Here is a 57,671-nt window from a genome sequence, read left to right as displayed (position 1 = left end):
ACCCCAGCTCCAGGCACCTCATCCGGTCAGACCGCGGTAGCGGCTCCCACTCCCATCGTCGCACCCAGCCCGGCACTCCGCATGATGCAGGAGTTCAAGGACACCGACGTAAAGTTCGACATGAACGAACTGGTGGACATTTTGCGGGACCGGCGGCATGAGGGTTGGGTGTTGGCAGCATACCCTGATCCTCGGACTGCGCAGCCGTTGATTGGAGCGGGATTCAGCCTAGACCTTCCCGAACGCGAGCATCCACAGCTCGATGCGAACAATCCGCACCCTTTCCTGGAGCCCTCGTCGGCTGACCTGTGGCAAGCTGCCGGGTTTGATCCGGCGCGGCTCGATCAGATTCTCACGGTTTTCTACGAACGGCGGCGCACCTGGACCAGACGCACCTGGCGCAAGAAGCTCTTCAGCCTTCCGGCACAGATTTCAGACGACGATGCGATCCAGTTGGTGCGGGTGGGAGCTATCCAGGCGGTCTACAACGCCAAGGCATATTGCCGGAACTTCGATCAGTTGAATGGGCCTCAGCAGATGGCCATGGCTCAGCTCGTCTATCAGATGGGCGTAAACCTGGAACACTTCAACGCATTTTTGACGACCATCAACCCAGGGCCGGCACCCAGAGGTCAGCAAGTGGCCACCGCGAATCCTCAGACCGGAGCAAGCGATTCTGCAGCAGACACCCAGATGTTGGCGCAGGCGATGCAGGATGCGACGGCGACAGCAACGCCGATTCCGGCAGGAGCAATCGATCAATCGCCTGAGTACTGGCTGGGAGTTCAGCAGTCGCTCATGGGCAGCCAGTGGGCGCACAAATACCGCACCCGGGCTATCTCGGTGATTGCGATGCTTGATCCGGCGTACAGCGACGATCCGACTGCGGCAGAGCAGCGGGTTGGTGCGGTTCTTCGACCCGCTGTGGTGCACCGCAGGGGAAGGCACAGTGTAGCTGCGCGAGAGGTATCAGCGCGATCGACCGTCCGCCATGGAAAGAGCGGGAAAGGCCGACACGGGGCTGCTCGGACGAAGGGCCGGAAGAGGGCCTAGCTTCGATTCATTTTCCGCGTAAAGCCTCCGAAAGCCTCCCGATCCGGATGCCGCCAATGTGCTTTGCTGAACGATGGAAAGATCGCACCTTAATGATCGTCGATGTCGGTGCTTTCGAGTGGAGGCGACTGAAGGCCCCGGAGGGTTTCGAGGAGTCGATCGCTTTCACGAATCAGAGCCCGGCAGTGTTCGAGCCGTGCGGCAGTGTCGGCGATTGTCTTGTCCATCTCGCGCAGCATCCTGATGGCGTCGCGCGGTGTCGAAGGGCCCATGGCAATAATTGTTAGATGCTGGATGGGCTTTGTCCAGTAGCTTGTCACCCCAGAGTTCAATCTGGACAGCCAGTCATTACTCCGATGCGACGCTGAGCGATGCTTCAGGCGTTGCGCGGCGGCTCGAGGAGCAACGGCACTGAGCCGCGGCCCATCTCAAATTGCAATCGAACTAGGAGAGAAAAGACAGTCACGCACGGTAGGCCTTCATTGTCGGGGGATACGCGGCGCTTTGCACCGCTGGATGGCCTCCGCGGTCTGGCCGTTACGGCCGTGTTCTGCTTTCACTACCGGATCGAGCCCCATTCACCGGGAGAGTGGGGCTGGGTAGGCGTGGATCTATTCTTCGCGTTGTCGGGCTTTCTGATCACGGGCATCCTTTTCGATAGGATCGGCGACGAGCACTACTTCCGCAACTTCTACATCAGACGAGCGCTTAGGATCTTCCCGCTGTACTGGGGATTGTGGTGCGTCCTGATCGTGTTCATGTTGGTTCAGGGACGGTTCGAGGCGGGCTTTCTGGCTTGGCCGGCATATCTCGGCAACTATCTCGGATCCTATGCATTGTGGGCCGGATGGAACCACGAGCACTTCAACCGGTTGCCGACCGCGGTGCACGTCGCACGAGAGACGCTACGGCTGCAGGTAGGGCCTTACTGGTCGTTATGCGTTGAAGAGCAGTACTACCTGACCTGGCCCCTGGTGGTGTGGCTCGTGCGGCGACGCGTACGGCTGCTCAGGGTATGTCTTGGCTCTATCGCGGCAGGGGCAGCGCTGAGAACTGCGCTTCTTTTCTGGCTGCCCGCCCCGTGGGTTCACTATAACGAGGTCTACTTCTGGACAATGACTCGGGGCGACTCTCTCCTGGCTGGATCAGCGCTTGCCCTGTGGGTGCGCGGACCAGGCGCTCTGGAGAGATTGCGTATGGGCTGGCTGGCAGCCGGCACGTTCACAGCAGTGGCCACGCTCGCGATGGCTCAATGGCGTTGGGGGCTCTTCACGGGCGTAACTTTTTCGGGCTGGATGCAGACGTGGGGACTGACCGCTGTAGCTGCTGTTTCGTGCGGAGCGCTTGCGTTGAGTCTGCGAGCAAAGTGGCTGGAGCCGGTTCTCACATGGAAACCGCTGCTGCATCTGGGACGGGTCAGCTACGGGTTCTATGTCTTTCACCTGTTGTTCTGGGATTGCGATCGCATCGTGATTGACGCGGTAAAGCCAAAGGTTCCGGCGATCGTAATTCATGCAGCAATATTTGGGTGGGTGTGGCTGTTAAGTTGGGCGAGTTTCAGGTGGTTTGAGAGCCGTTTTTTGCGGCTGAAGAGGCGCTGGGAAGGATCGCTGCCAGCAGCTCCGGCGGTGAAATCCGACGCCCGGCCCGCCCGTGCTGATTAAGAGATCGAATCGGCCAAGCAGAAAAACGCTCTCGATGCGTCGAAGAAGAAGCAGATCCTTTAGATGCCGCGCGGGCTACTCCTTGGGGTTACTTTCGGCTTCTGTCGTAGTAGATACCGCTTCCCTGTCGTCCGATCAATGTTTTTCATTACTGAAACGCAAACAGCCCAAGATGTTTCTCGCGGCTGGATGAAACGCAAGTGCGCCTCTGGCTCACTAGTGAGACAGACAACAATCGAAACTCTCCCCCGGAGTTAACGAGCAATGGCCAACACGGAGTCATGGAAGTCCAGCTTTTTCAGTCGCAAATCCTTCCTTGGTACAGCGCGATTCAAGCTCCCGATCGTATTCGGCGCCGCTTTGGCTGGATCATTGGGCCTTTCAGCGGGAATCATCTACCCCAATCCGTTCTTCTCGATTGATTCTTCCGGCATCCTCAGCACTTCCGGAAAAATCGACACCACCAACCCGTTCTTTCGTCCGCTAGGAACAAACGGGCGTACGTGCAATTCGTGTCATCTTGCAGCATCGGCCTGGTCGATTACGCCTGCTGATGTGCACGCGAAGTTCGATGCGACCAAGGGTATGGATCCGATCTTTCGCACGAATGACGGGTCGAATTGCCCGAGCGCGGATGTCTCCACGCCAAGAGCTCGCTCAAGCGCATACAGCATGCTGCTGAATAAGGCAGTTCTGCGGATCGCGCTCCCGATGCCGGAGAACGCCGAGTTCCAGATCATCGATATCGACGACCCGTATAACTGCCCTGAGACGACGACTTCGCATCCAGCCTTTTACCGCCGACCGCTCCCCTCGACAAACCTGAGTTTCCTAAGCGCAGTGATGTGGGATGGACGCGAAACCGTGTTTGGCGCGATTGCAGGCAAGTCTCTGAACCTTGAGCAGAGTCTTGAGAACCAGGCGCTCGATGCAATCACGGGTCATGCGCAGGGCAATGTTCCGAGTACTGAGCAACTGGCACAGATTGCGGAGTTCGAGAAGGCGATCTCAACTGCACAGGTGTTCGACGTACGTGCCGGCAGGCTTGATGCCGGAGGAGCCAAAGGCGGTCCCGTCGCGCTTTCCCAGCAGAACACATACATCGGGATCAATGATGCACTGGGCGGCGATCCGACGGGCGCAGCATTCAATCCCAACGTGTTTACGCTATACGAATCGTGGATGCATTCCCATTCACTCTACAGGCAATCGGTTGCACGCGGCGAGGCACTTTTCAATAACCTTCCGATCCCCATCACAGGAGTAGCAGGGCTGAATGATGCGCTGAAGCAACCGGTGATTATGGGCACGTGCACCACTTGCCACGACAGCCCAAATGCGGGCAATCACTCGTTTTCGGTTCCGCTGGGAATCGGAACCACTGCGTACCCTGCGGAACCCGCGTTGGATTTAGCGGGGCTCCCGGTCTACACGGTGCAGTGCCTCGCCACGGGAGAGACGACACAGGTCACCGATATCGGCCGGGCGATGATCTCGGGCAAATGCGCAGATATCGGGAAGGTGAAAGGACCAGTGCTAAGGGGTTTGGCTGCGAGGGCGCCCTATTCCATAACGGCGGAGCCAAGACGCTGGCTGATGCGGTTGAGTTTTATAACGAGCGCTTCAATCTTGCGCTCACTTCGCAGCAAAAGGCGGACCTGGCGGCGTTCCTTCGGACGCTCTGAGTTGCCCATGTCTCCAAAGAAGGGAGACATGGGTCACTCAAAATTCGTCGGGATACTCAGCGCATCGCTACGATCTCAACGTTGCCAGTGCGACGAAGGATGTTGACGCTCACGGTGTCCGCGTATCGTTCGCAGGAAAGATCTACACTGCCATTGCCGATTCTGAGATTGCGAATGCGAACGTGCTGAAGCTTTTCGGGTAGCGCCGAGTGATGCATGTAGAGACGTGACTCGTTAGCCTTGATCTCAAGCCCGAGGCACGCCTGCAGAACCATGAACACCGATCCGGCAGCCCAAGCCTGCGGCGAACAGGCCACCGGATAAAGCGTGGGCCCTTTGCCCGGACGGCGGCCGAATCCGCAGATGAGTTCCGGAAGCCGGTGAAACATGACCTCCGAAGCGAGATCAAGCAGGCCGGACGTTATGCGCAACGCCAGGTCCTTGTCGGAGCGGCGCAAGGCGCCGAGTGCGATGAGTGCATTGTCGTGGGGCCACATTGAACCGTTGTGGTACGACATGGGGTTGTAACGGCGTTCGCCGGTGACGATCGTACGCACTCCCCATCCGGAAAAGAACGCGGGAGAGAGCAGGTTGCCGACGATGGAACGGTACTGCGCATCACTGGCGATTCCGGAAAACAGCGTCTGGCCGGCGTTGGAGCTGCGCACCCGGCACTGCTTCTTTTCGCCGTCGAGCGCAAGCGCGAACATCCCAAGTTCGTCGGACCAGAACTGGGACTGGAACTTGGAGCGCAGGTCGGCGGCCTGGGTACGGAGCTTATCAGCCAGATCTTTGTGGCCGAGATCGGCAGCGACAGACGCGATGCCGTTCTTAGCTGCATAGACGTAACCCTGAACTTCGCAGAGCGCGATCGGACCCTGAGCGAGGCGACCATCGCTGTAAAAGACCGAATCATTGGAGTCTTTCCATCCCTGCTGAACGAGTCCGTGATCGGTAGCGCGAGCGTACTCGACGAAGCCGTCGTGATCGGAGTCGCCGTACACATCGATCCACTCAAGGGCGGCGAGAATGTTCGGCCAGATTTCCTTGAGGAAGTCGATATCTGCCGTGCGCTCATAGTACGCGGCGGCTAGGAGAACAAACAGCGGAGTGCCGTCGACTGTGCCGTAGTAACGCCCGAAAGGAACCTCGCGGAGATTCGCCATCTCGCCCTTGCGCATCTCGTGGAGGATCTTACCGGGGTCGGCATCGCGCTCGGGGTCGTGACTGGTGGCCTGCGTCGCAGCAAGGTAGGTTAGGACTCCTTTTGCAACGTCCGGAACCAGCCAGAGCAGTTCAAGCGCAGTGATGATCCCGTCGCGGCCGAACACGGTACTGAACCAGGGGACGCCGGCGTAGGGATACAGACCGTGTGGAGTTTGCGCGATCATCATCGCGAGATCGGCACGTGAGCGGCGTATCCACTCATTCAACTGCTCGTTCGATGTGTGAATGTCGAGATCAGCGAGCGGCCCGGTGCTCCGCTCCTGATTCACGCGCTGCAAAGCGTCATTGAAGGTCGGCAGATGAAGCTGCTGGCCATCGCCGCCGTGGATGCAGGCCATGTTAATGGTAAAGCTGGCCTCGCCGTGCGATTCGATATGAAGCGGTACGGTGATGCCGCCGTCGTGAGTCTCGCATGGGATGGAGGACTCAATGAAGGTGGCGCGGTGAATGCGATCCAGACCCACGTAAGAGAGCTCAACGGAGTTTCGAGTGACCTTGGCCGGGCGCTTTTCTCCCCGCCGCTGACGCTTCTGGCCGCGAACTTCGAAGATGTCGGCGAAATCGGCGTCGAATTCGAAAGAAAGCTCAATGTCGACAGCTGTCTCGCCGTAGTTGTTCACCGTGATCTGGTCGTAGCAGACCGTTTCCGTAAGGAACTTGGTGCGATAGATGTGGACCGTACCGCGAGCGAGCAGCGAGCCGCTTTCGAGATCGAGGTCGGGATTCGTGAGGTCGGCGGCGAAGAGGATGTTGTCTTCGCGCACCGTAGAGCTAAGCAGCAGCGGGCGCACGCCGCAGAAACGCATCTCGAGGCGCGAAAGGTGACGCGTCTCGTCATGAAAGATTCCCTGCTGTCCAAACCCTACCGGCTGTACATCACCACTGCGATCGAAGACGGCGAAGGTGTCTCCATTGAGCAGAACGCGCGTGCGATCGTCGGCGAGTGCCGATGACGCCCGGATGTAGAACTGGTGGCCGACCTCGATGACGTCCTTGTGATGTTCTTTCTGTACCGACGGAAGCATCGATCAAGAACTCCTCAGTTAGATTGCGAGCGAAAGCCCGCGCTTGCCAAGTGCAGCACGCTTCTTTTCTGCAATTCCGAGTTCGTAAACTTCGAGATAGCGTTCGCACATTGTGCGTGAAGTGAACCGCTCGAGAAAGCGCTGGTGAACACCCCTGCGGTCGAGCGACGGAACTTTCTTCCAAGCCTCCACGGCTTCTTCGACGCTCTCGACCACGAATCCGGTGACTCCGTCGTCGATTATTTCTGCGACGGACCCGCCGCGGAATGCGATGACCGGGGTCCCACAGGACATGGCTTCGATCATGACCAGCCCGAAGGGTTCGGGCCAGTCGATAGGGAAAAGCAGAGCAGCGGCCTTGCCGAGGAACTCGGTTTTATCCTTCTCGCCGATTTCGCCGACGAATTCGACGTCTGAATTCACAAGAAGATCGCTGATTTCGGATTCGAAATAGCTGCGGTCCGCTTCGTCGATCTTGGCAGCGACCTTCAGCGGCATTCCGACCTGCCTGGCGATCTCGATTGCGCGGTCTACGCGTTTCTCGGGAGAGATGCGTCCGAGGAAGGCAAGGTAGTCCCCTTTCGTGAAGGTTGGCTCGTGAAGATCCGCGGGCAGACCGTGGTGCACGGTAGCAAGCCAACTGGCCCAGGGCATGGGAGCGCGCTGCGCGTCGGAGATGGAGATGAGGCGCATGTCGTCAAATTCGCGGAAGAGGGGATAGAGATCCGGAATATCGAGACGGCCGTGCAGAGTGGTTACGGCCGGGATATCAAGACGTCGGATCTGCGAGAACGGCAAGTAGTCGAGATGGAAGTGAACCAGGTCGTATTTGTCCGCTTCCTGCGCGACTGTTTCGATCAAATTGAGGTGATGGGCGAGGGGCGAAAGGAGCTTTCCGCCTTCTAATCGAAGCGACTTCTCGCAAATGGATCGCAGGCGCGCGCCGGTTTGGGAATCGCCGCTTGCGTATAACGTAACGTCATGGCCCAGCCGAACAAGTTCTTCCGTGAGGTATGAGACGACTCGCTCGGTTCCTCCATATAGTTTTGGGGGCACACTCTCATATAAGGGCGCAACCTGCGCGATTTTCATAGATCCACTCCCGGGGGGTCGGAGCCTCTGGGTCCTTATCCGGTTGGATGCAAGAAACCGTGAAGAATGTGGCTCCCGGCGTAATTCTCCGGGCGGCAAAACGTACATACGTTTGTAGATGCGTCCCGGTTAGCTCGATGCGACAGTTCCGCCTGGGGACGGGATTTGGCGACGAGAACACGGGCCGAGGGGAACGACGATTGTTGCAATTGATTTGCAATTTGGACGACATCCTGCGACTATCGACATATGCACTTTCGGACTTGTTGTCGCCTGTGTATGCCGCGATCGCGCGCACAGGTGACCTTCGGACCGAAATAGTTCCTCCACATTTCAAGGTTTCCTGAAAGCCCGCGAGACAGCCCTAGCTGACGCGGGCTTTCTCTTTCTGGCAAATTCTAAGAGGTCTAATGACTGAACCTGCACAACCGAACCAACCGAAAGAAACCAAAGCGCAACGTTATGAGCGCCTGAAGAAGGCGAAGAACCCGTGGGAGGCGTTCGATGAAGTCCGCGCCTTTGCACGCGAGGGTCGCTCGAGCGTGGTACCAGACTGGGCCAGTGCGTATTTCAAGTGGTGGGGCGTATACACCCAGGGCGACGGGGTTGGCGCGACCGGCGGCAAAGGCGGCGAGGGGCTCGCGACCGACTTTTTCATGATGCGTATCGGCATCCCCAACGGGATCGTCTCGTCACATCAGCTCAGGACGATCGGCGGTATAACGCGGAAGTACGCGCGCAACCTTGCGGATATCACGGTTCGACAGAACATTCAGCTGCACTGGCTGACCATCGAATCCTTGCCGGAGGTTGTGGATCAGCTCGACGCAATCGGCCTCTCGCCCAAGGGAGCCTGTGGAGACGTGGTTCGCAACGTCACCGGTTGCCCGCTGGCAGGCGTGGCGCACGACGAAATTTTCGACGCCTCGCCGATCGCGCTGGAGATCGCGCATCATCTTACGGCCAATCCCGAGTTCGTCAATCTTCCGCGCAAATTCAAGATTTCAGTAAGCGGATGCCGGAGCTGGTGCAATTATCCCGAGATCAACGACATCGCTCTGACCGGGGCGGAGCGCGATGGGCAACATGGGTTTTCCCTGCGTGTCGGCGGGGGACTGTCGAATGAGCCGCACCTCGCCGTCCGGCTCAATGCCTTCGTCCTGCCCGAGCAGGCGCTCGCCGTGGTCAGGGTGATCACGGAGATCTTCCGCGACCAGCAGGTACTGCGCGAGAGCCGGGATCGCGCGCGGCTGAAATATCTGTTTACCCGTGAAGGGTGGACTCCGGAAAGATTCCTCGGCGAGATCGAGTCAAGGCTCGGCTACAAGCTGCTGCCTGACGTGGAAGAAAACGTGCCGGACGAGACACTTCGAGATCACGTCGGGATTCATCGCCAAAGCCAGCCGGGGCTGAGCTACGTAGGCGCATCCGTGCTGCGCGGGCGCCTGAGCGGCGAGCAGCTTGAAGCTGCGGCAGACCTCGCGGACAAGTACGGGAGCAGTGCGTTGCGTGCGACGGTCGCGCAGAACCTGATTTTCATCGACGTGCCGAATGAGAAGGCGCCGGAGCTGGTTCGTGAACTGGGCGCGATTGGATTGCACGTTGAGGGCTCGCCCTTCTGGCGCGGAGCCGTGGCTTGCACGGGTACTGAATTCTGCAAGCTGGCCATCACGGAGACGAAGGGATTCACGCGGTGGCTGGTGGATGAACTGGAGGAGCAGGTTCCGCAGTTCGATCAGCAGCTACGGCTGCACGTGACCGGATGCCCCAATGGATGTGGGCAGCACTGGATCGCCGACATCGGTATCGAGGGCAAGAAGATCAAGCACGAAGGCAAGCTGGTGGATGCTTACTACTTCTGCCTGGGCGGGGCTGTGGGTAAGAATTCGGGGATTTCGCGTCCGGTCGGTTACAGGACGCCGGCGACGCTCGTGCCTGAAGCGATCGCACGCCTGCTGAGGAAATACCTGATCACGCGCGAGACAAACGAAAATCTGCGCGTCTGGTTCTCCCGGCACACGAACGACGAGTTGCGCGGGTTTCTTGCAGGAGAAGCTCTCGCGGCAGTAGAACGCGATCTGCCGACCGGCCCCGTTCCGCACGCGGTGGGGGACTGAGCTCGATGAACCTGCAGCCGGTGTTTCTGAAGCTAGCGGGGCGCCCCGGATTGCTTGTAGGCGCGGGCAATGTAGCGCTTGAGAAGCTGAACACGCTGCTCTCTAGCGGCGTGCGGCTACGGGTGATTGCACCGGAGGTGAAGGCGGAGATTCGGGCCTTGGCGGCTGAGGGCAAGATCGTCCTGGTAGAGCGGAAGTTCACGCCTGATGATCTGGAAGGCAACTTCGTCGTGATTGCGGCAACGGATGATCCCGAAGTAAACGCGACTGTGTATCGCGAGTCGGTTGAGCGCGGCATCCTGGTGAACAGCGTGGATGATCCGCCTCATTGCGACTTCTATTTCGGATCGGTGGTGAGACGGGGAGATCTGCAGGTCGCAATTTCTACAGCTGGAGAAAGCCCATCCGTTGCGCAGCAGCTTCGCCGGGAGATCGACGAAAGACTGCCGGAGGACCTTGGGCCTTGGCTGTTAGAGATCGGAAGGCTACGCCGGGAGATTCTGGCGACACATCCTGCGGGTGAAGAGAGAAAAGCGTTGCTCCATCGGATTGCCAAGCGGCGGATTTTGCAGCCGGAGCGGCGAGTTGCTGGAACGCAAGCTGGGACGGCCAATGTCTTTCTCGTAGGAGCGGGACCGGGTGATCCGGATTTGCTCACCGTGAAAGCGCAGCGGCTGATAGAAAGGGCTGATGTAATCCTGCACGACGATCTGGTGACGCCGGATATTCTCGCGCTAGCGCGGCCCCATGCGGAGATCGTAAATGTGGGCAAGCGCTGCGGGATGAAGAACATTACCCAGGAGGAGATCAATTCCCTGCTGGTGAGCTACTCAGCCGACCATCGAATTGTGGTTAGGCTTAAGAGCGGCGATCCTCTGATCTTCGGAAGAGCGGCTGAAGAAATGACAGCTCTGGGCGAAGCAGGAATTCAATTTGAGGTGGTTCCTGGCATTACGGCGGCATTTGCGGCGGCAGCAGCTATTCCCTGTTCTCTGACGGACCGTCACGCTGCTTCCAACGTGATTTTCTCGACTGGCCATCACGCCAAGTCGCACAACGAGGCGGCGATCCCTGAGCGGGAGGATGCGACACGGATCGTGTACATGCCGGGACGCGACCTCACCCTTCTGGCTCTTGAGTGGCTGCATGAAGGCTTGCCCGCGGAATTCCCGTGCGCAATCGTGTCACATGCCGCGCGGCCTGAGCAGCAGGTCCAGCGGACAACTCTGGGCGAGTTGGGCAAGGCTCGGGCCACATCTTCGCCGAGTCTGCTGATTGCGGGTTGGGCGCTGCAAGAGTCTCCGGATTCAGCGCTTGTCCATGTTGCGAATCGCGAGTTGCAGGGGTAGCGGAAGTCAGTGCCTGGACCAAAGCGGGATCGGTATCATGCGGATCGGCCCGCTCCGAACTTTATAATGAGATGTTTGCAATGGATGGGCCGCCTGGCTGCGGCCCGTCGATCTCATGATGCGGAGCGAGCGTGCCTCAGGCGGAAATCGGAATTATTGGCGGAAGCGGGCTTTATTCGATGCCCGGATTCACGAATGTACACGAAGAGAAGGTCGAGACCCCATTCGGCGATCCGTCCGACCCATTTGTGCTCGGCGAGTTGGAAGGGCGCAAAGTCGCTTTTTTGGCGAGGCACGGACGCGGGCATCGGATTCTTCCGTCTGAGCTGAACTTTCGCGCCAACATCTATGCCTTCAAGAAGCTCGGCGTGGAGCGGATCATCTCGGTTTCAGCCGTGGGCTCACTGAAGGAAGAACATAAGCCAACAGACTTCGTGATTCCAGATCAGTTCATCGACCGTACCTTCCATCGGATTTCAACATTTTTCGGTGACGGCATTGTGGGCCACGTTGCGTTCGGCGATCCGGTGTGCTCGGTGGTTGCGAACGCGGCCGCGAAGGGATGCAATGATGCAGGGGTAGTCGGGAAACTCGGTGGAACCTACGTTTGCATGGAAGGGCCGCAGTTCTCGACGAAGGCGGAGTCGAATCTCTACCGCAGTTGGGGCGCCGACGTAATCGGCATGACTAATCTGCAGGAAGCGAAGCTGGCGCGAGAAGCGGAGATCTGCTACGCAACGGTCGCGATGGTTACGGATTACGACTGCTGGCGCGAGGGACACGATGCGGTGACGATCGAAGAGATCGTCGCGGTCCTGCACCAGAATGCTTCAAACGCATGTACGGTAGTCAAGGCGGCAGTGGCGGCATTACCGAAAGAGCGGAGCTGCGCTTGCGCATCAGCAGCCAAGTACGCAGTGCTAACGCAAGCAGATGCGATTCCGGCGGCGACGAAAGAGAAGCTGAAGCTGCTCTTCGGGAAGTACCACGGCTGGTAGAAACTGTTCAGGATAAACCTGACGAGAGAGGTCTCATGGCAATCACAGTAGTGGGCAGCGTCGCGTTCGACACTGTCGAGACACCTGCGGGACGCAGGGAACGCTGCCTGGCGGGAGCGGCAACTTACTTTTCGCTTTCCGCAAGCTTCTTCACCGATGTGCGTGTGATCGCTGTTGTCGGAGACGATTTCGGTCCCGAACAGCAGAAGGTGTTTGACGCGCGGAACGTAGACACGGCTGGCATTCAGCACCGCCCCGGCAAGAGCTTCTTTTGGCAGGGCTCTTATATGGAGAACCTGAACGAGGCCAAGACGATCAATACGGAACTGAATGTCTTCGCGGGGTTCGAGCCCAGCATTCCGGCTTCGTACAGCGATTCAGAGTATCTGTTTCTCGCCAACATCGATCCAGTGCTGCAGCGCCGCGTACGCGAGGCCATGCCGACTGCGAAGCTCGTCGGCGGAGACACGATGAACTACTGGATCAAGGATCACAAGCCAGCCCTGCTTGAGGTACTAAAGGGGCTCGACGTGTTGCTGATCAACGACACCGAGACAAGGATGCTTACCGGTGCGCGGAGCATTGCACTTGCCGCAGCGAAGATCTTCGAACTCGGGCCGAAGATCCTGGTGGTGAAGCACGGCGAGTACGGCGCCACGGCCTTTTTTGCGCCCAAGCGGCCGGATGGGTCGGAGCGGATGGCGCATCGCGCCTTTCACGTTCCCGCGCTGCCACTGGAGGAGGTCGTGGACCCGACAGGCGCGGGTGACAGCTTCGCCGGTGGATTCTTCGGGTATCTCGCCTCTCAAAAGGAGCTCACGCCCAAGTCGTTTCGCTACGCAATGTTCTATGGCAGCGTGATGGGCTCGTTCGTGGTGGAGCGGTTCGGGACGGAGCGCCTGCAGGAACTGACGCGCGAAGAGATCGATCACCGCTTCAAGCTCTTCCGCGAGCTGACGCACCTTGACTGAGCAACCCGGGTCTCCGCCTATCAGCGGCTCGGAACGGCTGCTGGCGGGGACCCTCGCTTTGATAGCGTCTGTGAGCGCCGGCGTGTGGAGCTGGCGCAATCACGCGATGTTGAACTACGGCGACGCGGTAGCGCACCTGCACATCGCGCGACGCGTGATCGACGCCCATGAGCCGGGGATTTCGCAGTTTGGATCTGTCTGGTTGCCGCTTCCGCATCTGCTGATGATTCCATTTGTGGCGGTGTATGCGTGGTGGGCGAATGGGCTGGCGGGGCTGATTCCATCGGCTCTGGCGTATATCGCCTCATGCATCGGAATCTACAGACTGGCTCGGCATTGGCTGCGATGGCCGGCGGCACTGGTGGGGCTCGCGCTTTTTGCGCTGAATCCGAACCTTCTCTATCTGCAAACGACGGCGATGACAGAGCCGCTGTTTCTCTGCGAGATGATCTGGCTTGCAGTGTGGCTAGTGGAGTGGCATGCGGCCTTGGGGAACGATGAGAATGGTGCGGCTCGGCTGCTCCGCCTGATCTGCCTGGCGCTGGTTGCCGCGGTCTTCACGCGGTACGACGGGTGGGTTCTGGCGTTCCTGGTCTGGACTTCCGTTGGGCTCCGGCAGATGCGAAAGAGTTCTTTGCGGTCGCGGACGTTCTGGTGGATGAGCGGAGTAGTCCTGGCTGCCCCGCTGTTGTGGTTTGCGTACAACGGTTTCATCTTTGGCGACTGGCTTGATTTTGCACGAGGACCCTACTCTGCGGCCGCGATCGAGGCGAGGACGACAACCGGTTCGGGACCTCCGCACCCAGGTTGGCACGATCCCTGGGCTTCATTGCTGTTCTTTGTAAAATGCGGCGAGATGGATGCGGCGCCGGAGGAGTGGGGCAACTTCCTGCTGATTGCTTCTCTGCTGGGGACCGCATGGGGTTTGTTGAAGTGCAGCCGGAAGGGTTTTCCCTGGGCGCTGTTTCTATGGCTACCGGTTCCCTTCTATGCGTATTCGGTGTCGTTCGGCTCGGTGCCGATCTTCCTTCCGGTGTGGTGGCCCCACTCCTACTACAACACGCGCTATGGGATGGAGATGCTCCCCGCGCTGGCGCTGGGAGTGGCGTTCGCAGCCAGCTTTTTCATTTCAGCAATACGGGACTTTAAGCCAAGGTTGGTGCCCCTCGCGGCCCCGTGCCTGCTCGCTGTTGCCCTACTATGCGACCGGGCCGTGCTGCGGGATCGTCCTCTGACGTACGTAGAGGGCACCAAAAACATCGAATCGCGACAGCAATTCGAAGAAGAGATTCCTCCGGTGCTGCGAAGACTTGTGGCGGAGCATCCCGGTGCGCCGGTCCTGATGGGTACGTCGGTATACCCAAACCTGGTGGCATTCACAGGAATTCCCCTGAGGCAGACGATCAACGAGAGCGACCGGGGCTACTTCTCTGATGCGCTTGCGGCTCCGGCAAAACATGCAGCGATCGTCCTTACGTTTGAGGGGGACGAGATTGACAAGGCGGTGAAGCGTCACCCTCAGGGCCTGCGGTTAGTGCAAAGATTCGAGTGTGATCATCAGAATCCCGGCGCAGTTTACGTCTCCGATACCCCGCCCGTCGCAGTACAGTCAACGCGGTGATAGCATCAGCCAAGGTAAAGCCATGAGCACGATACTGGCCTCGATTTCGGCGCCCTTCGACTTCAGCTGGTTCCAGCAGATCACGGTGTTCAACGGCGCTGTCCCGCGATTGCTTGCCGCTTCATTCCTCGGCGGAGTAATCGGCCTGGAGCGCGAGTACAAGCGGAGGTCTGCGGGCGTAAGGACGAATCTGTTGATCTGTTTGGGCGCGGCATTCTTCACGCTGCTCTCGGCGGTGCTGGCTGGAGATGCGAATGCCAACAAAGGCCAGGTGGCTTCGAACATTGTGCAGGGAATCGGGTTTCTCGGTGCCGGACTTATCATCCACAATCGCAGCCGGATCAGCGGCCTGACGAGTGCTGCGACCGTGTGGGTCGTCGCTTCGATCGGCATGGCATGCGGTGCAGGATTGTTCGCTGCGGCCGGCATCGCAACCGTAATCGTCGTAATCGCCCTGGAACTGGTCGGATTTCTCGAGCGCAACGCAAGCATCAAGATCTATTCGCTTATCTATGAAGCGCGAGGAAACGACCAGGCGGCGATTCTTCATTCGATACTGGACGCGATGGACAAGGCCGGAGAGCGATTGTCTGACTACACAGCCAACGCCATCGGCGATTTGCAGCGAGTGACCTTCAACGTCGTAGCAACGAAAAGACAGCATGAGCGTTTGCACGGAAGACTCTTGTCAGAGCCCGGCATCAATGCGCTGCTCAACTTCCGCGATCCGGAGGAAGATTGATTCCTTTCTCAAAGGCACATGCGTGCGGCAATGACTTTCTGGTTGTAACGGAGAGCGCGGCCGCCGGTCGCGACTGGGCGTACCTGACGCGAAAGCTTTGTGAGCGCAATACCGGAGTGGGCGCGGATGGGGTGGAGTTTTTCTCCTGGACTGGATCCAAGTCTGGCCGAATTCGGCTGCATAACGCCGATGGGTCGATTGCGGAGATCAGCGGCAACGGCACGCGTTGCGTGGCTGCGTGGATGGCCGCAATGATTCCCGCCGAAGCGGGAGACGAATTGCGGATTGAGACAGACGCCGGGCTTCGCGTGTGCCGGATCAACCGTATCGATTCCAGCGCAGGATATTCGGTGGAGGTAACCACCGGAATGGGAATTCCAAGCGCCAGACCGAAATCCGTGACGCTTGCTGATGGAAGGGTGGTAGAAGGCATCGCGGTTTCCACAGGGAACCCGCATTTTGTGATTCTGGTGAACGACACCTCCTTTTCAATCGCGGGAGAGTCGTGGGAGACGATCGGCTCAGAGATCTGTACGCACAAGGATTTTCCAAATCAGACGAATGTGGAGTTTGTGCGGGTGCTGAGCCGGAATGAGATCGAAATTCGTATCTTCGAACGCGGGGTGGGACCCACGACATCTTCAGGAACTGGGACCTCGGCATCGGCGACCGCGGCGATCGCATTTCACAACTGTGTGTCACCACTTCGTGTCGTAGCACCGGGGGGCGCGCAGAGTGTGGTCTGGAACGGAACAGGTACAGAACTGGAGTTGACGGGACCGGCGACCCTGATTGCACGCGGAGAGGCGTGGGTCGGATGAGTGAGGCAGCCAAGCCATTGATCAGGATGCCTGCGGTTTCCGAAGGCGCTAAGGTGAGCGTTATCTCTCCCGCATCGTTCGCTATTCCTGAGCGCGTAGACCGCGGACTGGACAGACTAAGGGAGCTTGGATTTTCCCCGAGGACCGGCATGAACACTCAGGCTCGCGGACCCTTGTTTTTCGCAGGATCTGCCGAATCGAGACTCGCCGATCTGCACGCGGCGTTTGTTGATCCGGAAACGAGCTTTGTTGTCGCCGTTCGCGGCGGATATGGATCAAATTATCTGCTCGAGGGCATTGACCGGAAGCTGATCGCGAGCAATCCGAAGCCTTTCTTTGCATACAGCGACATGACCGGACTGCAGTGCCACTTTCTGGATGAATTTGGATTACCCGCGTTTCACGGCCCAATGGTTGCTGCTGATTTCTACCTTGAAAATGGGGTGCACCTGGAAAGTTTTCAGGCCGCGATTGCTGGCCGTCCATACTCACTAGGCGAGGCGGAAGGGTTGCGAACGTTGAGGCCGGGGACTGCCCGCGGAACGCTTTATGGCGGGTGCCTCAGCATCCTCGTGGCCATGCTCGGGACCCAGTGGGAGCCGCAGACCGAGGGCAAACTGCTGTTCATCGAGGACGTGAGCGCGAAACCCTATCAGATCGATCGGATGCTCTGGCACTTGCGCCAGGCGGGCAAGCTGGAAGGGGTCCTGGGCATTGTGTTCGGCGAGATGCTGGACTGCTCGTCGCCGGGTGCTGCTGACGATTTGCTGGAGAGCGCAATCTTGTCGGCGCTCGCCGGACTGGATGTTCCAATTGCTTTCGGTTTGCGTAGCGGGCATGTGTCGCGGCAGAACGTTACATTGACCTTTGGAGTTGAAGCGGAGTTGCGGGCCGGAGATGAGGCGCAGCTTGCGCTATTGGAGCCTGCCGTACAGTCATGAGCACATCCAGAAAACACATCCATCTCAGCGGGATTTGCGGCACGGCCATGGCATCGATCGCCGGGCTGCTGCAGTTGCAGGGGCATCGGATTACCGGGTCAGATAAAGCGGCTTATCCGCCGATGAGCGACTTACTGCGGTCGCTTGGGATTCCTGTGATGGAACCGTATTCGGAAGCGAATCTCGATCCGACGCCGGACCTGGTCGTCATCGGCAATGCTTTGTCGCGCGGCAATCCTGAAGTTGAGAGGGTACTGGATGAGCGCATTCCGTTTGCCTCAATGGCGGCCCTGGTACACGATGAGTTTCTGAAGGGGCGTGAGTCCCTGGTCGTTGCGGGGACGCATGGGAAGACCACGACAACAAGCATGCTGGCGTGGATTTACCAGGTGGCTTCGCACGATCATCCTGAGTTCGAGCCATCCTTCCTGATTGGCGGAGTGGCGGAGAATTTCGGAACCAGTTTTCAGCTACGGCCAACGCGGACCTTCATCATCGAGGGCGACGAGTACGATACGGCATTCTTCGACAAAGGACCGAAGTTTCTGCACTACTTCCCCGATGGGCTCATCCTGACGCATGTCGAATTCGATCACGCGGATATCTACGCGGATCTGGAAGCGGTGAAGACGGCTTTCAAGCGGCTGGTGAATCTGGTTCCGCGACGTGGCTTACTGGTTGCGTTTGACGGCAGCGAGAACGTGACTGAGTGCATCAGCAAGGCGTTTTGCAGGGTCGAGCGTTATGGGTTCAAGGCGGAGTCGGATTGGCAGGTGCGTAATCTGCGATACGCAGACGGGCACATGCGCTGGGAGATCTGGCGCGGCGGTGAGCTGTGGTCCGATGTAGCAATGCAGCTTGCGGGTGAACACAATGCATTGAACGCAACGGCGGCTGCAGCGCTTGCATTCGGTCAGGGCGTGCCAAAGGACGCGATCCGCTCCGCGCTTGCGAGTTTCAAAAGCGTGAAACGCCGGCTTGAAGTGCGGGATGTGATTCGCGGCATCACGATCATCGATGACTTCGCTCACCATCCGACGGCAATCCGCGAGACACTGCGCGCGCTGCGATCTGTTTATCGGAAGTCGCGGATATGGGCCGTGCTGGAACCGCGATCGAATACACTGCGACGGAAAGTGCTGGAGAACGACCTGGTCGAGAGCCTGCGTCTGGCTGATCGCGTGATTCTTGCAGGCGTCTATCAGCAGCAACGTGTACCCGATGCAGAGCGCCTGCATCCCGAAGATGTTGTGGATGCACTCAATGCGGGCGGCACTCCGGCGGAACTGCATCCGGATGCAGCGGAGATCGTGGCAAGCATTGCGCCGAAGCTTGTAGAGAGCGATGTTGTCGCGATTCTCTCGAATGGCGGCTTTGACGGCATCTATGAGAAACTGCCTGCGCGACTCAGAGAGCGGCAAGGCTGAGCGCGGAAGCACGACATGACGTATTCGCTGCTCCTGATCGCATGGATTGTCATCCTCGGAATTCCTGCCGCAATCATTTGCCTGCCATGGGCGATCCTTACGGGAAATGTACAGCCGCTCTATCGAGCATCAACGTTCATCGTTCGCACCGGTTATGCGCTGGCCCGTATCAATGTTCAGGTAAGTGGGCGAGAACTGATTCCCGCAAAGATGGCGTGCATTTTCATGGCGAATCATGTATCGAACCTCGATCCGCCTGCACTGCTGCCCAATATTCCGGGGCGGGTCTCCGCATTCATTAAGGAATCGCTGATCAGGATTCCGGTCTTCGGTTTGGGGCTGAAGCTGGCGGAGTTTATTCCAGTGGAGCGCTCGGGCGATCGCGAAAGTGCGGCAGACAGCGTTGCGGCTGCACGCCAAATTCTGGTCAAAGGCATTCACATCATGACCTTCGTCGAGGGAACGCGCTCGCCCGACGGCCGGATGCTGCCCTTCAAGAAGGGGCCGTTCTACCTTGCGAAGGAGACGGGCGCGCCGTGCATACCGGTTTCGATCTGGGGGACGGAGACAATGATGGCCAAGGGTAGCGTCCGCATTCGTCCCGGAACAGCGCACGTGATCTTTCACCCGCCGATCAACCCAGGTGATTATGAGACCCGCGAAGAACTGATGGGTGCGGTACGAGCGGCAATTGCGTCGGGATTGCCGGAGTGGATGAGGAGCTGACGCTACTGAACGATCGCGTTGTAGCCGTCGTTTAGCAGCTTTTGTCGCATCGAGTTTGCGTCATTGCGGCTGGTGAACGGGCCCGTCTGGACGTGAATAAGGTTATCGCCAAGCTCCCGTCGGGCAGTAACCGCATAACCGCGTTTCTTGAGTGCTCCGATCAAAACGTCCGCATCGTCGGTGCGCGAGACTGCGGCAATCTGAACCATCCAGCCCTGGACCTGCGAAGTGGCTGGCTGGACGTGAAGTGGAGCTGGGGCCTGACTGTCAGTTGAGCCTTGCAGGGCCGGCCGCACCTGTGCACCCGCCGATTGCGCCGCAGACGAGTCAGCGAGCGAACCGCTGGCAGCTTCAGCCGTCGATGACGGAGGACGGTCCGCGTCATTTACTGTGGTCACGGGAGAAGGTTGGGCTGGAGCTTGTCGGGTCGCTCCCGGTTTTGCACCGGTTCTCCCCGGCGGAATTCCGGCGGGCGAATCGGGCACCAGAACTGCGGCAGTCTCCCTCGTGGATGAACGATGGCCGGCCAGATAGCCCAGGGCGAAGCAGACGACGCATAGGAGAAGAAGGCCCACGCCGAGGCCGAGCACAGTTCCAAGGCCAAGCGTAAGCTCTGTGTGATTGCTTTCGACCGGTTCCAAGTCTTCCCGGCTGAAATCTCGAATCATGCGTTTGCCTCGAATCCGCGCGGCGTTCGGCGAAATGGTGCTCTAGGAGCTATACGGCTTCGCCGATGGGCGGTTCCGCGGGCTTTGATCCCGCACTAAGTTTATTCAGGATAGATAAAAGCTCGACAGGTAGCGGGAACACGATGGTGGTGTTCTTTTCGACTCCGATCTCGGTGAGTGTCTGCAGGTAGCGGAGCTGCAGGGTGATGGGTTGAGTAGCGAGCAGTTGGGCGGCATCGACGAGCTTCTGTGCGGCGTTGAATTCGCCTTCCGCATGGATGATCTTGGACCGCTTTTCGCGCTCGGCTTCTGCCTGCTTGGCCATGGCGCGAAGCATCTGCTCGGGAAGGTCAACTTGCTTCACTTCAACAGAAGTCACCTTAACTCCGAACGGCTCGGTGCGCTGATCGATGATGCTCTGAATTCGGAGGTTGAGCTTGTCACGGTGGCTCAGCAACTCATCAAGTTCGACCTCGCCGAGCACCGAACGAAGCGTGGTTTGCGAGAACTGTGAAGTCTGATAGACGTAGTTCGCCACTTTGATTGCGGCGGCATTCGGGTCGACGACATAGAGCGTGACCACGGCGTTGACTTTGAGCGTGACGTTGTCACGGGTGATGACGTCCTGCGCGGGGACCTCGAGCACTTCCTGGCGCAGAGAGATGCGCACCATCTGATCGAAAGGCCGAAAAACGAGAATGATACCGGGGCCCTTGGGAGTAGGCAGAGCCCTGCCGAGCCGAAAGATCACGGCGCGCTCGTAATCACGAAGGATCTTGATGGAGTTAATTAGGTAGAGAACAATGATGGCGATCGCAATGAGGACCGGAATCGAGATATCGGGCATGGCTTTCTCCCATTCAGGACGGATTGTACTCCCGCATCAATTCAGGCGGCGGTGCGCGGTGTAGCTGCCGACTCAACCGGGGTAACCCGCAGCAGGTACTGCTCATGGCCTATAACGCGAAGCCTCGCGCCTTGCGCAACGGGTTCGCTCGCCACAGCTCGCCAGATCTCTCCTTCAACAAGTACGTGACCCTCAGGCGAGAGCGGCTCCATGGCGGAGGCTTCGCTGCCCACGAGGGCATCGGCTCCAAGCCGGGACTTCATGCGACGCGCTTTCAGAGCCAGCCTGACAAGAAAGACTGTGATTGTGCCGAAGCCCAGGCTGACACCAACAGCGACCCAGGGATGGATGCGAAGTTCGGGGATCGGGGCTGCGACCAGCGTCAGGGTGCCGAAAGTGAGGCAGATGACGCCCGTGATGGCGAGAACTCCGTGACCGCCAAATTTCGCTTCGAGCAGCATCAGTCCGAACGCCGCAAGCAGCAGCATCACGGCAGTGAATCGGATGGGCAACAGGTCAAGCGCGAAGACGCCAAGGAGCACCATCAGGGTTCCAAGAGCGCCGGGGACGATGGTTCCAGGAGTGTTGAACTCGAGATAGATGAGGAGCGCTCCGCCGACGAGAAGCAGCAGGGCGATGTTGGGGTTGACCAGCCAAGTGAGGAGGTTTTCGCGCAACGTCGGTTGTACGAACTCTATGCGCGCGTTTCTGGTATGCAGGACCTGTTTCGTGCCGTCCATGCGCGCTACCTGGCGGCCGTCGATCGCATTGAGCAGTTCGGTGTCGCTGGGGGCGATCAGATCAATGAGACGCTGGTTCAGCGCTTCTTCGGCGGTGTAGGACTTCGATGAAGCAACAGCGGCGATTGCAGCATCGGTGTTGCGATTGCGGCGTGATACGTAGGAACGCATGAAGGCTTCCGCATCATTCTCGATCTTCTGGCTCAGCGTCTCGTCAGGTTTGCCGCCCTCAAACACGACATGAGCGGCTCCCGCGTTCGTGCCTGGAGCCATGGCCGCGATATCGGCAGCTTCGAGCAGGAAGAAGCCCGCTGACCCAGCACGAGCGCCGGCGGGCGCAACGTAGATGATGACTGGGACGCGGGAGCTCAGAATGGCGCCTGCCATCGTACGCATTGAGGTGACGAGGCCGCCCGGTGTATCGATCTGGATCAGGAGCGCTGCCGCGTTGCTGGAGTTGGCGCGGGCAATAGCGCGATCCAGCATACCTGCGCTGACGGGCTGAATCGTCTCGTCGAGGATGAGCTTATCGACTACGGGCTGCTGGGGAGAGGCTGTTACCGGAGTGACGAGTAGAGCGCTGATAACAATCAACAGGACAGAAGCTTTCCGGAACCATTGCTGATACGTTGATCCGGGCACTTGCTCTCGCATGTCTTGCTCCCCCGATCTTGTTGCTACTGTCTCTTCCCTGTTCTAGCCGCGATCTCGCGGTTCAGCTCCTGGGCCGCGCGGCTGGAGGGATCAAGTTTCAAAGCCTGACCGATTTCGCGGCTAGCCTCATCCACGTGGTTCTCAGCGATGTCGAGACGGCCGAGAACGATGTAGGCGTCGGCTGAAGGCGCGATCTCAAGGGCCTGATTTGCCTCTTTACGCGCCGAGGCCGCATCGCCGGTCCGTTCGCGTACGGTAGCCAGGCCTGCATGCGCCTCGGCGAGCCTTGTGTCATCCGAGACAGCGGACTGATAAAGGCGCTCAGCTTCGAGAAGAAGCCCGCGATTGAAGTATTCTTTTGCGCGCGCGGCGAGTTTGACGGCACGTGCGTGAGCCGGAAGTGCCGCAAGGCGCGCAGCCTCCATCGAGTCCATCACCTGTGCTGCCTGCTTGAATGCTCCGGCATCGAATGTCCGAATGATCCGCTCCAGGGTCTCGGAATCGTTTGCCGCGTCGGGCGAGCCCGGCGCTTTCCACGCTGCCTGCAGCTTCTGCGCTTCTGTGTCGCTGGGTCGAAGCTTCAGTGTCTGAGCCAGTTCGTTGGCGGCGTTCGCAGTAGAGCCGTGCCTCTTTAGGCTGATCGCTAGGTTGAAGTGGTAGTCGGCTGCGTTGGGGTCGGCGGCGGCTGCTTGCACAAAGAGACTCGTCGCGTCTTTGCCCTGGCGGCTCACGGCAACGCCTTCGTTATTCAGCACTTCAGCGAGCGGCAGTTCCTTCGCGACGTTGGCAAATGCTTCCTGTGCCTGCGGGTAGGCGCCGAAGTAGAGCAGCGACAGGCCGCGATAGAAGCTGGCTTCGAGCGCTTCTGGATCGTTGGGACTTACTCGTGCAAAGGATGCCGCCGCTTCCTCGTACTTTTGCGCATTGAAATCTTCGCGTCCAAGAGCCATCCAGCCCGGGCTGAAGTTGGGGCTGAGTTCGACGGATTTCTTCAGGTGGCGCTGGCGCTCCTGCTGGTCGGGTTCTGATATTCCGCGAATGTATTGCTCAAATGCATCGAGGCGCAGGTTGGCGCCTGCAGCAAGGAAGGTTTCCTGGGCCACGCTGAACGCGGGATCCATGACCCGCGTAAGCCGCCACGCAAGCGAGTCGAAGATGGCGATCAGATCCTTCATCTCCCCTCGCGCCATGACGGCGTCGCTCATGCGGAGACGAGGAACATTGAGCACGCGTGCTTCGGCGACGATACTTGTGCCTTCGAGTCGATAGTTACCCACTACGATGGAGTCGACATCGAGCGTCTGGGCAAGTTTCAGCGCACTGGCACGGGAGGGTTGAAACTGCTGCGGAAGCCCGAGGTGATCGAGAGCGTACATGCGATCGGGGCGGCTCATAGGCGCAAATCCGGCCGAAGAGAAGCGGGCATCGAGGATGGCAGGGGCAGCCTCTCGTATCCACTCCAGGTTCAGTTGGCCGGTCCCATTGTCGAAGGGTAGGACAAGAAGTATCCGATTTTTTCCCGCGCTTGCGGCATCGGAGGGAGTTGGCTGGGCGTTGGAGCGAAGGGCGCCTGCGAAGATCAGGGTGAAAATACAGATCACGATAGCGCGGGTCTGCCTCGTGCCTCTGCGGAATGGAAGAAGATGGGCCACTACAGCCAAATTATAGGTGCTTTTCTTTTGGTTGGCAGTGATGTGATCGATGCTATCGGGCTCTGCGTACAGGGTGAAGCACCTGCAGGCTGGCTTCGAACTGTCGATTGAATCGGAGCAGTGCGATCCATTGGTTGTGGTCTTCTCGTTTCCAGACCATAGTGCCGTGAAGGCGAAGCGCGATGGCTTCGGGAGCAAGGTCGTGGTGGAGGCCGAAATATTGTTCATCCAGAGCCTGGCTTCTGGTTCCGAGAGTGAGAAGCGTAGATGAAGGGTCGTACTTGGTTGAGAACACCAGGGCCGAGGAGTAACCGCCCGGATCTGCCGAGGCCTTCTCAATTTGCTCCTCCGTGAAGTCGTCGAGCCGGTATACCTCATAGGGGGCCTTGACGTAACCGAGTTCCGGCTTGCTGAGTTCATCGGTGATCGGCCACGCGGAAAGAACCGTTGAGCCCGGAAAGTGCTTATTCAGCTGCGCAATGCCGGCCATGTGAAGACGGATCACCCGGGCGTACTCCAGGTTGTCTTCAGGCGCGAAACGGTACGGAGGATTAATGAAGAGCCCGGAGATGAAAGCTGCCGCGGAAAGAAGGGCGAGCGATGGCCAGTATGGGACGCGATGAGCGAAGGTGGAAACCGCGATCAGGATGATCAGCGGATATATCGCAAGTAGATAGCGGGTCAAGAGCGCCCCGCCGAGCACGCTAAAAAGCAGTGCGTTGGCGAGAACTACCACGAGGATGCGCCAAAGAGCCGCGTTTCTGATCCGAGGCTTCTCGCGGCCCTCTCTGTCTAGCCGGGGATTGAGCATGAGCGACGCCACGGTAAGCAGAGTCGGCACAAACATGTTCATGTGCGCCGTGAGATGTAGGAGGCGATGCCCGAACGCGGCAACGATGCGGACGGGAGCGAAATTCGCCTGGGCGTTGTAGCGAAGAAACTCGGGATTTCCGAAAGCGAACCCAGTCTTTGCGTAGTGCCAGACGTACCAGCCGGCAAGCGGCAAAGCACAGGATAGCAGCCAGGCGGTTTCCTTCAGCAAGCGCGTACGTCCAGCGGTGTCGGCGCGGAAAGCTTGAATCACTGCGATAGCCGCAAGTGTCACCGGGATGGCGATGGCGGTTTCTTTGGCGAGCACCGCGGCGGTGAAGTACAGCGCCGCAAGGCCGGGCCGCCGATCATCCGGCAGCGAGTACACCAGACCCCAGAGGCTAAAAGCGGCGGCGAAGATGTCGGCCTGGGCCAGAGTGCTCTGTGCAAACCAGACGGGATAGACGGCGGTTAGAAGCACGGTCCAAAAAGCGACCGCGCCGGACCCAGAGAGACGGTGAGCGAGGCGCCACACCGCAAGCAGACCGAACGATGCGATGAGCAGAACAGCCTCTCGCGTCACCTCCGGCACAAACCCCGAGAGCTTCCACCAAAGCGCCAGGTAAAGGCTCGGTAGAGGTGGATGGGCGTTGGACAGAGTTGTGCTCGGAATCAACGAACCGGTGCGGAAGAAGTCCCACGCTGCTGGGACATAGTAGCCCGCCTCGTCCCAGTAGTAAGGCAGTCGCAGGAGAGAGAAGTGGCTCGCGTAGAGAGACGCAAAGATGACCGGGAAGACCATCCAGAGCGGAAAGGGCGCGTCCAAGCGCGGCTCGAAGATCTTTCGGAGTAACGATCGCGTGGTCATCCCACTCTTCTTTGAGGGCTCATTTTTGGCAGGAACGGCAGTATGGAGCGTCCGGATCCCGCGCTGCTAATTGACGGGTCCTTGCGGGAAGTTCACGTTTTGCGGTTCCAAGTTCAGCGTGCCAAACGCCTGCTCATATTGGGAGAGATTCTGCCCGAGAACATTCCACAGTGCCTTGGCCTGCTGCGGGCTGAGGAATATGGCCTGATGATTGCGGATGGTAACCTGATCAGGACTATCGCTGGAAGCAAGGCCGAAGACGAGCGAAAAATCCCAAACGCTGACGCGCACCTGCACGCTGTTTGCATACGACTCCCGGTAATCCGGTGTCTGCACGACATTCATCTGAGGCTGTTGCGGGGTAGGAGGCATAGTTCCTACAGCTTACAAGGTTTGGGTGGAAATCTCTCCACCGCTCACCCCCAGAGACTGCACTCTCGCGTCGTTAGAGAATCCCATCCAACTGCAAAACCATTATCTCGATCTAAGGCGAGGTCGGGTGTTTGAACTTGCCCGAGTTCAGACAACATTAACTTCGCCGCAATGAAAGCCTCACACACGAGTTGCACAATGGAGCGGCAGTCCGCGATAGCGATGAGACTGAGAAATGGTTGTAGTGTTTATGTCCGACTGTAAGTACTGTCGCCAAGGCGACGGACCCACTGAGATTTGCGGCTTGTTGCTTCACCGATTCGGGGATCGCTGGATCTCATGCAGCTCGGGAGGGACACAGGCCGTTGCAGCAGCCGAACATGTCGGGCCTGCTTCGCAGGAACAACCATTTAGCTCCGCGGCTCAGACTGCTGTGCTCGAAAGCTCCAACTGCTGACAAGCAGAACGCCATTTTGAGTCCTGCTGTTTTTTGAGGGGTTGATCTAAGCAGGAGTGAGTGCTGGTCATCTTTTTGCGAGCGAGGTTCGATTGGTGCGGAAGAGGGGACTTGAACCCCTAAGCCTTTCGGCGCTAGCTCCTAAGGCTAGTGTGTTTGCCATTTCACCACTTCCGCACTAATCCCATGATAATCGGATTCCCATCGCAGGGCACGGGAACGTTGCCGGAAAGCCCGGCCTGATGGATGCCGCTGGTGCCGGCTATCGTAAAAGCCGGCGGAAGAGCATCACCGTTTCATGGAGGACTTCCCTGCCCTGTGGCCGGACTGCCGTGATGAAGATCGCCGAGCCGAAGGAGATGAGGATTGCCGAGAGAATGAGCGAAACGCCATGCATCGCGAGAATCCCGCGCAGGACCAGGGTAACGGTTGCGAGTGTGAAGCCCCCGGACAGTAGCAGCGGAATCTCAAGACCGCACAGGTCTCCAGCCGTGACGGGACCCACGCGGTGCAGCACTGAGTACTGGATAGGGGCTTTCAGGAACGCTTCGACCAGAGCGTATGCAGCGGCTAGACCAACGGCGCCGCCGAAGTGCAGTCCACAGAAGAACGAGCCAACAGTGATGAGGGATGTGACGATCCCCAAACGGAACATCACGTCGGTTCGGCCCTGCGCAATAAGTATCCAGCCGGTGGCGTTGCTGAGAGGCTGTACCATGCCCACGATACCCAGGTAGAAGAAAATCGGCGAGACCGGCGCCCAGCGCTGCCCGAAAGCAAGAACGACGAAATCGTCCGATACCGAAACAAGCGCGGCCATCGCAGGGACGACGAACAGGGTGAGTTGACCGGCGGCGCGCAGGAACATCGCTCGAAATCGCGGCTTGTCGTCCTGTACGCGGCTAAGCAGCGGGGTCATTACGCTGTGAAGCGGCGCGTTGAGGTGCTGAATAGGAAAGCTGAGAAGCTTGAAGGCGCGATCGTAGTAGCCGAGAGCGGCAGTTCCGAGCCTGCGACCAATCAGGACGTTGTCAAGGTTGCGCGAGAAGTAGTTCACGAAAGTGAAGCCTGTGAGATTCGCGCCGAAAAGGCCGATATCTTTGTCGAGGAACTTGCGGGTGGGGCGGCCCGGTTTCCACCGCGCAAAGGTCCAGTAGCCTGCGGCCGTAAAGGAGTTGGCCACAATAGCTGCGATAATGAGCGACCAGTAGCGCGCTCCCAGAAGCGCCGAGACGATTGCTGAAGTCAGGGCTAAAGCTGCCGCGGACGCATCCGTGAAGGCGAGACCACGGTAGTTCATACGCCTGTTCAGCAGACCGCTGGGAACCGCAGCAAGGCTGCCAAACAGAAGCGAGGCGCTGGCACACAGCGTGAGCAAGACGAGTCTGCTGTCGTGAAAAAACCAGGCCACCGCGGGGCTGAGTGCGGCTGCAACCGAGGCGCAGAGAATACCGAGAGCGGCAGTAATCCAGAAAATGAATGAAATCTGATCCTGGGAGATTTCGCGGCGCTGTACGATGGCCTGGCCGTAACCAAGGTCTTGAAAAAGACCGACGAAGGTGATCACCGGAGTGACACACCCCACCAAGCCGAAATCCTGCGGTGAAAGCAGGCGCGAAAGAGCAATGACCGAACAAAACTGCACGCCTATCCTGATGAGCTGTGCAGTGCCTATGATCATGCCACCCCGGAGAGCACGACCAGACAAGCTGGGCGGCACCTGGAGTTCCTCGGCCCTGCTTGCTACCCGATCAAGCTCTGCCGGCAAGAGTCGGCTGGTTTGGCTCTCGGATTCGGTAGAAGCGAGCACAATTTTCGCCAAGGATCAGGTCCTGTTCAGCCGACGTCAACGCGCCGATGTAGTCGCGCACCAGTGCAATCGTTCGTCTGTATGACGCTGAGGCGGTGCAGACCGGCCAGTCCGACCCTACCATGAGTCTGGCGGGGGTGAACGTGTCCAGCACCACATCAAGATAGGGGCGAAAATCCTGGGGCTTCCAGTCGTTCCAGCGCGCCTCTGTAACCATTCCGGATAGCTTGCAGAAGACGTTCTCAGACTTACCCAGTTCGCGGAGGTCGCGGTTCCATGGATTCAAACGGCCTTCCGCGATGGGAGGCTTGGCAATGTGATCCAAAACGAACCGCTGTTCCGGGAGATCACGGACAAGTTTGATGGCAGCTGGAAGTTGCCGAGGGTAGATGAGGATGTCGTAAGCGAGATCGTACTCGCCAAGCCTGGCGATGCCGCGGCGGAACTCAGCACCGAGCATGAAATCGTTGTCGGGCTCGTCCTGCACCACATGGCGCACGCCCACAAGGCTGGGGTTCTGCGCAAATTGATGAAGCTGGGCTGAGAGGTCGGGAGACCGGAGATCGACCCACCCGACCACGCCTTTGACAACGTCGTTGTGCGCGGCGAGTTCCAGCAGCCAGCGGGTTTCTTCAAGACTCTGGCGCGCCTGGACTGCAATCGACCCAGCAAATCCTTGTTCTGCAAGCAGCGGTTGCAAGTCGTGTGGCAGAAAGTCTCGGCGCAAGCTAGCCATGTTGTCGCCAATCCAGCCATATTCCGCCGGGCTGTACTTCCAGAAGTGCTGATGGGCATCCAGTCGGGTAGTCATCGGTCCTCGCGATTGCCGGTTCGTCACAGAAAAGAGTAAACCCCTCAGGTGCAGCGGATAGAATGCGGTCGCATGATCCGAATGATGGCGATCGCCGCGGCGGTGGCGTTGCTTGCGCAGGCACCGAACAACGTGCGCGATGAACTTGCGGCGCTGCGCAATGAGGCGCATACAAGACGTGCCGCTGGAGATCACGCCGGCTATTTGCAGGAGGCAGTGAAGGCAAGAGAGCTGCTGAACAATAATCCAAACGCGATCCTCTCCGTCGCGCGCGGTTACATGGAGGCCGGCAAAAGCGAGAAAGCGCTTGATGCCCTGGTGCAGTTTGCCGATCTGGGCCAGGTTGATACCGGCATGCTCGATGGCAGCAACAAGGATTTCGCCTCGCTTGTCGAGTCACCCCGATATAAAGACGTGCTTAAGAGATTTGAGGAGAACAAGAAGACCGTTTCTGGAACGCAGATTCAATTCGACCTTCCGGATCCTGGACTGGTGGCGGAAGACATCGATTACGACCCGTCATCCCGAGCATTCCTAGTAACGAGCGTGCTGGAGAAGAAAATCATTCGGGTCACCGAAAAAGGTGCTGCGACAGATTTCGCTTCGTCTCCGAGCGGCTGGCCGATGCTCGCGATCAAGGTGGATGGCGTTCGGAATCTGGTATGGGCTACGGAGGCCGCGCTGGATGGGTTTACCGTGGCTCCGAAATCTGATTGGGGCAGATCGGCTGTTGTATGTTTCGACCTCAAATCAGGCAAGCTGCTGCATAGATTTGAGGGCCCGGCAGGTTCGGCGCTCGGCGACATGGCTCTCGATCAAGAAGGCGATCCGCTTGTCAGCGACGGTGAGAGAGGCGGAGTGTACCGTCTCAAGCATGGGCAGTTGCGATTGTTGAATGGAACGGATTTCATATCCCCGCAAACACCCGCGGTGCTTCCGGATGGCAAACACGCGCTCGTTCCGGATTACCTGCGTGGCATCGCCGTTCTTGACCTCGAGGTCGGCAGCGTACGATGGCTCCTCTCGAATGGAACGGCTTTGAGTGGTGTCGATGGAATGTACTACGACCGCGGAATGCTCTTGCTCATACAGAATGGAACATCGCCCGAACGCGTCATTCGCGCCTTCCTGGACACTTCGCTGCAGCATGTAGTCCGCAGCTATGTGATCGAACAGAATACGCCGACTCTTGGCGACCCGACGCACTGCCTCTCTGTGGGGAACGACTACTTCTACATCGCAAACTCAGGCTGGAGCGAGTTGGACGACCACGGCAACGTAAAGGCGGGATCGAAGCTCACACCTGCTCATGTCATGCGCTTCAGATCCTGGTAACGCAGGCTGTTCTTTTCAAACGCGGCCTGTTTAGCGCAATTTATAGTGCGTATATGTCTTCCCTTCGCATCCGGACCGTTCTAGCGGCCTGCGGTTGTCTTCTTTCGGCCTTTTCTGTTGGGGCTCAGAAACCTAAGATCACTCTCGACGAATACCTGAATACGACAGAGATCACCGGCACGACGCTGGCGCCGGATGCGTCATCGGCTGTCATAGCGACGGAAGCGCCCGACTGGAAGGCAAACAATTTTCGCCACGATTTGTGGTTGTGGACTGCAAAAGACGGGCTGAAGCCCCTGACACGATCGGGAACCGATGAGCGGCCGCAGTGGAGCCCCGACGGCAAGTGGATCGCGTTCACTTCGGATCGTGCTCCGTCCGGCTCAAGTGAATCGGGCGACTCTGACGGCGACAAGCCGAACCGCGTATGGCTGATCTCGTCTTCGGGCGGAGAGGCACTGCCGCTCTATAAAGAAAAGCTTGACGTACACGCGTTTGCCTGGTCCTCGGATGGATCGGCAATCTACATCTCAGCCAAGGCGCCCCAAACCCACGAAGAGGAAGACAAGCAGACCGACGAGTGGAAGGACGTAGTGCGCTGGCGGGAGCAGTATCGTGGCGATCTCCTTCTGAAGATCGCGATCGCACCCGCGCTGGCTCGGGCTGTAGCTTTGCCATTGGCGAACACGATACCTGGCAAGGCGGCAGGCGATGCTGAGCCTTCAGCCAAGCTCCCGGAAGGGGCAACGACCGTAGCCAAATCTGACCTCGCAATCGCGGAGATTGCACCGGCCCCGAATGGCAAAGCGCTTGCATTTCTAACGGAGCCGATTCATAAGCGGATCGAAAATCCGGCCGACTATGAGGTCTTCCTGGTCGACACTGACGGCGGAGCCCCGAAGCAGCTGACGCACAATGCGGCAATGGAGTCGAACCTGCGCTGGTCGACACCATGCTGAGCCGGTAACCCAGATGCTGACGCAGAAGATGAAGCCGATAAGCGCGGCGGCAAAGATGCCGATCCAGTTTTCGCCGTTGTTGCCGGTGTGGGCGGCGCCGAAGAGCACTGAAGTGAGCCAGGACGCATACCAGAAGCCACTCTGCGGCGTTTTTCTCAGGTGGAGGTAGAGGCAGGGGAAGAGACCGAGCCCAGCAATCATGTATACGCCCCAGGAGGCCTCGCCTTTCGTACGCCACAGCAGCAGGCCGCAGATGGAGCCGATGATGCCGAGTGCACCCCAGAAGTTGAGGCCGCGGGTGAAGGTGTACTGGAGATAGCAGCGCATGGTGCCTTCTTCAAAGCAGCCCACCATCAGGAAAACCGAGCCCCAGACCAGGGCGTACTTGACGATTTCACCACCGCTCAGGGTTGAAGGGCCGAAGCTGAGCCAATGGCCTGCTGCCAGACCGCCCACGAGCGCAGAGAGAGCCAGGAAGCCGATTACGAATCCGCTGAAGAAGTGGATGGCGCGATACGAGCCACGGAGGTTGTAGTCCAGGATGCTACGGCGTTCAATGAGCGCCACGATGGCTGCGGCGGCGATGAGAGCGATGAGCTGGAAGAGTTCGCTGAAGATTGCATTCTTCGGCGTGAATGCTCCCTTCGTGATGAGGTGCATTTTGGCGAAAAGGAGGGCGAGAGCGGACATGAAGCCGATCAGGAGAGGGACGAAGATGAGGACGGACCAGCCGGAGCGGAGTCCATAGGGGCCGATGAAAATCCATTTCAGTCCGCGATAAGGCTCTGGTTGCTCTGCGGCGGGTATGGTGACGGGCGCGAGCGGTGCGTCGGCTGCGGGATCGGGCTCTGGCGCGTGCAGTTCGGTCGTTTGCGGGAGCTGCGGCTCAGGCTCGAGTTCCATAAGTTTCTCCTTACGGCGGCGAGGTGCCGTCGATGCATTCTACCCAAAGTGCAGCGAGCAGAGTGCGCCGCAGGGCCGGGATGGCGAGCGGGCATGGCGCTTTTCGACCTGCGCTCCTTGACACAACGGGCCTCCCGTATGATTCTTACTCTTCCGGGTTTACCGGAAGGGGCACGAGAGGAGCTGGTGCGGTTGCGGGTCAAAGTTTTCTATCACGATAAGTGCTTCGACGGGGCCTGTTCCGCATCGCTGTTCACGCGGTTCCATCGCGAGTGCATTGCGAAGGATGCCGCGTATGACTACCACGGCCTGGTGCACCGGGCCGGCGCGCTGTTCGATGAGAGCGAGTTCACGGGGGATGAGAACGCCATCGTCGACTTCAAGTACTCGGCGTCGCCGAAGATCACTTGGTGGTTCGATCACCATCAATCGGCGTTTCTGACGCCGCAGGATCATGAGCACTTCCTCGCCTGCCAACGCGACGCGCAGTGCAGCATGCGAAAGTTCTTCGATCCGAACTATACGTCGTGCACCAGCTTTCTGGCGCATATCGGCTCGACGAAGTTTGGGTTCAATACGGAGCCGGTTGCCGATTTGATTCACTGGGCGAATATCGTGGATGGCGCGCTGTACGAGAGTCCGGAGGCCGCGGTGGAGATGGCGGCGCCGGCGATGAAGTTGACGCTGATCATCGAAGCGACGCAGGATCCGGAGTTTATTCCGAAGCTGATTCCCCTGCTGACGGAGATGCCGCTTGCGGACGTGCTCGCGCAGCCGTTTGTGGCGAGTCTGCTGCCGCCGCTGCTGGAGCGGCATCGCGAGGGGATCGAGCTGATTCGGCAGCGGAGCGAAGATGTAGATGGCACGATCTTCTTCGACATTACGGATAGGCCGGTGGAGGGATACAACAAGTTCATCCCTTACTATCTGCATCCGCATGCGACGTATTCGATCGGTTTGTCGAAGTCGAGCTTCCGAACGAAGGTGTCGGTGGGATCGAATCCGTGGACCAAGGCTGATCCGGCGAAGATGGTGAACCTGGCGCAGGTGTGCGAGCGTTACGGAGGCGGCGGACACGCGCGGGTGGGTGCCATCAGCTTTCCGCCGGACCAGAGCGATTGCGCAAGAGAGGCTGCGGCGGAGATCGTGGCTGAGCTTAGAGCGAAAGATCCGATGAAATGAGATCGTTCTCACAGAAACCGAGCACACACACGAACGCCAGCCCCTGACCGAGGCTGGCGTTTTGCTCTCTGACCACGTCCAGTTCTAGTACGGGTTCTTGGCCCCGTCCTTCACGCCTTCGGCTCCGCCTTTGACCGCGTTCTTGGTGCGGTGGGCAGCGCGCTTGGTGTGGCGCTTAGTGGAGTGGTAGGCCTTCTGCGTGCCGTGCTTGACGGCGCGACCGCTGTCCTTGACAGCGTCTTTTGATTCCTGGCCGGCGCGCTTGGCATCCTGCTTGGCGGTGTGGTCTTCACCGGGATGGGGTTGCTGGCTGAACGCCATCATGGGTGTAACCGCCAGGGCGGTCCCGAGGAGCAATGTAGATATCTGTAGGGTCTTCTTCATACATAAAGAGATTCAGATTTCGTTGCTGGAGTTGTAGCAGAGTTGCTTCTTGACGGTTAAAGTCCTAACTCTTCAGCGCGACTCTTCATGGCTTGGAGACAGAAGGCGATGTGGGAGTCGAGGTCAACGCCTAGCTCAGCTGCGCCCTGAATGACATCTTCGCGACTGACGCCGCGGGCGAACGCCTTGTCTTTCATCTTTTTTCGGACGCCGGGGACTTCGACTTCTGCGAGCTTTTTGGTTGGTTTGACCAAGGCGCAGGCGGTAAGGAAACCAGCGAGTTCGTCACAGGCAAAGAGGGCCTTGTCGAGATGAGTGACGCGGGGAACGCCGGAATACTGAGCGTGGCCCAGGATGGCGGTGCGCATCTCCTGCGGCCAGCCTTGCCGCTCAAGTTCCTTGACTCCTACGAAGGGATGCTCCTCGGGAGTGGGGTGGCGCTCGTAGTCGAAGTCGTGAAGCAGGGCGGTGGTTGAGTAGAGATTGAGCAGACGGGTCCGTTCCGGTCCGGTGAGGCCGAGGCGATCGGCTTCTGCTTCGCCGTAGGCAGAGACGCAGATCTCAACGGCCTGGGCGTGCTTGCGCAGGTTTTCGGTTTGCGTCCACTCGCAGAGAAGCTTCCATGCTTGTTCGCGATCGAATTTCAGGTCAGCGTTTTCGGCCAGAGTCATGTCGTGAATTTTACGTGTTGCATTGTGTGGTTCGCGTTTTATTGGGTTTCTTTGGGTCTGTTCCGGCTTTCTTCGGTTTGCACCGAAATTTGTACTTGACAATTATGGTTCCGCAGCCGAAAGTAGCACTTATCGCGGTGCAATCTGCATCGCGAGGAGTACCTCGCTCTGGCACTCCGCAACTTAAACGATGGCTACCACTCTTGTTAGCGTGGACACACGCGAAGTCGTGCGTTGCGATTTCTGCAGTTTGGTGCAGTACAGAACGACCAATTCACTGTGCAGAAAATGTCGCAGACCCCTCGATATCGAGGAGCCGGCACCCCTAGCCCCCCAACTTGTGCAGCCATCACCGGCAGCGGCCTCGGCCGAGGCAGGCTTGCAGGTTGCGGCGCAGGTGCGCGAGATTCGCAAAGCACGTCACCTGAGCCAGCGCCAACTGGCGAGCCGGATGCAGGTGCCCCGCACCTACATCTCGAAGATCGAGAATGGCAAGGCGATTCCGACGCTGGGTTCGCTGGAGCGACTAGCCGAGGCGCTCGAGGTGGATATGCGCCAACTGGTACGCGATTCACGCAGCCGTCGCGAGGAAGAGGTGTCGGCGATCATGGCTGATCCCTTCCTGGCGGAGATTGCGGCGATGCTTCCGCATCTCGACTCGCTGCACCGGACGCTGCTGTATGGGTCGGTGCGCGATATGGCTACGGGACGGCGCAGGACCGCGTAGTCCGCGGCAAAGACCGATCTCTTTTCGACTCCTTTTTGGCGGGCGACGGGTGCAGTAAATGCCAGTCGCCCGGCCATCTTCTCTGACGAAGATGACGATCGATTCATGTGTGCCAAGTGTGACCGCATAAGCCTCGCCTCTTTGTGCTAGGCTCGAATGTGTCGCCGGATTTCACTAGCCTGCCGAGGCTCTTGAAATGGCAAGACAACGCGGTGACGGCGGAAGCTGTGCCAGGCATGTGAGCCGTCCGGCAACCCTGTCACGAAGTGCGGAACGGGCCCCATGCCCGGTTACGTAGAAGAATTCTACTGAGGCATTTTCCTTGCATCCAACTGGCATGCTGCGGATCGATGAGCTGAGCGCAGACGAGCGCGCCATCTGGAACACGCTCAAGCCGGAGCGGCTGCCGGAACACGTGGCCATCATCATGGATGGCAATGGACGCTGGGCCGGACACCGTTCGCTCAAGCGATTTCTCGGGCATCAGCAAGGCGCAAAAAGCGTTCAGCTGGTGACGGAGACTGCGTCGCGCATCGGGCTGCCGTGGCTAACGCTGTATGCATTCTCGCTGGAGAACAATCTTCGCAGGCCGAAGGCTGAAGTCAATTTCTTGATGAGGCTTTTGAAAAGCTACCTCGAAAACAATGTACAGCGGATGAACGATAACAACGTGCGCATTCGCTACATCGGACGCGTGCACGAGCTGCCGCGCGAGGTGCAAGACAAGATGCAGTGGGCGCAGGAAGCGACGACGCGCAATACCGGCACCACGCTGACGCTCGCGCTGAACTACGGTGCGCGCTCAGAGATGGTGGATGCCTGCCGCGCGCTGGCTCGCGAGATGCAGCAGAAGGGCGTTGCCCCCGAGCGCATTACAGAAGAGGATCTGCACCGGCATCTCTACACGGCGCACATGCCTGATCCCGATCTGCTGATTCGGACTTCGGGCGAAATGCGGATTTCAAATTTCCTGCTGTGGCAGATTGCGTATACCGAGATCTTTGTGACGGAGCGGCTGTGGCCCGATTTTCGCGGTATCCATCTGCTCGAGGCGATCGCAGCGTTCCAGCGCCGTGAGCGGCGATACGGCGGACTGAGCGACAGCGTGGGCGAGGTGGAAGAAGACGCTGAGCGGATCAAGATCGCGGCGAGCTGAAGAAGTTTCTCCGCCGTTCCATCGCGCATTTGCACCAAGTATTCTTTCCAACACATGATCCACACGCTCGCGGTGTCGGGCTATCGGTCGTTGCGGGAGCTTGTGCTGCCGCTCGGGCAGTTGAATCTCGTGACGGGAGCGAACGGCACGGGCAAGTCGAGTCTGTACCGGGCGCTACGGCTGCTGGGAGATGCCGCGCTGAATACGGTGGTGTCGGCGCTGGCGCATGAGGGCGGGCTGCATTCGACACTGTGGGCAGGGCCGGAGACGATTGCGAAGAGCGTGAGGCGCGGTGAGCATCCGGTGGAGGGAACTCCGCGCCAGAATGCGGTGAGCCTGAAGCTCGGGTTTTCCGGCGATCCCTACGGCTATTGCATCGATCTCGGCTATCCACCACCGGGGCAGTTGGCGTTCCCGCTCGATCCGGCGATCAAGCGCGAGTGCATCTGGCATGGAGGCGTGTATCGGCGGGCAGCGGTGTTGGTGGATCGCAACAATCGGCTGGTGCAGACCGCGCCGGCGAAGATCGCGAAGCACGAAGAGCCGGAGTACCTGACGAAGGAGCTAAGTTCGACGGACAGCATGCTGGCGACGATTGCTGATCCGCAGCGCGCGCCGGAGATGCTGGCGGTGCGCGAGGCGATCCGGGGCTGGCGATTCTATGAGGGATTCAGAACGGATACGGCTTCGCCAGTGCGAGTTCCGCAGGTGGGGACGTTTACGCCGGTTCTGAACAATGACGGGACCGATCTGCCAGCGGCGCTTGAGACTATTCGCCTGTTCGGCGCCCGCGAAGAACTGGACCGGACCATCGACGATGCGTTTCCGGGGAGCCGCGTCGTGGTCGATCAGCAGGCCGGGCGTTTCGAGGTTCAGCTCAGACAGCATGGGCTGCTTCGGCCGCTGGCCGCTGCGGAGCTTTCGGATGGGACGCTGCGGTATCTGCTGTGGACTGCGGCGCTGCTGACGCCGAGGCCTCCGGAACTGATGGTGCTGAACGAGCCGGAGACAAGTTTGCATCCGGATTTGCTGCCGGCGCTGGCCCGGTTGATTGCGCATGCGGCGGAGCGAACGCAGCTGATTGTGGTGTCGCATTCGCCCCGGCTGATCGAGGCACTGGGGCAGAACCCGCGGTGCAATCGGCTGCACCTGGAGAAGTCGTTTGGGGAAACGGTGCTGGCCGGAGCGACACTTTTCAACACTCCCAAATGGGAGTGGCCGAAGCGGTAGGGCGCCGATAGGGGCACTGGCCTGGGTTCTTCGCGAGGGCGGGTCCGGCGTGTATTCTCAACCCTGGAATGAAACGAGTTCTCACTGCCTTGATTCTGGCGCCGCTGGTGCTGGTACTGGTGTTTATCGGCCCCAAGTGGCTGATAACAGCAGTCGTCGCGGGTGTGGCGATGCTGGCGGCGTGGGAGTTTCTGGCGCTGACTGAGCAGCGTGGGGCAAAGCCGCCGAAGGTGCTGACGCTGGGCACGATTGCCCTGCTTTTCGCCGGGAATTATCAGTGGCCGGATGAGACGGCGACGGTCTTCGGGCTGTTCTGCATTGTTCTGCTGGTGTATTGCACGTTTGCGTCGCCGGTGGAGCGGGCGCTGGCGGATGCGACTTCATCGGTGTTTGCGCTGTTCTATCTGGGGCTGACTCTGCTGCCAATTCCCATGCTGCGCGAGGCGACGAACGGGCCGTCGCTGCTGGCATTTCTGTTTCTAACGGTCTGGGCGGGGGATACGGTGGCCATGTATGCCGGCAGGGCGTTTGGGAGAAGCAAACTGGCGCCGAATCTGAGCCCGAATAAGACGTGGGCAGGGGCGGTCGGGTCGGTTGTGGGCGCGATGGCGGTGGCGGGGATCCTGCTGGCGCTGAGCACGTATCTGGCGCAGTGGAACTCCGTGAAGCTGTCGTATTCGGACGCGCCGTGGTGGTACTGGCTGGGGCTGGCGGTCGTGGTGAATGTGGCGGCGCAGGTGGGCGATCTGGCGGAGTCGGCGCTGAAGCGGTCGGCGGGCGTGAAGGACTCAGGGACACTCTTGCCTGGGCATGGGGGCATTCTGGACAGGATTGATGCGCTGCTGCTGGCGGCTCCGGTGCTATGGTACGCTCAGGTGATACGGACTCGCTTCTAGAAACGTTGCATTCACTGGACTTAGCTGAACGTTGAAACGCCTCGCCATTCTCGGTTCTACGGGCTCCATCGGCCAGAGCACCCTCTCCATTGTTGAGCAGTTTCCGGATCGCTACCAGGTGGCGACGCTGGCAGCCGGCCGCAATGTCGATGAGGCTTTTGCGCAGGCGGTGCGCTGGCGGCCGAAGGTCGTTTCCATGGCGACGGAAGAACTAGCAGCCCGGCTGTGCAAGAGGTTGGACGAGGCAGGTGTCTCCGGAACGCAGGTTGTCCACGGCAGTGAGGGGACGGTGGCCTGCTCGACACACTCTGAGGCTGATTTCGTGGTCTCTGCGATTGTGGGTGTTGCGGGGCTCGAGGCTACACATGCGGCGATCCTGGCGGGGAAGCCGGTCGGACTGGCGAACAAGGAATGCATGGTTGCCGCTGGAGAGATTCTGACGGCGGCGGCGCGGGAGCGGAATGTTCCTATTCTGCCCATCGACAGCGAGCACAACGCAGTGCACCAGTGCATGCGGGTAGGCGACCACAGGGAAGTGAAGTTTATCTGGTTGACGGCTTCGGGAGGGCCGTTCCGGAAGACGCCGCTAGCCGAGTTCGCGGCGATCACGCCGGAGCAGGCTTTGAAGCACCCCACGTGGGTGATGGGACGGAGGATCACGATTGACTCGGCGACCATGCTGAACAAAGGGTTGGAGATTATTGAGGCGTGCCGGCTTTTTGACGTGCCTTCGAGCCAGGTGCGGGTGACAATTCATCCGCAATCGACGGTGCACTCGCTGGTGGAGTACGTGGATGGGTCGATCCTGGCGCAGATCTCGGTCACGGATATGAGGCTGCCGATCTTATATGCGCTGGCCTACCCGGAACGGCCGGCATCGAACTTGACCTTCGACCTGGGCGCGCTGCGGCATCTGGATTTCGAGGAGCCGGATTCTGAGCGGTTCCCGTGTCTGCGCCTTGCCTATGAGGCGGCGGAGAAGGGCGGGGCCCACTGCATTGCCCTGAATGCAGCCGACGAAGTGGCCGTGGAGGCCTTCCTGGCCCGCCAAATCCCATTTACTGGGATAGCGGGTACAATTGAAAAAGTGCTCGCGTCCACCCCCGAGTCGCACCCCGCCACCATCGCAGAGGTGCTGGCTTCGGACCGGGAAGCGCGGGAAAAGGCTCACGCGCTCGTAGCCTGAGTCCGAGTTGCCGCCCGAGTCGATCGCGCGGTGCTGAGGTTTGAATCTTTACATTTATGCATGATTTCTTCGTATCCGCAGTAGCTTTTATCGTCCTTGTTGGGTTGATGGTGGTGGTGCACGAATTTGGCCACTTTATCGTCGCCAAGCTTTGCGGAGTTCGCGTCGAGGCATTCTCGGTGGGTTTCGGGCCACGCCTTTTCGGCGTGAGGTATGGCGAGACCGACTACAAGGTCTGCCTGCTGCCCCTGGGCGGCTTTGTGAAGATGACGGGCGAAACCCCTGACGGCATCCAGACCGGCAGCGGGCCTGAGAATGTCAGCGATTTCGATCCGGGCTCGTTCATGAACCATCCGCGCTGGCAGCGCATGCTGATTGGCGTGGCCGGGCCGGTGTCGAACTTCATTCTGGCGTTCGTGCTGATGCTGATTTACTTCAACTTCATCCACGAAGTGCCGGACATCCGCACGACAAAGATTGAATGGGTCACGCCCGGCTCAGCGGCGGACCAGGCGGGGTTGAAGCCCGGGGATGTGGTCACGAAGATCGACAGCCGCTCGAATCCGGATTACCAAACGTTCTACGACGTCGCGGCAGAAAACAAAGGGCGCGCAATTCCCCTAGCCGTGAACCGCGATGGCGGGGCGTTTCAGAGCTCACTGCAGCTGCCTGCGAACGTAGATCCGCAGCACTACGATCTCGACAAGGCTGGTCTGTTTATTCAGGATGCGCAGAGCCCGATCGCGATTGAGCAGGTGAGCCCGGACTCTCCAGTGCAGCGGGCCGGGCTGCAAAAGGGCGACAAGATCCTTGCCATTGACGGTCACTCGTTCCACTCTGTGCTGCCGCTTGTGGACTACATGCAGCACGTGGACAAAGGTAAGCCGGTGACGCTCTCGATCGAGCGCAATGGGGCCACGTTGGCACCGATCGCGGTTCAGCCTTACCAGCAGGACGGAAGCTGGCGGCTGGGATTCCAGGGCGCGATTCCGGATGATTTTTCGGTGCGCGCTGAGCCGATGAGCTTCTCGAATGCGGTTGCGGAGTCGCGCGATTTCTGCGCTTCGAGTTCGCTGCTGATCGTCAACGTGCTGAAAAAAGTGCTGACGCATAAGGTCTCGGTGAAGCAGTTGTCGGGCCCGGTGGGCATCGCCGTTGCGGCAGGCCAGGCGGTCAAGGAGCCTTACTGGTCGGCGAAGTTTGGCCTTGCGGCGAGCATCAGCTTGAACCTCGGCATCCTGAACCTGCTGCCGTTCCCGATTCTGGACGGCGGATTGATTCTGCTACTGGCTGTTGAAAGCATCATGCGGCGCGACATCAACATGATGGTGAAGGAGCGCATCTACCAGGCGGCGTTTGTGGTGCTGGTAGCCTTCTTTGCGTTCATCATGTTCAACGATGTAAGCAAGCTGCAGATGTTCAATCACCTGAAACCGTAAAAGCAGTGATCAGTCGTCAGGGGTCACTGATTAGAAAAGCAATGGAAGATTGCGCGCGATGCCAGTGACAACTCATCAGGTGCGGGTGCGGTATGCGGAGACGGACCAGATGGGGATTGTGTACTACGCCAATTACCTGGTGTGGTTCGAACTGGGGCGCGTGGAACTGCTGCGGTCGCTGGGGCTGGCCTACAGCCAGCTTGAAAAAGAGCACGAGTGCATTCTTCCTGTGGTTGAGGCGACCTGCCGGTATCGATCGCCCGCGCGGTATGACGATGAGATTCTGATCGAGACTCGGCCCGCATTGCTGCGGGGCTCAGTGCTGAAGTTTGCCTATCGTATCCTGCGTAAAGGTGCGGACGGCAAAGAGCCGACGCTGCTGGCGGAGGGTGAGACGGTTCACGTCGTCTGCGATGATCAGCTCAAGCGCAAGCCGCTGCCGGAGCATTACGCGGATGCGCTGCGAAGGATCATGACGGAGCGGCATTCGCGCTGAACGGGAAGAGCCCTCAGGGGCTAAACAGGTTGCTGAAAAATGCGCCGGTCTTGCCAGGACTCATCGAAACCGTCCCGCAGCGGCTCTAATTGCACCCCTTATCGGCACAGATAAATCTGTGCCCTTTAAAAAACCAGCCGTTTCGGACTTTTTCCAGCAACCTGTAAAGCCCAGTGCCTTAGTTGGCCTTGTTCGGCACGACTGAAGTCGTGCCCTTTCAAAACAACTCCGCATGTTTTCCGATCTGGGTCAGGAGAGCTTGTTTGGGCCGCGCGTGTTGCATTCGGCGCATGTCGTGACGAGATTCTCCGCGCTTTCGTCGCCGCCCTCCTCCGGAGACTTCATGTAGTCCATCGTCGCGGTGAAGCGTGTGAGCTGCTTATCGCACCTGCGGCATCTGTATCCGTCGCGCTCAAATACTTGCATGCGCCTCTTGTGCGCGCCATTGTCTGAGAGAGGAAAGAGCTCCGTCTCCTCGGCCATGCGCTGGGCGCGGAACCTGCGGCAGGCTTCGATCTCGTCTGGGATGAGCACGCGATAGAGCGTGCCTTGCCGATTGGGCTCGCCAAGTTTCTGGATTGCGCCGATCTCTTCGAGAGCGCGCAAGGTATCCTGCACCTTGCCAAAAGAGATCATGTTTTCCTCTGCGTCGGTGTAGGAAGATTTGACGACAGCGCGACGGAGCGTGCTGTGGCTTACGCGGATTTGCGGATTGCCATCTTTCGCGATGGAGTGGCGAAAGAGGAACCAGTAGAAAGCCGCATCGTGAGCCGTAAGGATGGGCTGGAGATCGTCGACTACTTCTCCGATGATGTCCGGAAGCTCCAGCGCGCTGAAGCCGAGGTCGCCGCGCGGTCGGGCGGCGACCTCACTCTCCAACTCGCTCAGAAGCTGCCGGATCTTTTCAACGCGCGGATTCATTTGCAGAGCATTTTACGCCGCGGAGCGAGAGGAGGCAGCACTAAAGCCCGGACAGAGCGCCTGTGGAATCCTCGAGTTCCACGGCCCTTGGAAATAGGATGTCGTCCTCGAGATAAATATGTTGCTTCAGGTCTTTCTCGAATGCGCGCAGGCCAGTGTGGAAGGAGACGTGATTGGCGCAAGCCCATTCGGGAGCGGTGAATCCGTTTGTGAGCGTGCGGAGTTCGGCGATGATGCTCGACGCGGTCTCGTGCTCGTTCATCATCATCCGAATTGGCTGAGTAATGCTGCGGAAGCATGAGCTTGCGGGTGGAAGCGCGAGGCCGAGATGCTGATCAAGATGGACAATAAAAGGGAAGAGAACATTTTCTTCCTTTTCAATATGCGCGATCATCTCTTGCTGGAGCTGTTCCATAAGTCTGTCGACCGGTACCAACTGCGGCGCGCGCTGGCCATGTTTTGTTGCCAGCTTGTGTGCGAGGAATGCAAGCCTGGGAATCTCGTGCCGGACGAGTTGATGGTGACGCCGAACGATATGCTGCACGAGCTTCTCAAGCGACATAGAGGCGGGATCGACAGGCGGAGCGCTGTTCCGATCCGCTTCAGCTGCTTCGAGCTTTTCAAGCACCTGCTCGACCGAGAGCTGCAGATTGGAGCAAGCCTGGGTGAGAGACTGGCCGGCGCTGGAACAGAGATCAATTTCGAAGCGTTGCAGCACCGAAGCTGCTGAAGCCTGGGAAGCGACGATATCACGTATGGATTGAGTGGCTGTAATTATGGAAACTCTCCACCTGCAACGGTAGTGAGTTGCGAGCAGGAAGCCAGTAACTTATGTCACTCGTGCGGAGATTTGTTCAGCTTGCGGGTTCAAGCTGTGCGGTAAGGCCCTTGAGGTCGCGAACGACGATGTGGCGCGCGTCGACTTCGAGCAGGCCCTCGGCCTGGAGGCGCATGAGGTTGCGGGAGATGAGCTCGCGCACGGTGCCGAGCTGGCTTGCAAGCTCCTGGTGCGTGGAAGGGAGCTGGAATTCGATGCCGCGATCGCTTTTTGTTCCCTGCGATTGCGCGAGCTTGATCAGCAAAGCGATGAGGCGTTGGCGGATGGTGGTGAAGGAGAGCTCTTCAATAATGCCGACGAGCCTGCGGAGACGAGCGCCGACCTGGGCGAGAACTTTGAGGGCTACTTCAGGGTGTTCAAGGCAGTAGGCGTGAAAGTCACGGCGGGAGATAAAGGCGATTTCAGCGGCTTCGGTTGCACTGGCGGAGGCGGGGTAGGGCCCGCCATCGAAGACGGGCAATTCGGCCACGGTGTCGCCGGGTCCATTGACGGCGAGAACCTGCTCGCGGCCGTTGACGGAAGTTTTGAAGATGCGCACCTTGCCGCGCGCGATAATGTGCAGGCCGTTGCAGGGCTCGCCTTCGGAGAAGAGCAACTCGCCGGAGACGAAGAGCTTTCGGACCGTGCGTGCGGCGAGCAGCTGGAGTTCGTTGGGCGAGAGATCGGCAAGCAGCGGGCCCTTTGCAAGTACCTGAGAAAGATCGATGCGGGGCGTGGTCACGCTCGGATTTTAGCAGGGAGAGACTTTGGTCACTGCAGGGAGAAGGGTTCCAGGATTGTGATTGCAAAAGGATCTCGTTTGTCTCGAAGACACATCTAAACTCGAGATAGAAGTGGAGAGCGTGATGGGAATTCAGATAGGCGCGAAGCCGGACGCAGGCTTCGATGATCCGATCGGCATGCTGAAGGATTGTCACCGGCGCATCGAGCAGTTTTTGCATGTTCTTTGCCTTGTGGTGGAGCGTGCGCCAGGGCGGGCACTGACTGACGAAGAGGCGAATGCGGTGAAGTCGGCGCTCAATTACTTCAGGGTTGGCGGGCAGCGGCACGCTGCGGATGAGGAGGAGTCGCTCTTTCCGCGGATGCGCGCCGACGAGAGAACTGCCTCGGCGCTGAAGGAGATTGAGACGCTGGAGACCGATCATCGCCAGGCAGACGATCTGCACGCCGCCGTGGAGAAGCTGTACACTTCGTGGCTTGAGGGCGGAGCACTCAGCCCTGAAGAGCTTGAGCAGCTTCGTGCGGCGACGGAGAGGCTGAAGCAGCTTTATGATGGACACATCCGTGTCGAAGAGAACCTTGTATTCCCCCGTGCGGCGGAAGGGCTGGATCGCGAAGCGCTTGCGGAAATCGGCCAGGAGTTTCGGGCGAGGCGTTCGTAGCAAGCTTTTCAGGAACCAAGGCGGACCTCATGCGAGATCCGCCTTTTGTTTTGCCGTAAGTAGAAGGAGAGCATTGGCTACATGCCGGGGTGCGTGAGCTGATTCGCGCGGGGCACCAGATGCATGTAGACCTGCTCGGGAAGGTTCGTCTGCCAGTGGTTGGTGGCGCGCGCGAGCAGGACGACTCCGAAGAAGATGTAGGCGAGAACTGCGGTGACCGCCAGCGGAGTCATGGAGCGGAACTGCCAACGCGCAGCCGCTGTCGGGGCTTTGCGAGGAGGCAGCGCGAACTGAAGTGCGTCCTGTGCGGGGCAGACCGAGACACACGCCATGCAGGCTGTGCACTCGACGGTGCGGATCTGCACCAGTTGATCGACCGCGAGCCCGGCAGGGCAGGCCTTCGAGCACTTTGAGCAATCGATGCAAGATTGTTCATCGCGGCGAATTTTAACGGGGCTGAGCAGAGAAGCAAGGCCCATCAGCGCGCCATAAGGACACAGATAGCGGCACCAGAAGTTCTGCACGAGCGTGGAAAGCAATATGAGAAGTCCGATCACGACGGCAGCGGTGATGCCCATGTCGCGGAAAAAGTTCATCATCTTCACGTCGACGAGGAGGCCGTAGGGCGTCTGCATGAATCCGTCGAGCGCCTCGGCAGACATGACACCGATGACGGCAACGAAGAGCGCGAGGAGTATGTACTTCAAGCTGCGCAGGGGGATATCGAACCATTTGGGCAGGCGGAGATTGCGGCCGAAGAAGCGATGGCCGATGCGCCACAGGAATTCAGAGAAAGTGCCGACGGGGCATAGCCAGGAGCAGAAGGCCTTCTTGAGCAGGATGCTCATCAGCATGAAACCGATGAAGAGATACATGGCGGCTGGATGGATAGCAGGCACGCGGCCCGTGAGGAGGAGGTACTTGGTGTTCATCAGCCCCGCGATGGGAAGCCATCCTTCTACTCCTGCTGGTCTCGATACGCTGAAGCCTGCGCCGCCGCGCTCGTAGAAGCGCGCCCATAGGTAGAACTGAATTCCGAGCCAGCCGTTGAGGAGAAGAAAAAGCCCCTGGACGATGTGTCGAATGCGCTGTGACTTGTCGTGGCCAAAGCGGCGGATGAGGGGCTTCTTCGTGGGTTGTTGTACCGAAGGGGCGGGTTGGGTGGCCATGGTTCTTGCCTCTTATGCCACACCGTACAGGGTAGAAAAGAGGCAGGCAGCGACTTTGGTCACACGATCCAAACAGCTGATTTGAAGGCTACTGAGCGATGACGATTGGGGCGCGCCAGAAGTTGGCCTTTGCGCCGGCCGGATCGAGTACCGTGACCTGGCAATCGTATCGGCCCGGCTTGAGGGCAGCTGCGCTTACATCGAAGCTCAATGACGCTACGCCGAGACGGGTGGCCGGATTCGGACTGACAGCGATGGGCTGCGTCTTGAATGCTTCAGAGCCGTTGGAATAGAGAGTGACAAATGCCATCAGCGGGACGGAGGATGCCGGAGAGGCAGCCGGCGTCGACGCGGCCGCGGAGGCGCCGGCAGACGGCTTGTAGGCCTGGAGGTAGACGTAGATGTCGCGATTTTGCGCGAAGACGCGCGTGACTCTGGGGACCAGCTTCTTGCCGTCCTGAACAAGCGGGTTCACGGCGTTGTCCTTTGCGCGCTCCTTGGCTTTGGCTGCGTCATAGATCGCGTCCTTCATGTCGATGCGCTGACTGCTGAGGACCACGGAGCTGATGGGCACTCGCTTGTCTTCCTTGTTGAGGTTGGGGATGACAAACGTAGTCTGGTAAGTTCCGATGCGTCCAGTTTCATCGTCGCGAGCGAGGAACTTGATCATGTAGCGGCCGGGGAGGAGCGTGAAGCCGGTGTCGTATTCGATGGGACGATGGGCGAGCTCCGCGGCGGTAGCATCAGAGAGCTTGATGTTTACGAAGTCGCGGACGTTCGAGACTGTGGTGCCGCCAACCATGTCCTTAATTTCGCCCACGAAATCGATGAGCGTGTGTTCGGCGCCGCCGCGCTTGGCAAGGGCGAGCTCGCGGCCGGGAATCTTGACGATGATGGGAACGAAGTACTCCGCGCGATTGAGCTGAAAGTGGTCGATCTCCATCGCGATGGACAACTCGGTGATGGGGTCTTCGAGCATCAGTGCATCTTCCAGCTGGCGTTCCTTATCGACGGCGGTGAACTTGCTGAACTCTTTGTCGGCGTAGTAGCCCTGCCGGTAATCGAGTTTCGCTTCAGTGGCCTGATTGTTGAGGGCGATCTTTACGCGGCGGAAGCGTCCGTTCTTCGCGGGGTTTGTCGTGTAGTAGCCGATGATGTAGTAGTCGGATATGGAGTCCTGCGCCTGGACGATGCCGCGATCGAGATCGTTCGCATCGAGCAGCGCCTTGCCGCCGGTGTCGGCTGCGAGCGAATACATCGTGTCCTGCGATGCCTTGAACTCAAAGCTCACTGCGTTTGCTGCTGCGCCGGTGTAGATGCCGGCGTTGCCTTGCGAGCCCTGGGTTGCGTCTCCCAGCGGAGCCTCGGCGACGAGGCCGCGCGCATCGATAGGCCAGAAGGAGACTCCGGCTTTGATGGCTGCATCAACGGTGGCATGGAGCTGCGCCTGGTTGTCGACGCCGTTGAGCCGGAGACCGCCGGCGAAGTAGATGAGCGACTTCTTCTCATTGAGATTGCCGAGCATGTGCGCCGCAGTTTGCAATGCGGAGAGCTGGCGGTCGGTGTTGAAGATGTTGAACTCGCTGTCATCCTGGCCGAAAGCGGATCCAGTGTCGGAGCTGCTTGCATCGTCGGCGTCCTGCGCGGAATCCTGACCTTCGCCGACGATCAGCGTCTCGAGGATACTGAGCAGGCGATCGCGATTGGCGGTGAAGTCCTGCAGGATGTCGACCGAGCCGTTCTGGTAGCGCATGATCGCAACGAGATCCACGGAGGTCATCTGGGTGCGGATGAACTTCTGCGCCGCCTGAAGTGCGCGGATCTGGTCTGCGGCCCGCATCGCGGACATGTCGAAGTAGAGGGCAAGAAGACGGCGGTTCTTGTAACGCTGGTTTTCAGTAGTCTCGGGCGCAATGCGCTCGCGGGCTAGACGCTTATAGATTCTGACGTCTTCGTCGGAGCGCTTTGAGTCCGGAAGTGGCTTTGCGTTCGCGGCGAGATCCTGGTGCTCGAAAAATTTGATGGTTTGTGCAACGTTGTCTTCGGTGACGGTGAAGTCATTGGCCGTAAGCCCGTGAACAGGGTTGCCCTGCTTGTCTTTGACGACTACGGCCTCGACGACAAGTTGAACCTTGACAGAGAGCGTGTAGTTCTCCTGCGCATCTTTGGGGCGATTCTGGCCGATCTGCTGCGCGTTTAAAAATCCGGCGAGCGTCAGAGAGAGCAATGCCGCGGCGAGCTTGCGCATGCTAGAACCTCACCCGCATTGTGCCTTGAAGACTGCGCATTGAGTTGACCGACTGAGGCAGACCGAATTGCGTGCTCTGCACGATGGTGTTCCAGCTGCTGAACACCGGATGGTTAAGAAGATTGCTCGCGTCGATGCGGGCATCGAGGTAGAAGTGCTTGTTGGGGCGGAATGTGCGCTGCATCGCACCGTCGAGACTGAAGGTGTTGGGGCCGTTGATGGAGTTGCGGCCCGCGTTTCCCCAGGTGCCGGCAACCGGTGCGGTGAATGCGGCTGAGTTGAGGTGCGCGCCGTTCCGGCCGCCGTAGATGGGAGCACCGGTCAGATCGGGACGGAGCGGGCCGATCCAGCCAGTGCCGGGAACTGCGGCGGGGAAGCTCGGGGTCTGCGGCATGCCGGTGCCCACGGTGAACTGCGTCATTAGCGTCCACTCCTTCAGCGCACGGCCTCGCCATCCGCCGAGCAGCGTGCCGCCTTCGAGCCCTTGTCCGGTCGTGTACTGCGCCTGAAGGTTGAGCAGATGCCGTTGGTCAAACGAGGAGAGCGAGCGCTCGGATCTGAGATCGAGCCAGTTCTGCGCGACCTGAGCGGTTGGTGAACTTGAGCTCTGAGCTGGCTGGGCCGCGAACTGCGTCTGGGCTGCGCCGGTCTGATAGCCTTGTCCGCCAAGCGATGCGTCGTTGTCGATCGAGTTCGAGTAGGTGTACATCAGCGAAGCGGCAAGGCCTGCGCGAAGACGACGACGCAACTGAAGCTGGCCAGATTCGCGGATGGAGTTCCCGCCGGAGGTCTCGTACAGGAAGCCGGACGGGCAGCCGGGGCATGGATCCGCAGCGTCAAGGGGATAGCTGTTGGGCAGAAATTGCTGAACCCCGTGCGTACCCTTCACGCCCATGTAGGTTGCCGTCATCTGCAGTGCCCAGGGCAGGTCGCGCTGAGCTGCCAGTTGCCACACCTGCGCGTAACCGACATGAAAATGCGGATCGATGCCGAAGGTGTCGGGAGTGGTTGTGCCGCATTGGGTGAAGCCGTCGGCGAGCGTGAGGGGGCATGCTGCGCTGTTCTGCTGCTTGAGACTTTTCGAGAGCGGCGCCTGCTGCGCGAGCTGCAGCATGGGCGAGAGATAAACCGAGGTGTCGTGGTAGATGCCGTATCCGCCACGGATCACGATTGTCGATGCGGGAATGGGACGCCAGGAAAATCCGATGCGCGGCTCGATTCCCGAGCGATCAGGATGCACGAGCGAATGTGGATATGCGCGGCCGGAGACAGGACCGACAGGGTTGGATGCGAGCACTGGAACAGCCTGCGCAAAGCCGGGCGCGATATCGAGATTCACGAGACGATTCTTAAGCTCGGTCATTGGAGCGCCGTATTCGTAACGAGCGCCGGCGTTGATGGTGAGGATCGGCATCACGCGCCAGTCATCGGTTGCGTATGCGTCATAGACAGTCTGGCGAAGATACTTGTCTGCATTGCCGAATGCGATTGAGCTGGTGTCGGGTGCGCCGATGAGGAAGTCGGCGAAATCAGAGCCCGTGACCTGGCCTGTGAATCCGAAGCTGCCGCGCGGGTCCTGCTGGAAGAAGTCGTTGAACTGCTCCTTGCGCAGATCGCCGCCTGCAGTGATGTTGTGGCGCCCGCGATAGAGCCCGATCGAGGCCGAGTAGCCGTCAGTACGGTTGCGATTGAAGGCGCTCTGCGAGTCTGAGAGGGAAGCGATGCCGCTGTTGAAGCCGAGGGCGGGCGGTCCCCAGTTTGCAGGGTCCTGATTGTTGCCGGTGATACCGGCGGCGCCGGAGATGTTCTGCTTGTTCTGAAACTCGGGCCGCACGAGCGCACGCAGACGGCTGAAGTGATTACCGGCATAGAAAAAAAGATGTGAGTTGAGGCGGTGCGACCAGTTGAGGTTCGAGTTCAGTCCCAGCGTGTCGGTGGTGTCGACAAAGCTGAAGAGACTGACGTTGTCTGCGCGTATGCTTTCGAGATTGAATGTGCCGTACACCTGGTCTCGCTTGCCAATGGTTTTATCCATGCGCGATTGGAGCTCATCCTGATGACTGCTGTTCAGTACGGGAATCTGAAAGTTATAGAGCGGATTGCCGGTGACGTTCGGCAGGGGGTAAAGGGCGAGAAGGGCCGCGGCCTGCGGGCTTACCGGGACCTGATTGTTGGCGAAGGGCTGGCCCGTGTTCGGATCGATGATGGTTGCAGGCTGGCCTGGGGCTCCGGCGAGATCGCCATTGCGTTCTGCGAGCGTAGGCACGAGCGCGGACTGCGTCAAAGCGTTATGATTGCGCATCCACTGATAGCCGACGAAGAAGTTGGGGCCATTGCGCGGGAGCAGATGCGGGATTCTGAGCGGACCCCCGAATTCAAATCCAGCGGTGAAGCGGTCGTAAACGGGCTTCGGTGTTGAAAAGCCGCTGAGTGAATATTGCCGTGCGTCGAGCGCGGAGTTGTCGAAGGTAAAACGCAAGCCTCCGTTGTAGAGATTCTTGTTGTTGAATCGGCGATTGCCGAAGGCGCGATCGAGCGAGTATTGCGAGGTGGCGGCGTTGTTGACGCTGCCGTTGACGAGGAAGCCATCGCTGCTGTCCTGGCTGGCTTCGCTGGCCGGCTTGGGGATGTCCGCCGCTTGTTGTCCTGCGGGAGCGTCCGGCTTCTTCGCTGCTGATGGTGTGAGCGCTGGAATTGGAGTAGCAGGAAGCGGGGGAGGAGCGGCCGCGAGTGACTTCAGGTCCGCAATCGGTAGCAGTTTCAGCTCCCATTTAGCCGGACCCATCTGCGGCGCAATGGTCACGTCGGCATGGATGGTCTCGAAGCAAAGCATCTTCACTTCGATCTTCCACGCGCCATCGGGGAGATCGGCGAAACGGAAGGTTCCGCCCTCGTCGGTAGTGACGCTAATGCTCTTGTCGGCCTGCGTCGCGGTGACGGTCGCGCCGGGGACGGGGAGCCCGCCAAAATTGACCTGTCCCGAATAGGCAGAGGCGAGGGCTGGGATCGATGCACCGGCGCAACTCAATGCGATGATCAGGAGTCTGATGATTTTGCGCGCACGCATTTTCCAATCACCACTGCGGAGCCGGGTCAAGTTGGGGAAGGCCTCTCGCTAGTTTTCTGTGGGCAGGTCGATGTGGTCGATTACGATCACATCCACTTTGCCCTTTTCCGACTGGAGTTTCAAGCCGAGTTGTTCTTCAAGAGCGGTAAAGAGTGTCGGACCATTCGGATCGATGGAGCTATCAGCCTGGGGAGGCGGTCCGCCTGCGCCGGGAGCCATGCGCGGCATCGTGCTTTCATCGGGGGTCCATTTCAGGTTGAAATCGTAGTTGCCGGTCAGCCCGGTTTTGTCCACAACCGAGCGTCCTACCAGCGCTGAGAGCGCGTGTGCCAGGAAGGGCATTCCTCCGCCATTCGCGTCGATTTCACCGGGGCTCATCCGCATCATGCCGGGACCACCGGGGCCGGGACCTTGCCGCGATAATCCAGCCGGATGCGCGGGGCCATCGGGTGCTGCAGGTCCGCCGGGCGCACCGGGTGCTCCGGGCGGAGGTGGGGGAGGCGCAGTGGAGACCTTAAGCTTGGGACCGCCTTTTGCGATGAGGAGTGTATACATCGGCAGTTCGCGAGTCTCATGGTGGTACTTCAGGCCGAAACGCTCCTCGAGCAGGGGCAGCAGCATCGTACGCCGTTGCTCCATCTTGAGCTTGTCGAGCTTTGGCGCGTCTTCAGGAGAGACTTTTGCGGCGATGTCAAAGCGCTTCGAGCGCACCCAGTCCGGCGCACCGTCGATGCGATCGCGTTCTACTCCGAAGGCCTGCTGCAGCAGCATCTGGACCTGAACTCCGTTGAACTCAGCACCATCGGGCGTCATCATCATCCTGATTCGTCCGTCCTGATCGGTGGACGGCTTGACGGTGGCAACTTCGTATTTCGGAATGTCTGGAGTTGGGTTTCCTCCTTCTGCCTGGCCAACGAAAGATTGTCCGTGCAGCACGCCGTATTCAAGGGGTGCTATGACAAGGATGATCGCTGCGGCGAAGAGCATGCACTTGCGTCCAAAGCTCATTGCTCTTCCAGAGCGCTGCGACATGATGCGGAAGATGCGCTGCTTCAAGTCGGCTCCAGATACGCCGGAGACGCATACTGCGGACGGCTCGATGCAGAAGGAGCAGACTTTTAGTATGCCTTGCGCGTAGGCCTCAGGCTGCGAACTCTGCTCGAGTACTCGCTCGTCGCAGGCGCGCTCGCGTTCTTCGCTCAGGCGGGCAGTCATCCACCGGACAAAAGGGTGGAACCAGAAGATGGCTTCGACGAAGGAGTGGATTGCGAAGGTTAGATTGTCGCGGCGGCGCACATGCTCTATTTCGTGCGCCATGATCGCTTCGATCTGCGCGCGATCGAGACGGCGTGAGAGTCCGGCAGGCCAGAGCAGGACGGGACGGAAGATGCCGAAGATGCCTGGCTCCATTCCGGGAGAGGAGAGCAGCAGCTTGATGCGGGACTGGACGCCTGCACGGCGCTCAGCCTGGAGGAGCGCGTCGAACTCGTCACCTTGGGAAATCTCTTTCGCTGTGCTTACCGCGCTTGATGCGCTCAGCCAGCCTGAGATCCACTTGAAAAGGAGCACAGCAAAGCCGAGGAACCAGACCGCAAAGAGAACTGTAACCAGGGTAGAGAAGTGATGAACGTATGACGCGGCACTCACGGTCTGAGCCGGCGCGATCGGGGCCTGGCGGACAGGACGCGTGAACTCTTCGATGATTGTGTAGAGTTGCGCGTCGTGGATTGAGACTGGTCTGGCCAGATGCGTTCCCAGCGAGCTGAGCAGTTGGAAGGGCAACAGGAACTTGATTGAAGCCAGCAGCCAGATACCATAGCGTACGCGAGCGGCGTTGTTGCGAAGCGCCAGAGTCAGCAAGAACGCAAGCAGCGCGACCGCTGTCGATTGCCAGAGATGGTTGAGCAGTATGGCAGGCCAACCGGAAGAGAACAGATCGAATGTCATCTTGATTCACGCTCCTTGCTGAGGCTCTTGAGAAGACGCTCTGCCTCCTTTACGTCTTCAAGCGACAACTTGCCGGACTCGATGAGGTGCGTCATCACGGGCTGAGCGCGGCCGCCGAACAGAGCGAGTAGATCGTCCATGAGGCGGCGCTGCGCGGAGTCGCGCGAGATTGCGGGCGCAAAGATGTGAAAGTTGCCTACCTTCTTGAGACGGCGTAATGCACCTTTTGCCTCCATGCGGTAGACGGTGGTTTGGATCGTGGTGTACGCGGGACGTTTCTTCTCTGGGAACGACTCCTGAATTTCACGGATGGAGCACTCAGTCTTTGCCCAGAGTGTTTCCATGATTTTGAATTCGAGTTTGGACAGTTTCGCCTGCGGCACCCTAATCTCCTACATATGTAGTAATAGGTACCACGCTTGTTTGTTTCGGGTCAACGCCGTTCGTCACAAAGTCGAGGACGTAGTCTGCTGTGGCGATCTAGTTCGCTGACGGCTTCTCGACGTGATCGATTACGATCGCATCGACGCCGGTCTTCTCGGCCGACAGTTTCAATCCAAGTTCCTGCTGGAACGCGTCATACAGGCTAGGAGCCGATGGTGCCGCGGCCTCCGACGAGCCATTGTTTCCCTGATTCGGGAATTGAGGCGGATGGCCACCAAACTGTGAGTCGTCAGGGGCGAAGGTGCACTGAAAGTCGTAGCGGCCTGTAAGGCCCGTTTTGTCGACCACAGGCCGATCGAGCACAAGGATCTGCAGGAAGCCAGTGAAGTTGGGGATTGCTGCGTTGATGACGTTCAGAGTGATTCCGCCAGTGCCGGGCCGTATGCCAATGCCTGGGAGGGTTCCTTGAATCTGCGTTGGCTTCAGCTTGGAGCCGTCCTTGCTGACAGACAGTACGTACGCCGACATCTCGCGTTTTTCACGGTGGAACTTAAGGCCGAACCGATCCGTGAGAAGTTTGCGGATCATGATGCGAACCTGTTCAGGATTCGGGGATCCCTCCTGTTCGGGGACGGCTGAAATGTCGTATCGATCTTTGTCGTACCACTCCGGAGCGTTCACAATCTGCTTCACCTGAGCCTCGTAGGCAAAGGAGATCAGGTCAGCGAGAGACGAGGCGCGCGTTTCAAAGTTGCGTCCCCGGAGCGTTAGGCCCTGCATGCTGGTGGCGCCGGAGTTGTTGGGCTTGATCGTCGCGACTTCGAAGTTGGGATCGACCTCTTTGGCCATCGGCTTCGGTGGCGGCTGCGGCTTGGGGATTTCCCATGCGGTCTCGGGTGTGGCGCGGGTCAGCACGAGAGGCAGCGGATTCGGTCCCTGGCTCCAATTGCCGTCGATTGTTTTGCCGTCCGGGCTGAGTTTGCCAGTGAAGGTGCCTCCAATCAGCTTCAGTTCCATCTTCACGTCGGAGCCGTTCACAGTCACGGAGTCGAGTTTGAGCGGCTGTCCACCCTGGTCGATGCTGTAAAAGTTGCCCTCATATGCCCCCTTGTCGTTCTTCGTGACCTTCACGACGGTGCGTAGATCGCGGCCGGCATGGAGCGTGCCTTGCCAAGTGTCGGCGATGTCGTGCGGAGAAGCGGGCGCGGTCTGAGCCTGAGCCTGGCCGGCGGTGCCTGTTTCGGGCGAGTTCAAAAACAGAAGTGCAGCAGCGATAGACGACGCCATGAACAGCTTGGGAAAGAGGCGACCCACTCGGGAGGCGATGAGCATTGGCAGGTTTCCTTTTCGACCGGAAGGCTAAACAGAGCGCGATCCAGCAGGTTTTGGGGAACGTGCTGAGGATACACGCATCGGGGCGATTAGGCGCTGGCTTTGTGATTGGCGGTGAGGGAGTTGGGCGCCGGGAGATAGCGATTCGCTGGACTCTTCAGGACAGGACGATCGAAATGGCCAAGCCGTCGTAGCCTTTGCTGCCAACGGTTTGCAGCACCGTGCTGCTGAGGCGCGGCTGGGCTGCGATGAGTTCGGTAAAGCGGCGGACGCCCTGGATGTTCGGGTCGGGACTGTGGGGTTCGATGACTTTGCCATCGCGCACCACGTTATCGGCGATGATGAGGGTGCCGGGGCGCGAGAGCTTTAGGGATTGCTGAATATATTCCGGATAGCCGGACTTGTCGGCGTCGATGAAGATGAAGTCGAAGGGTGCGGATTTTTCGCGGATGAGAGCAGCGAGAGACTCCGATGCGGGGCCGAGGCGCAGCTCGATGCGATCGGAGACGCCCGCTTCCTGGAAATTGCGTTGCGCTACTTCTGCGTGATGCGGATCGAGTTCGAGGGTGATGACTTTTCCGTTTGGGCCGACAGCGCGCGCCATCCAGATGGTGCTGTAGCCGCCGAGTGTGCCGATTTCGAGGACGCGCTGCGCGGCGGTCGCACGGATCATGAGTTCCAGAAACCGGCCCTGGAGGGGAGTGACATCGATGGCTGGAAGAGCAGCGTTGCGGTTCGCTGCAGTTGCGGCATCGAGCGCTGGATCAGGTGGGATCAGCGCGTCGGTGAAGAAGCTGTCGACTTTGTCCCAAATCTCAATCGGCTTGTCGGGCAAAGCGAGTCTCCGGGAAGTGAAGTTCGCGATTGCTATCGAGAGTTCGAGAGGGCCTACTTGTCGCGCGCGACTACGAAGTCGGGAACCCAGAGCAGGGCCCGCTTGAAGTCCGAGTCAGCGAATGAAGCGAGCGCATGGCGGGATTGCTCGGCGTAGCGGTCGGCCGCGGCCATGGCGTATTCAACTGAGCCGTTGCGGCGCAGGATTTCGCGAATCTGCTCGCGGCTGACGTACTCAAAGCTCCGGTCATCGAGCACGCGCTGGATGGTCTGGCGTTCGCGCGCGGTGCCATGGTCGAAGGCGTGAATCACTGCAAGTGTGGTTTTTCCTTCGCGCAAGTCGCTGGCCACGGGCTTGCCGAGGACTTCTTCGGTGGCGGTAAGGTCGAGGACGTCATCGACGATCTGGAAGGAAAGGCCCACGGCCCGTCCGTAGGCGGCTAGCTTTTCTTCCTGAGCTTCGGTCGCTCCGGCGAGAACGGCGCCGAGGCGCATGGATGTTGAGAAGAGGCAGGCGGTCTTGCGGAAGATGAGGTCGTAGTACTCGGCCTCAGAGACAGCCTTGCCGAGCTTCTGAATCTGGAGGAGTTCGCCTTCAACCATCTGCTGCGTGAGGCCGATGAGCAGTTCGAGCACGCGCAGGTTTTTCTCTTCGAGCGCAACCTTGAATGCCTGCATGTAGAGCCAGTCGCCGGCGAGCACGCATTTCTCATTGCCCCAAGTGGTGTTCGGCGATGGGCGTCCGCGGCGGGTCTGCGCGGCGTCGATGATGTCGTCGTGGACCAGAGTGGCGGTATGCACCATTTCGACGACGGCGCCGAGTCGGATGGCGCTCGGGCCAGAGTAGTCGAGCAAATGAGCCGTGAGCAGAAGCAGCGAGGGGCGAATGCGCTTGCCTCCGCCTTCGCGCAGATATTCGGCGATTTCTGTAATGGTGCTGACGCTGGAGGCGGCATCGCGGCCGAGCTCCTGCTCGATGGCTACGAGGTCTTCCCGCAGCAGTTCGAAAACCTCTTTCGCCGTCGCTATCGCCAGGGTGCTCAAGTCGTCTCGCGCCTTTTAGTTGGTGCGGTAGTTGGTGAACGTCAGCTCAACGCCGAGATCTCGCCCCCGCAGGGTTGCGATGATGGCCTGCAGGTCGTCGCGATCTTTGCCGGATATTCTTACGGTATCGCCTTGAATGCTGGCCTGCACCTTCTTTTTTGAGTCTTTGACGATACGGACAATTTCCTTGGCCTTTTCGGTGGGGATGCCCTGCTGCAGGGTGATCTTCTGGCGTACGCTCTGCCCGGCTGCGGGCTCGACCTTTCCGTAGGTCAGGTTTTTGAGAGAGACGCCGCGCTTGACGAGCTTCTGGCCGAGGATCTCCTTGACCGCTTCGAGCTTGTACTCGCTGGCCGAGGCCATTTGGATGGTGTCGGCGCCCTCGAGATTGAGCTCGGAGTGGGAGTCTTTCAGGTCGAAGCGCTGGCGGATCTCTTTGATTGCCTGGTCGATAGCGTTGCGCACTTCCTGCATGTCGACCTTGCTGACGATGTCGAATGAATTGTCCTGGGCCATGATTCCGTTCCTCAGATTGCCGGGTTGCTCAAGTCCGCTCTTGAGGGCGGTGCAACACTATCAGTTTCCCACGCCAAGGGGAAGGTTGAACAATCGGCAGAAGTTTCTTGTCGTTGCGGCGGCGAGATCTTCGGGAGAGACGGCGTGAATTTCGGCTATGGTTTGTGCCGTCTGAACGATGTACGCAGGCTCGTTGCGCTTTCCGCGAAGCGCGTTTGGGGCAAGCCAGGGCGCGTCGGTTTCGACGAGAAGACTGTCGAGGGGAACGCGTCCGGCC

General features: G+C 59.2%; 50 protein-coding genes and 1 tRNA gene (2 of these 51 only partly in view). 23 read left to right on the top strand and 28 right to left on the bottom strand.

The window, feature by feature from the left end; genetic code table 11:
- On the top strand, positions 1–1,053 hold the 3' portion of the coding sequence (locus tag DHV10_RS19935) for a hypothetical protein (RefSeq protein ID WP_109488141.1). 51 nt of this gene lie to the left of the window's left edge; the window shows 1,053 of its 1,104 coding nt (coding positions 52–1,104); its start codon lies beyond the left edge, outside the window; it ends in the stop codon at positions 1,051–1,053.
- 89 nt (positions 1,054–1,142) lie between these two features.
- Here the strand turns inward: DHV10_RS19935 and DHV10_RS19930 are convergent, their stop codons facing one another.
- Positions 1,143–1,325, bottom strand: a complete 183-nt coding sequence (locus DHV10_RS19930; RefSeq protein WP_204101478.1) for a hypothetical protein — start codon at positions 1,323–1,325, stop codon at positions 1,143–1,145.
- A gap of 210 nt (positions 1,326–1,535) precedes the next feature.
- Between DHV10_RS19930 and DHV10_RS19925 the strand changes: the two genes are divergently transcribed.
- Together DHV10_RS19925 and DHV10_RS19920 are read left to right on the top strand one after the other, a co-directional pair.
- Positions 1,536–2,717, top strand: coding sequence for an acyltransferase family protein (locus DHV10_RS19925; RefSeq protein WP_162601705.1), 1,182 nt, complete (start codon positions 1,536–1,538; stop codon positions 2,715–2,717).
- A 264-nt stretch (positions 2,718–2,981) separates the two neighbouring features.
- Positions 2,982–4,508 carry a hypothetical protein gene (locus DHV10_RS19920; RefSeq protein WP_109488138.1) on the top strand — a complete coding sequence of 509 codons (1,527 nt, stop codon included), beginning with the start codon at positions 2,982–2,984 and terminating at the stop codon, positions 4,506–4,508.
- Here the strand turns inward: DHV10_RS19920 and DHV10_RS19915 are convergent.
- Complete coding sequence (locus DHV10_RS19915; RefSeq protein ID WP_109488137.1) at positions 4,459–6,654, bottom strand: amylo-alpha-1,6-glucosidase; 2,196 nt, start codon at positions 6,652–6,654, stop codon at positions 4,459–4,461. The genes DHV10_RS19920 and DHV10_RS19915 overlap by 50 nt on opposite strands.
- An 18-nt stretch (positions 6,655–6,672) precedes the next feature.
- Positions 6,673–7,746, bottom strand: a complete 1,074-nt coding sequence (locus DHV10_RS19910) for a glycosyltransferase family 4 protein (protein ID WP_109488136.1) — start codon at positions 7,744–7,746, stop codon at positions 6,673–6,675.
- A 410-nt stretch (positions 7,747–8,156) separates the two neighbouring features.
- On the opposite strand from DHV10_RS19910, the gene DHV10_RS19905 reads away from it, so the two are divergent.
- The 10 genes from DHV10_RS19905 (at position 8,157) to DHV10_RS19860 (ending at position 19,459) form a co-directional block, all read left to right on the top strand.
- Complete coding sequence (locus tag DHV10_RS19905; protein WP_109488135.1) at positions 8,157–9,863, top strand: nitrite/sulfite reductase; 1,707 nt, start codon at positions 8,157–8,159, stop codon at positions 9,861–9,863.
- 5 nt (positions 9,864–9,868) lie between these two features.
- Positions 9,869–11,212: a siroheme synthase CysG gene (gene cysG / locus DHV10_RS27840; RefSeq protein WP_109488134.1), complete on the top strand. Its 1,344-nt coding sequence runs from the start codon at positions 9,869–9,871 to the stop codon at positions 11,210–11,212.
- A 131-nt stretch (positions 11,213–11,343) separates the two neighbouring features.
- Complete coding sequence (gene mtnP / locus DHV10_RS19895; protein ID WP_109488133.1) at positions 11,344–12,210, top strand: S-methyl-5'-thioadenosine phosphorylase; 867 nt, start codon at positions 11,344–11,346, stop codon at positions 12,208–12,210.
- A 35-nt stretch (positions 12,211–12,245) separates the two neighbouring features.
- Positions 12,246–13,181, top strand: a complete 936-nt coding sequence (locus DHV10_RS19890; protein WP_109488132.1) for a PfkB family carbohydrate kinase — start codon at positions 12,246–12,248, stop codon at positions 13,179–13,181.
- The gene (locus DHV10_RS19885) at positions 13,174–14,802 is read left to right on the top strand and encodes an ArnT family glycosyltransferase (RefSeq protein WP_162601704.1); all 1,629 of its coding nucleotides are present in this window, start codon (positions 13,174–13,176) and stop codon (positions 14,800–14,802) included. Before DHV10_RS19890 ends, DHV10_RS19885 begins: the two co-directional genes overlap by 8 nt.
- 22 nt (positions 14,803–14,824) lie before the next feature.
- Positions 14,825–15,544 carry an MgtC/SapB family protein gene (locus DHV10_RS19880; RefSeq protein WP_109488130.1) on the top strand — a complete coding sequence of 240 codons (720 nt, stop codon included), beginning with the start codon at positions 14,825–14,827 and terminating at the stop codon, positions 15,542–15,544.
- Positions 15,541–16,365 (top strand): diaminopimelate epimerase, encoded by an 825-nt coding sequence (gene dapF, locus DHV10_RS19875; RefSeq protein ID WP_109488129.1) that lies wholly within the window; start codon positions 15,541–15,543, stop codon positions 16,363–16,365. Before DHV10_RS19880 ends, dapF begins: the two co-directional genes overlap by 4 nt.
- A complete protein-coding gene (locus tag DHV10_RS19870; RefSeq protein ID WP_109488128.1) occupies positions 16,362–17,306 on the top strand; it encodes a S66 peptidase family protein in 945 nt (314 codons plus the stop codon). The genes dapF and DHV10_RS19870 overlap by 4 nt, the downstream gene beginning before the upstream one ends.
- Positions 17,303–18,733 carry a UDP-N-acetylmuramate:L-alanyl-gamma-D-glutamyl-meso-diaminopimelate ligase gene (gene mpl / locus DHV10_RS19865; protein WP_109488127.1) on the top strand — a complete coding sequence of 477 codons (1,431 nt, stop codon included), beginning with the start codon at positions 17,303–17,305 and terminating at the stop codon, positions 18,731–18,733. Before DHV10_RS19870 ends, mpl begins: the two co-directional genes overlap by 4 nt.
- A 15-nt stretch (positions 18,734–18,748) precedes the next feature.
- Positions 18,749–19,459: a lysophospholipid acyltransferase family protein gene (locus DHV10_RS19860; RefSeq protein WP_109488126.1), complete on the top strand. Its 711-nt coding sequence runs from the start codon at positions 18,749–18,751 to the stop codon at positions 19,457–19,459.
- Positions 19,460–19,461: 2 nt separating this feature from the next.
- Here DHV10_RS19860 and DHV10_RS19855 read toward each other — a convergent pair whose 3' ends face one another.
- From DHV10_RS19855 to DHV10_RS19815, 9 genes are all read right to left on the bottom strand, one after another.
- Entirely contained in the window at positions 19,462–20,127 is a 666-nt protein-coding gene (locus DHV10_RS19855; RefSeq protein WP_109488125.1) for an SPOR domain-containing protein, read from the bottom strand.
- A gap of 49 nt (positions 20,128–20,176) precedes the next feature.
- Entirely contained in the window at positions 20,177–20,974 is a 798-nt protein-coding gene (locus DHV10_RS19850) for a slipin family protein (RefSeq protein ID WP_109488124.1), read from the bottom strand.
- Positions 20,975–21,015: 41 nt separating this feature from the next.
- Positions 21,016–22,368: an NfeD family protein gene (locus DHV10_RS19845; protein ID WP_109488123.1), complete on the bottom strand. Its 1,353-nt coding sequence runs from the start codon at positions 22,366–22,368 to the stop codon at positions 21,016–21,018.
- A gap of 23 nt (positions 22,369–22,391) precedes the next feature.
- Positions 22,392–23,969, bottom strand: a complete 1,578-nt coding sequence (locus DHV10_RS19840) for a tetratricopeptide repeat protein (RefSeq protein WP_162601703.1) — start codon at positions 23,967–23,969, stop codon at positions 22,392–22,394.
- A 103-nt stretch (positions 23,970–24,072) separates the two neighbouring features.
- On the bottom strand, positions 24,073–25,656 hold the full coding sequence (locus DHV10_RS19835; protein WP_239461945.1) for an ArnT family glycosyltransferase: 1,584 nt from the start codon (positions 25,654–25,656) through the stop codon (positions 24,073–24,075).
- Between the two features lie 108 nt (positions 25,657–25,764).
- Positions 25,765–26,070, bottom strand: coding sequence for a DUF3467 domain-containing protein (locus DHV10_RS19830; RefSeq protein ID WP_109488121.1), 306 nt, complete (start codon positions 26,068–26,070; stop codon positions 25,765–25,767).
- Positions 26,071–26,620: 550 nt separating this feature from the next.
- Positions 26,621–26,704, bottom strand: a tRNA-Leu gene (locus tag DHV10_RS19825).
- A gap of 85 nt (positions 26,705–26,789) precedes the next feature.
- Positions 26,790–28,208, bottom strand: a complete 1,419-nt coding sequence (locus DHV10_RS19820; RefSeq protein WP_109488120.1) for a lipopolysaccharide biosynthesis protein — start codon at positions 28,206–28,208, stop codon at positions 26,790–26,792.
- Positions 28,209–28,278: 70 nt separating this feature from the next.
- Positions 28,279–29,148 carry an amidohydrolase family protein gene (locus DHV10_RS19815; RefSeq protein ID WP_109488298.1) on the bottom strand — a complete coding sequence of 290 codons (870 nt, stop codon included), beginning with the start codon at positions 29,146–29,148 and terminating at the stop codon, positions 28,279–28,281.
- Between the two features lie 72 nt (positions 29,149–29,220).
- Between DHV10_RS19815 and DHV10_RS27300 the strand changes: the two genes are divergently transcribed.
- Positions 29,221–30,483 carry an SMP-30/gluconolactonase/LRE family protein gene (locus DHV10_RS27300; RefSeq protein WP_162601702.1) on the top strand — a complete coding sequence of 421 codons (1,263 nt, stop codon included), beginning with the start codon at positions 29,221–29,223 and terminating at the stop codon, positions 30,481–30,483.
- Positions 30,484–31,301: 818 nt separating this feature from the next.
- Here the strand turns inward: DHV10_RS27300 and DHV10_RS19805 are convergent.
- Positions 31,302–32,345, bottom strand: a complete 1,044-nt coding sequence (locus DHV10_RS19805) for a CPBP family intramembrane glutamic endopeptidase (protein ID WP_109488118.1) — start codon at positions 32,343–32,345, stop codon at positions 31,302–31,304.
- A 192-nt stretch (positions 32,346–32,537) separates the two neighbouring features.
- On the opposite strand from DHV10_RS19805, the gene DHV10_RS19800 reads away from it, so the two are divergent.
- Positions 32,538–33,527, top strand: coding sequence for a phosphoesterase (locus DHV10_RS19800; protein ID WP_109488117.1), 990 nt, complete (start codon positions 32,538–32,540; stop codon positions 33,525–33,527).
- 84 nt (positions 33,528–33,611) lie between these two features.
- On the opposite strand, the gene DHV10_RS19795 is transcribed toward DHV10_RS19800, so the two are convergent.
- Positions 33,612–33,911 (bottom strand): hypothetical protein, encoded by a 300-nt coding sequence (locus DHV10_RS19795; RefSeq protein WP_162601700.1) that lies wholly within the window; start codon positions 33,909–33,911, stop codon positions 33,612–33,614.
- A 56-nt stretch (positions 33,912–33,967) separates the two neighbouring features.
- Positions 33,968–34,582, bottom strand: coding sequence for an HAD family hydrolase (locus DHV10_RS19790; protein ID WP_109488115.1), 615 nt, complete (start codon positions 34,580–34,582; stop codon positions 33,968–33,970).
- A gap of 379 nt (positions 34,583–34,961) precedes the next feature.
- On the opposite strand from DHV10_RS19790, the gene DHV10_RS27835 reads away from it, so the two are divergent.
- From DHV10_RS27835 to DHV10_RS19755, 7 genes are all read left to right on the top strand, one after another.
- Positions 34,962–35,309, top strand: a complete 348-nt coding sequence (locus tag DHV10_RS27835) for a helix-turn-helix domain-containing protein (RefSeq protein ID WP_239461944.1) — start codon at positions 34,962–34,964, stop codon at positions 35,307–35,309.
- A 322-nt stretch (positions 35,310–35,631) separates the two neighbouring features.
- Entirely contained in the window at positions 35,632–36,465 is an 834-nt protein-coding gene (locus tag DHV10_RS19780; protein WP_476703842.1) for an isoprenyl transferase, read from the top strand.
- A 54-nt stretch (positions 36,466–36,519) separates the two neighbouring features.
- Positions 36,520–37,695, top strand: coding sequence for an AAA family ATPase (locus DHV10_RS19775; RefSeq protein WP_109488112.1), 1,176 nt, complete (start codon positions 36,520–36,522; stop codon positions 37,693–37,695).
- Between the two features lie 68 nt (positions 37,696–37,763).
- Positions 37,764–38,591, top strand: a complete 828-nt coding sequence (locus tag DHV10_RS19770) for a phosphatidate cytidylyltransferase (protein ID WP_109488111.1) — start codon at positions 37,764–37,766, stop codon at positions 38,589–38,591.
- 31 nt (positions 38,592–38,622) lie between these two features.
- Positions 38,623–39,777, top strand: coding sequence for a 1-deoxy-D-xylulose-5-phosphate reductoisomerase (gene dxr / locus DHV10_RS19765; RefSeq protein WP_109488110.1), 1,155 nt, complete (start codon positions 38,623–38,625; stop codon positions 39,775–39,777).
- Between the two features lie 56 nt (positions 39,778–39,833).
- Positions 39,834–41,216 carry an RIP metalloprotease RseP gene (gene rseP / locus DHV10_RS19760; protein ID WP_109488109.1) on the top strand — a complete coding sequence of 461 codons (1,383 nt, stop codon included), beginning with the start codon at positions 39,834–39,836 and terminating at the stop codon, positions 41,214–41,216.
- A gap of 58 nt (positions 41,217–41,274) precedes the next feature.
- On the top strand, positions 41,275–41,712 hold the full coding sequence (locus tag DHV10_RS19755; RefSeq protein ID WP_109488108.1) for an acyl-CoA thioesterase: 438 nt from the start codon (positions 41,275–41,277) through the stop codon (positions 41,710–41,712).
- A 249-nt stretch (positions 41,713–41,961) separates the two neighbouring features.
- Here DHV10_RS19755 and DHV10_RS19750 read toward each other — a convergent pair whose 3' ends face one another.
- From DHV10_RS19750 to DHV10_RS19740, 3 genes are all read right to left on the bottom strand, one after another.
- Positions 41,962–42,633 carry an HNH endonuclease gene (locus DHV10_RS19750; RefSeq protein ID WP_109488107.1) on the bottom strand — a complete coding sequence of 224 codons (672 nt, stop codon included), beginning with the start codon at positions 42,631–42,633 and terminating at the stop codon, positions 41,962–41,964.
- 40 nt (positions 42,634–42,673) lie between these two features.
- On the bottom strand, positions 42,674–43,390 hold the full coding sequence (locus tag DHV10_RS19745) for a hemerythrin domain-containing protein (RefSeq protein ID WP_275425932.1): 717 nt from the start codon (positions 43,388–43,390) through the stop codon (positions 42,674–42,676).
- Between the two features lie 97 nt (positions 43,391–43,487).
- Positions 43,488–44,192 (bottom strand): Crp/Fnr family transcriptional regulator, encoded by a 705-nt coding sequence (locus DHV10_RS19740; RefSeq protein WP_109488105.1) that lies wholly within the window; start codon positions 44,190–44,192, stop codon positions 43,488–43,490.
- Between the two features lie 124 nt (positions 44,193–44,316).
- On the opposite strand from DHV10_RS19740, the gene DHV10_RS19735 reads away from it, so the two are divergent.
- Positions 44,317–44,853 carry a hemerythrin domain-containing protein gene (locus DHV10_RS19735; RefSeq protein ID WP_109488104.1) on the top strand — a complete coding sequence of 179 codons (537 nt, stop codon included), beginning with the start codon at positions 44,317–44,319 and terminating at the stop codon, positions 44,851–44,853.
- 77 nt (positions 44,854–44,930) lie between these two features.
- On the opposite strand, the gene DHV10_RS19730 is transcribed toward DHV10_RS19735, so the two are convergent.
- The 10 genes from DHV10_RS19730 to DHV10_RS19685 form a co-directional block, all read right to left on the bottom strand.
- The gene (locus tag DHV10_RS19730) at positions 44,931–46,022 is read right to left on the bottom strand and encodes a 4Fe-4S binding protein (RefSeq protein WP_109488103.1); all 1,092 of its coding nucleotides are present in this window, start codon (positions 46,020–46,022) and stop codon (positions 44,931–44,933) included.
- A gap of 88 nt (positions 46,023–46,110) precedes the next feature.
- Positions 46,111–48,270: a VWA domain-containing protein gene (locus DHV10_RS19725; RefSeq protein WP_109488102.1), complete on the bottom strand. Its 2,160-nt coding sequence runs from the start codon at positions 48,268–48,270 to the stop codon at positions 46,111–46,113.
- A gap of 1 nt (position 48,271) precedes the next feature.
- Positions 48,272–51,337: a TonB-dependent receptor gene (locus DHV10_RS19720; RefSeq protein ID WP_109488101.1), complete on the bottom strand. Its 3,066-nt coding sequence runs from the start codon at positions 51,335–51,337 to the stop codon at positions 48,272–48,274.
- Between the two features lie 48 nt (positions 51,338–51,385).
- Positions 51,386–53,284: a M56 family metallopeptidase gene (locus DHV10_RS19715; RefSeq protein ID WP_109488100.1), complete on the bottom strand. Its 1,899-nt coding sequence runs from the start codon at positions 53,282–53,284 to the stop codon at positions 51,386–51,388.
- Positions 53,281–53,667, bottom strand: coding sequence for a BlaI/MecI/CopY family transcriptional regulator (locus DHV10_RS19710; protein WP_109488099.1), 387 nt, complete (start codon positions 53,665–53,667; stop codon positions 53,281–53,283). Before DHV10_RS19710 ends, DHV10_RS19715 begins: the two co-directional genes overlap by 4 nt.
- 97 nt (positions 53,668–53,764) lie before the next feature.
- Positions 53,765–55,000, bottom strand: coding sequence for a TIGR03435 family protein (locus DHV10_RS19705; RefSeq protein ID WP_239461943.1), 1,236 nt, complete (start codon positions 54,998–55,000; stop codon positions 53,765–53,767).
- A gap of 157 nt (positions 55,001–55,157) precedes the next feature.
- Complete coding sequence (locus DHV10_RS19700) at positions 55,158–55,835, bottom strand: O-methyltransferase (RefSeq protein WP_239461942.1); 678 nt, start codon at positions 55,833–55,835, stop codon at positions 55,158–55,160.
- A 53-nt stretch (positions 55,836–55,888) separates the two neighbouring features.
- Entirely contained in the window at positions 55,889–56,878 is a 990-nt protein-coding gene (locus DHV10_RS19695; protein WP_109488098.1) for a polyprenyl synthetase family protein, read from the bottom strand.
- A 15-nt stretch (positions 56,879–56,893) separates the two neighbouring features.
- Positions 56,894–57,394 (bottom strand): YajQ family cyclic di-GMP-binding protein, encoded by a 501-nt coding sequence (locus DHV10_RS19690; protein WP_109488097.1) that lies wholly within the window; start codon positions 57,392–57,394, stop codon positions 56,894–56,896.
- A gap of 60 nt (positions 57,395–57,454) precedes the next feature.
- Positions 57,455–57,671: the 3' end of a TatD family hydrolase gene (locus DHV10_RS19685; RefSeq protein ID WP_239461941.1), read on the bottom strand. It continues 611 nt past the right edge of the window; the window shows 217 of its 828 coding nt (coding positions 612–828); the start codon falls outside the window, past its right edge — the gene reads right to left on this strand; its stop codon occupies positions 57,455–57,457.

This window comes from Occallatibacter savannae (genome assembly GCF_003131205.1).
Lineage (GTDB): Bacteria > Acidobacteriota > Terriglobia > Terriglobales > Acidobacteriaceae > Telmatobacter > Telmatobacter savannae.
This window is presented reverse-complemented; position numbering and strand designations above follow the sequence as displayed.

Bases quoted from the DNA above. Each gene is read 5' to 3' on its own strand.
- DHV10_RS19735 (WP_109488104.1), top strand. From the start codon at position 44,317: ATGGGAATTCAGATAGGCGCGAAGCCGGACGCAGGCTTCGATGATCCG.
- DHV10_RS19910 (WP_109488136.1), bottom strand. From the start codon at position 7,746: ATGAAAATCGCGCAGGTTGCGCCCTTATATGAGAGTGTGCCCCCAAAA.
- DHV10_RS19905 (WP_109488135.1), top strand. From the start codon at position 8,157: ATGACTGAACCTGCACAACCGAACCAACCGAAAGAAACCAAAGCGCAA.
- DHV10_RS19890 (WP_109488132.1), top strand. From the start codon at position 12,246: ATGGCAATCACAGTAGTGGGCAGCGTCGCGTTCGACACTGTCGAGACA.
- DHV10_RS19860 (WP_109488126.1), top strand. From the start codon at position 18,749: ATGACGTATTCGCTGCTCCTGATCGCATGGATTGTCATCCTCGGAATT.
- rseP (WP_109488109.1), top strand. From the start codon at position 39,834: ATGCATGATTTCTTCGTATCCGCAGTAGCTTTTATCGTCCTTGTTGGG.
- DHV10_RS19820 (WP_109488120.1), bottom strand. From the start codon at position 28,208: ATGATCATAGGCACTGCACAGCTCATCAGGATAGGCGTGCAGTTTTGT.
- DHV10_RS19805 (WP_109488118.1), bottom strand. From the start codon at position 32,345: ATGGAACTCGAGCCTGAGCCGCAGCTCCCGCAAACGACCGAACTGCAC.
- DHV10_RS19730 (WP_109488103.1), bottom strand. From the start codon at position 46,022: ATGGCCACCCAACCCGCCCCTTCGGTACAACAACCCACGAAGAAGCCC.
- DHV10_RS19930 (WP_204101478.1), bottom strand. From the start codon at position 1,325: ATGGGCCCTTCGACACCGCGCGACGCCATCAGGATGCTGCGCGAGATG.
- DHV10_RS19705 (WP_239461943.1), bottom strand. From the start codon at position 55,000: ATGCTCATCGCCTCCCGAGTGGGTCGCCTCTTTCCCAAGCTGTTCATG.
- mpl (WP_109488127.1), top strand. From the start codon at position 17,303: ATGAGCACATCCAGAAAACACATCCATCTCAGCGGGATTTGCGGCACG.
- DHV10_RS19855 (WP_109488125.1), bottom strand. From the start codon at position 20,127: ATGATTCGAGATTTCAGCCGGGAAGACTTGGAACCGGTCGAAAGCAAT.
- DHV10_RS19770 (WP_109488111.1), top strand. From the start codon at position 37,764: ATGAAACGAGTTCTCACTGCCTTGATTCTGGCGCCGCTGGTGCTGGTA.
- cysG (WP_109488134.1), top strand. From the start codon at position 9,869: ATGAACCTGCAGCCGGTGTTTCTGAAGCTAGCGGGGCGCCCCGGATTG.
- DHV10_RS19795 (WP_162601700.1), bottom strand. From the start codon at position 33,911: ATGAAGAAGACCCTACAGATATCTACATTGCTCCTCGGGACCGCCCTG.
- DHV10_RS19775 (WP_109488112.1), top strand. From the start codon at position 36,520: ATGATCCACACGCTCGCGGTGTCGGGCTATCGGTCGTTGCGGGAGCTT.
- DHV10_RS19690 (WP_109488097.1), bottom strand. From the start codon at position 57,394: ATGGCCCAGGACAATTCATTCGACATCGTCAGCAAGGTCGACATGCAG.
- DHV10_RS19920 (WP_109488138.1), top strand. From the start codon at position 2,982: ATGGCCAACACGGAGTCATGGAAGTCCAGCTTTTTCAGTCGCAAATCC.
- DHV10_RS19790 (WP_109488115.1), bottom strand. From the start codon at position 34,582: ATGACTCTGGCCGAAAACGCTGACCTGAAATTCGATCGCGAACAAGCA.
- DHV10_RS19845 (WP_109488123.1), bottom strand. From the start codon at position 22,368: ATGCGAGAGCAAGTGCCCGGATCAACGTATCAGCAATGGTTCCGGAAA.
- DHV10_RS19720 (WP_109488101.1), bottom strand. From the start codon at position 51,337: ATGCGTGCGCGCAAAATCATCAGACTCCTGATCATCGCATTGAGTTGC.
- DHV10_RS19850 (WP_109488124.1), bottom strand. From the start codon at position 20,974: ATGCCCGATATCTCGATTCCGGTCCTCATTGCGATCGCCATCATTGTT.
- DHV10_RS19815 (WP_109488298.1), bottom strand. From the start codon at position 29,148: ATGACTACCCGACTGGATGCCCATCAGCACTTCTGGAAGTACAGCCCG.
- DHV10_RS27300 (WP_162601702.1), top strand. From the start codon at position 29,221: ATGATCCGAATGATGGCGATCGCCGCGGCGGTGGCGTTGCTTGCGCAG.
- DHV10_RS19725 (WP_109488102.1), bottom strand. From the start codon at position 48,270: ATGCGCAAGCTCGCCGCGGCATTGCTCTCTCTGACGCTCGCCGGATTT.
- DHV10_RS19715 (WP_109488100.1), bottom strand. From the start codon at position 53,284: ATGACATTCGATCTGTTCTCTTCCGGTTGGCCTGCCATACTGCTCAAC.
- DHV10_RS19830 (WP_109488121.1), bottom strand. From the start codon at position 26,070: ATGCCTCCTACCCCGCAACAGCCTCAGATGAATGTCGTGCAGACACCG.
- DHV10_RS19915 (WP_109488137.1), bottom strand. From the start codon at position 6,654: ATGCTTCCGTCGGTACAGAAAGAACATCACAAGGACGTCATCGAGGTC.
- DHV10_RS19755 (WP_109488108.1), top strand. From the start codon at position 41,275: ATGCCAGTGACAACTCATCAGGTGCGGGTGCGGTATGCGGAGACGGAC.
- DHV10_RS19870 (WP_109488128.1), top strand. From the start codon at position 16,362: ATGAGTGAGGCAGCCAAGCCATTGATCAGGATGCCTGCGGTTTCCGAA.
- DHV10_RS19750 (WP_109488107.1), bottom strand. From the start codon at position 42,633: ATGAATCCGCGCGTTGAAAAGATCCGGCAGCTTCTGAGCGAGTTGGAG.
- DHV10_RS19880 (WP_109488130.1), top strand. From the start codon at position 14,825: ATGAGCACGATACTGGCCTCGATTTCGGCGCCCTTCGACTTCAGCTGG.